The organism is Brevibacillus nigriterrae (assembly GCF_049846925.1).
Lineage (GTDB): Bacteria > Bacillota > Bacilli > Brevibacillales > Brevibacillaceae > Brevibacillus_H.
In genome coordinates this window covers 1-46,525 of record NZ_JBNCMT010000033.1, presented here as the reverse complement: position 1 = coordinate 46,525, position 46,525 = coordinate 1, and the positions used below count along the sequence as shown (strand labels likewise).

Below are 46,525 nucleotides of genomic sequence, written 5' to 3'. Positions count from 1 at the left end.
CTCCAAGTAATGAGCTGTGCAAATGGTTCGATCATGACCCGGAAAAATTCGACCAGTTCTCCCAGATGTATCAGACTGAACTGCTTCAGGAGCCTCGTTCAGCGTATCTGCAGCAATTGGTGAAAAGGGCACAGGAGGAAAAAGTAACGCTTTTGTATGGTGCCAAGGACCAGGAGCATAATCAGGCTTTGGTGCTGAAACGGGTACTGGATGAACAATTGAAAAAGAATCAGTAAATAATTTGACGCTTCCGTTCTATCAGAGGGAGGCGTTTTCTTATGTATAGACATATGGTATTGAAAAGAATGGCGAGAAGGGGTGCATGGAGTTGGCTGAAATCAGTGGAGTGGCGAAGACCCCCATCATGCGACAACGAATGGCTTCCACCAATCAGATGATTTCGTTTGCCAAGAATGTGAATCCTGCTTTTAACGCTGCGATTGCTGTTTCGTATGTCCTGATCGGGGACCGCTATGGTGTGACGGGAGATGTAGCCTTTTGCCAGGCAATCTATGAAACAAATTGGTTCCGGTTCGGAGGAAGCGTGCAAGCGGATCAGAACAATTTTGCAGGCTTAGGCGCAACCGGCGGAGGGGCTGCTGGTGCTTCCTTTGCAACTGTCGAAGAAGGAGTGATAGCGCATATTCAGCATTTGTATGCGTATGCGACAACGAGAAATCTCCCGGCAGGGGAACAGATAGTTGACCCTCGATATCCTTATGTGAAGAAAGGAAGTGCTCCCTATTGGGAGGATTTAGCGGGCAAGTGGGCAGTTCCCGGTTATGACCGGAGCAAATACCCCAGTCTGGAGGCGGCAGTGCGGGCGAAAGATGCATATGGCCATCGCATCATTCAACTCCATCAGCAAGTAGTCAATCTCACTGTGCCTGAACCTCCAGGTGAAGAGAATCCGCCTGAGCCAACCGATGATTATCCAAGGGAAACACCTGCATGGAAAAAGGAGGCAGTTGATTGGATGTATCAAGAAGGTCTCTTAACCAGTCCGGAATGGAAGGCAAAGATAGAAGAACCATTGCCATTATGGAGTCTTGCACTCATCCTCAAAAGGCTAGGAGCTCAACAGTCAGGAGATGAAACATGAATACTCTGGGAGTCATGACGAGCAGAATCAAGGTACCTTCATCATACATGCCCTATGTAGAAGTGGCTCAAGATGAGGGGTTTGACAGGACAGTCATCTTTACACCAGATCGTGTAGATTTGCAGAAGCGTACGATTTCCGGGTATGTTCTGGAGAATGGCGAATGGGTACAACAAACTGTGGATTACCCAACAATTTCTTTCGATATCGGTTATTATCATCAACCCCGGGCCAACGTGCAGGTGAGGAATATCAAGAATTGTACCGAGCTCCCATTTATTAACTATGGGCTGGGGAGTAAATGGAATATGCATGAAAGGCTTTTGAAGGTAGAAGAACTTCAGTCGTATCTGATTCCTACCGAATATGCTACAGATGTATCAACGGTCATGAAAATGGTAGATGAATATCAGTCTGTCATGCTAAAACCGATTTATGGGAAAGAGGGAAAAGGGATTGTTCGAATCAGCCATGCCAATGGCAATTATATGCTGGAGAAAGGTTTAACCAAGCAATCGTTCCGCTCCGTTAGGAAGCTCTCTCAACAGATTGAGACGATTTTGGGACGCCGACGCTTCCTGGTTCAGCGCTGGATTCCTATTCTCAATCAAAATGGCGTTGTTTTTGATGTTCGTGCTCTCGTACAGAAGAACAAACGTGGAAAGTGGAATGTACGGGGAACAGCGGTGCGTGAAGGAGTGAAGGGCAAAATCACTTCCAACTTGATGGATGGCGGGTATCCATTCGAGGTAGTTCCGTACCTGGCAAACATGCTCGGGAAGAAAAAAAGCAGGAAGATTTATCGGAAAGTAAAACAGCTTTCCCTGATTGTTTCAGAGCGAATGGAATCGTTGTACGAAAGGCGGCAGTCACAGTTAGGGATCGACTGGGGGATTGATCTGTTAGGAAACATTCATTTGATCGAAGTCAATATCAAGCCGGGCGTCTTGCCTTTTAAACAGGTGTTTGGAATCGACACAAAACAAGAAAGTATTCGCTGGCCGATCCAATATGCCAGATTTTTTGTCCGAAACAGGCGGAAATAAGCGTCTCCCCCAACTACCTGTGTCGATCAATGTGCTGTTACGTGGAAAAAGGAGGAATAAAACGAGGATTATTCAGAAGTTTTATCGAAATAAACAGAAAAATTCTTCTAAAGGGGGATTGGAAGAGTGAGCCTACACCAACACATGTATCGGGCTTTATTTGAGCAAAACCCCAGTTCAGTCTGTTCATTTGATATCAAAGGAAATATTATGAGCGCCAATGCTTCCTTTGAGGGATTAACAGGTTATGGCCTGAATGAACTGATAGGTCAGCATTTCACGCAATGGATTGACCCTGAGTCAAGGAACAAAACAAATGAGATGTTTGCCAGAGCACTTTCGGGTGATCAGGTAGAATGGGAGCTTTCCCTTATTCAAAAAAGTGGATCAAATCTCCATGCTCAAATCAGTTGTTTTCCCGTATACGGAAATAATCAAATTGTTGGCGTTGCTGCTGTTGTACAGGACAAGAGCAAACGGAAGCAAACCGAGCTTATCCTTCGCCAAAATGAAGAGAAACTTCGGATGATCACTGAAAATACGTCCGATATTATTTATCTGATGGATACAGATGCAAAAGTGACTTATCTGTCCCCATCATTCACTCGTATTCTTGGATATCAAGTAAGTGAGCTTCTCTTTACAAATGCGCTGGAAGGGTTTGCACGAAGTATCATTCATCCCGATGATGTTGAATATTTGCACAAGAAGCAGATGGAAGGCCTGGATGTAAAACAACCGTTTCAGATTGAATATCGAGTGAAGCATAAAGAAGGAAATTGGATCTTTTTTGAATCCATCGTTATGCCAATCATCAGAGATAATGGTGATCTGGAAGGTGCTGTTGTCGTGGCACGTGACGTCACGGAGAGGAAGCGCAACGAGGAGTTGCTGCGCATATCTGACAAGTTATCAGTGCTGGGAGAGTTGGCGGCAGGGATTGCTCATGAAATCAGGAACCCCTTGACTTCGATCAGAGGGTTTATCCAACTGTTCCAATCCTCTCAGCTTGATCCATTTCTCTATTACGATATCATTTTGTCTGAATTGGACAGGATCAATTTTATCGTAGGAGAGCTGCTGATTCTCGCCAAACCGCAAGCGACTCATTACAGACTGGCAGATTTGAACAGTATTATTTATGATGTGTTGCTGTTGCTTCAGCCACAGGCGACTCTGAAGGGAATTGAACTGAAGCTGAAGGTTACGGATTCAGTATCCATCCTTTGTGAGAAAAACCATCTGAAGCAAGTGTTTATCAACCTGATCAAAAATAGCATTGAAGCCAGCTCTCAGGATGGGACAATCCTTGTGAAGACAACCAGGATTAGCAATGACGAGATTCAAATTCAGTGTATTGATTACGGCTGTGGTATCCCGATGGATTTAATTCCACGTCTGGGCGAGCCTTTTTATACCACGAAAGCAAAAGGAACTGGATTAGGATTAATGGTCAGCAATAAAATAATAAAAGATCATCACGGGGAGTTGCAGATCCAAAGTGAGATGAATAAAGGGACTACAATTACGATCACACTTCCTATTGTTGATCCAATTACATAATACAGGAGGCATAAAGAAATGGAATACACCCGAATTCAAAGCATCAATGATCCGTTATTCAAACAAATGCATGATATGATGAGCCGCATTTTTCCACCGGAAGAGGTGCTGGCGTTCGATCTTTGGGCAGAGCCGTTAGAGGATGAAGGGATTCGCATTTTCGTAGCTGTCAAAGATGGACAAGTTGTTGGGGCTACAGAGTATCGTTATTATGAACATTTGCGTGTAGCCATGACGGATTTCACGATTATTGGAGAAGATGGACAAGGGATTGGAAGTTTTCTCGCCCGCAAAAGGCAAGAAGATTTGCAAGAGCTTGTGAAATTACTGGGGAAAGAGTTAATTGGAATGTTTGCGGAAATTTATAACCCCTACCTGGTTGACGATTATTCGTTTGGTGGAGTTAAATCGATGAATCCGTATGTCCGCCGAGAGGTTCTCTCTCATATGGGGTATCGACGACTGAATGTGGAATATGTACATCCATCCTGGAATAACGATGGAGAGGCAGTACAAGGCCTGGACTTGTGTTTCCTTCCATATAATAGACAGTTTGAGAGGTTTATCCCTTCCCAAATGGTGGTAAAATTTCTAACAGGATATTATGCTGTGCTGCCTAATAAACCTCAATCCTGGCACGAGATGATCAATAAAATTGAGCAGCAAGATCAAATTGAATTGTTACCAATTTAATAGAACTTTTTGGCAATTCATGATATTCTTGTTTGTAAAAATGATATTGTTAAAAATGTTATTTTTCTTCAAACACCAGTGACAGCGACGAGGGGGATATAGGTGACGAACAACTTATTGCTTAACTTACTTGGATTATTATTACCTGTGTTCCTCTGTCAGCTTGTTATTAAGGAAAATGATTCACAACGAAATCATTTTAGGAACCAGCTTTTGTTTGGTTTTATTATGGGGATTGCTTCCATTGCGTGCATGAGCTTTCCAATCGTGATTGGGGACAATACGGAGAGATTCTTGATGGATCTCAGGCTAATTCCCTTCTTAATGGCAATTCTTTATGGCGGATTTCGTGGCGGGCTTATTGCCTATTTATTGATCATCACCTATCGCTTGTTCCTTGGCGGTGGCATACCCTTCTATTCTGCATTGTTTGTTGCCTCTGTTCTTTTTATTGTCATTCCTGTTGTTACCTCGAAATATCATAACTACCCACTTCTTCGTAAATTAAAAGTGAGCATTAGTATTTCGCTCTTTGCCTACACGCTTGGCTATTTGAGCTTATATGCCTATTTCAGAGTAAATCATCAATTCGAGGCTCTGAAGGCGTACAATCCGTTGATATTTACAACGGTAGGAATCTCGTTTGTTCTTTCGATGGTGATTATGGTTCTTCTCATGGAGAACTTACTCGAAAATCAGAAGATTCGGGAACAAAATCGCAGGCTAGTGGAGAATTCGCAGGACTTGATTGGAATCATATGTGAAAGCAACTGGGTATATGTAAATCCCAAAGGGCTGCAACTCCTGGGGTGTACTAGCATCAGAGAATTGTCGGGGCGCCCTATTTATGAATTTCTACAGGTCAGTGATCATAAACAGTGTCAAGCGATATTCGAAGATGTGATCAGAAACAAAAAATCAGTCGGGCCAATCGAGTTTGGATGGGTATCGATTGACAGGCAGCTGATTCAGACCGAGGTGATCTGTAACCCCTATACCTTCGAAGGGAAGCCGGCTATTCAAATTGTTATCCGGGATATTACGAGCCGCAAGAAATCAGACGAGCTGCTCAAGGAAAGTGAGCAGCGGTATCGTTCTATCGTCGATTATCATCCTGATCTGATAGTCTGGTTTGATATAAATGCTCAATTATGCAGTATAAATCCATTTGGTGAAAAACTGATCGGGCTTTCGGCTGAGCAGCTCACTGGTAAAACGTGCAGTCATTTTTTTGACTCAGAAAATGAAGAACGGACAAAACGTCTTTTTCAATTAGCCCTGCAAGGATCACCACAAAATTTTGATGTCACTTTTAAAAGGCTCGACGGGAAACACGTCAATCTGAATGTAACGTTTATCCCGATCGTGGTAAAGGAACGGATTGTAGGGGTCTATGGGATAGCCAAGGATACGACACTGCAAAAACAGCTTTGGGACAAGCTGTACGAAAGTGAAGAACGTTATCGCTCCTTGGTGGAAGAATCGCCGGAAGCCATTTTTGTCACGCAAAAGGGAATGATTCAATATGTCAATCAGACGGGGATCAAGCTTTTGGGTGGCGCTGATAAAGAGTCAATTATTGGCAAGGAAGCGATAAGTTTTATCCATCCAGATTACCATGAATCACTCAAACAACAGATTTTTCAGGTGTCCCAGGGGAAAGCTGTAGATATTATTGATCAGAAGTGTGTGAGAATGGATGGGGATCAGCTTGATGTCGAATTAAAGGCCATTCCTACCTTCTTTAATGGAGAGCCGGCAACACACATTGTTCTCAACGATGTTACAGAACTTCGAAAAAGCCAAGAATACATACAACAGTCCGAAAAATTACATGTGGTTGGTCAATTGGCTGCTGGTATCGCACATGAGATCCGAAATCCATTAACAAGTTTGCGAGGATTTGTTCAATTAATTCAGCATGAATCCCACACGAACCCGGAGTTTTTGTCCATTATGCTGTCTGAGATTGATCGAATCAACACAATTGTAGGAGAGTTGCTCCTTCTAGCCAAACCGAAAAAGATGGATTTCGAGACAAAAGAACTGATTTCCATCGTTAGAGAAGTCAGTGCTCTCCTGGAACCGCAGGCGCTGCTACACAATATTGAATTTGTAACGAAAGTTGATACACCGGAAATCTATGTATATTGTGAAGAGAACAAATTAAAGCAAGTGTTTATCAATATCATAAAAAACGCGATGGAATCGATGTCTAAGGGGGGACGGGTGCACTTTCACATCACTCAAATAAACGACAAGGTATCGATTCGCATCATTGATCAGGGATGTGGGATCCCCAAGCATCAGTTGCCTAAAATTGGACAAGCATTTTATACATCCAAGGAAAAGGGGACAGGGCTTGGCATCATGATCAGTTACAGTATTATTAATAACCATCAGGGCACGATTACGATTGACAGCGAAGAGAACATTGGGACGGTTGTGGAAGTGGTGTTGCCAGTTGTCGATAACCCCACTATGAGCATTGAAGAAATTGAAATGGTATCCAATTAAAAGAACCACGTCCGTATTAGGGCGTGGTTTGCTTTTTCGAATCAGTCTGGTTGATCCAATTCTCAACATGTTGAACAAATGCACGGGTTGCCGGAGAAGAGAACTTACGTGAACGAACGGCAATTCCAATTTGGCGAGCCATCGGCGGGTCAGTATGAAACCAGTTACTGTGATGGTCTCCAGTTCCCTGCAAGGCTAGCAGGGGTAAGATTGTTGCACCTTCGCCTGCCTTAACCATCTGGAGGATCGTACTGGTTTCACGCAATTCAAAACGGATGTCAGGATAGATCTCGTATTGCTTGAACGTGTCTAGTATGAGTGATTGGCAGCCTGCATTCGGTAAAATAAATGGCTGCTTGTCTAAATACTGCAATGGAATTACCTTGTCCATTGCCTTTGAATGGTCGGGAGGCAGGACTGCGACTAACTCGTCATGGCAGAGAGGGGTTATTTCTATGGAGTGACAGGGAGTTGTTACGAAACCAGCTTGTACGATCCCCCTTGTAATCCACTCTTCAATTTCTTCGTAAGTACCTTCCACCACATGCAGATCAATCTCAGGAAAGGCTTGTTTAAAGGATGGAATCAGTGACGGCAACCAGGAAGCAGATATGCTTGGAAAGCTCCCAATTCGGACTGTTCCTTTCCGTAAGCTTTGATGACTCTCGATTTCTTCAAGAATCGTGCTCTCCAAGCGAAGCATTTCACGTATGTGTGGGACGATCTGTGCACCGATTTCGGATAGAGAGATGCCGTTCCGATTGCGAATCAGAAGAGTGGAACCAAGGGCTGACTCCAACCCAGCTATTGCATGACTGATTGCTGGCTGGCTTAAGCCGAGGATTTCACCTGCTTTGGAAAAACTTCCTGTTTCGACAACGGTAATGAATACCTTCAGTTGGGTCAAGGTCATGAAATCACCTAATTACATAAGTATTTACTCATATTATATATTCTAAAGATTCATTAGACGAATACTACTGCACGCCTTATTCTGAAAATACTAAAAAACAGAGGTGAGTGACAATGCTGAAACCAGGGAAAAGAGTCAGTGTAGGGATGATCGGTCTGGGGGGAGTAGGGGAGAAACTGCTTCGCACCTTTATACTGCATCCTGAGATCGAGGTAGTCGCAATCTGTGATGTGGATGAACAGAGGATACGCAGAATTGCCAGTGAGCTTGGGCGTGTGGTGTGGTCAACCGATTATCAGGAACTGCTGAATCGAGCGGAACCTGATTTAATCTACCTTGCTGTACCACCCAAGTATCATCACCCGATTGCGCTGGAGGTATTGCGACGCAAAAAGCACCTGTTATGTGAGAAGCCACTGGCAAATTCGCTTGCGGAAGCGCAGGAAATGTTACAAGCTGCAATGGAATCTGGTGTTGTACATGCCATGAATTTTCCTACCTACTATCGAAAAGCGTGGAGAGAACTGGCTTCACAGGTTGCTTCAGGAAGGATTGGCAGTGTACAAAAGATAGAAATTACGGCTAACTTCCCCGTATGGCCTCGTAAATGGCAACAGAACCAGTGGATTGGCGGCAGAGAACAGGGGGGATTTGTACGAGAGGTACTACCTCACTTCATTCATCTCACCCAGAAGCACTTCGGGCCGATTGTTGGAGTTGACGCATCCATAGATTATCCTGCAGATGCAAAGCTTTGCGAGACAGGTATTGCCGGTTGTCTCACACTTCAAGATGGAACCTCTGTATGGATTAATGGGGGAAGCGGAAAAACTGCTCAGGAGCAGGTAGCGTATACCGTTCATGGAACAAAAGGAACGCTGTCACTTGTAAATTGGGGGCAGCTAGAATACGCGGCTACAGGAGAACCGCTCGTTCCAGCTGAGATCAACCCACATGACCATCTGTATGAGCTGGTCACATGGGTTGTTCGAGGGATTCAAGGAGAACCAACGGATCTTATCTCTTTTCAGGAAGGATACCAGGTTCAGGAAATTTTGGAGCAACTGCTTCAAGGTTCGGCTACATAGGAGGGGAAGCTACTTTTTCCGATGTGGAGCGAGCTGGCTTTACTCGGTAATAGGTGGAGAAACTGAGCAGCGACAACAAAAAGAACGTGATCATGACGGTAAACATGATCTGCGGACTGTGATGATCATATAAATAGCCGCCGATCAACGGTCCAATCATTCGTCCAGCGTAACTGAACCCGTTAATCATTCCCTGATAGAATCCTTGATTGTCATCTGACGCCAGTTTTGCTGCAGCGGCAGGCACACCTGGCCAAACCAGAATTTCACCTAGCGTCATGATCACCATCGCAACCACGAAATAAGTAAATTGGGATTCTTGCAGTGCCAGAACGATGAAAGAAAGAACGTATAGCAGCACGCCGTAGATTAACTGTCTGGGCAAGGAAGGAATCCAGCGCTGCACAAAAACCGAACTGAACGGTTGAATCAGAATAATCAGGAACCCATTGATGGTCCACAGCAAGCTGTAAGAAGAGAGCGAAAGTCCAAGAGATTTCATATAAACAGGTATGGTTGACTGCCATTGTACATAGCAGACAAAACAGAACATCATACCGATTGAGAGCAGAAGAAGCGGAAGAGAAACGGCTGACCTTTGGAAAGGTCGGTCTTTTTTGCTTTGCTTCGTGTCCTTGACCGCTTTTGGCTGGAATGATTCAGCAGGCATACCCCGCCAGATTAACAGCAAAAACAGCACAAAGGTTAACGAGTTGGCTGCAAATGTATAGGTAAAAGAAAGGTCGGCAACCATTCCACCTAGCGTACATCCAAGGGCAACTCCAATATTGTTGGCGATGTACAGCAAATTGAAAGCTTTGCGCCCGCCTTCCGGCCAGATGCTTCCAGCCATGGCATTCAGTGAAGTGATCAGCATTCCTATCAAAAAGTTGATACAGATCATCATGAACACGAACCAGAACCAGGGATTGTAAAGTGCCAGCGAAAGTGTACAGCAAGCTGCCAGAGTAGCAGAAAGCATCTGGGTTGCTCGGCCACCGAGTCGATCATGCATAGTGCCACCGAGGAGGCTGCCAATAATTCCAGCACCTGCCTGGAGCATCAGGATCAGCCCCGCTACGGATAAAGAACGTCCGTAAACCTGAGTGATATAAATGGTGGTCAAAGGCCAAATAAAGGAGAATCCGGTCATGTTGATCGTAGCGGCAATGGCTAGGACCCAGAGTCGTTTTGGATACATGTTGTTCACCTGACTATCTTAGGATGGGGATTCTTTTACATAGGATCGCAATACCTGTATTCGAGTAAAGGTAACATGAAGTTAAAGGCTAATCAAGAATTTTTTGTTGAAAAAATAGTTCCTCAAGATTATTGTAATATTTACATTAACTGGATATTGTTTTCATAGAAATACATTATGATAGTAAAAAAATACTAGAAAAAAATGGGAGGTACTGATGCGGATTTTTGCAAGAAAATTTCGGATGATGGTGTTTGTAGTTGCCTTGTTGGTAAGCAATTTGTATTTTTCAGGAAACACAACGCACGCCAACGGAACCGCTCTTACTGTTGCACAAGCAATTGCCAACAATCAAGGAACGGCAACAGTAGAGGGCTATATTGTTGGGATCACAAACAATGGTCCTTATTATGTGTTTCAAGCACCGTTTAGTGTGGATACGAACATCGCCATCGCAGATTCGGCATTAGAGAGAACCAAGCAAAATATCTTGCCTGTTCAATTGCCAAGCGGAACGATCCGCACCGGACTAAACCTGAAAACCAACCCGAGCCTGCTCGGTAAAAAAATCAGAATCACAGGCAAGCTGGAAGCCTACTTCGGGGTGCCTGGACTGAAGAGTCCAACATCCTATGAGATTCTCGATATTGTCGATCCTGATCCAGATCCAATTTCCATCGTCGAAGCCAAAACGAAAGCGGGACAAACCGTTACTGTTACAGGCGTGATTACAGCAGATAATGCGAAAGTCGGCGGTGGCAAAATCTCAACATTCCTCCAGGACGAAACAGCTGGAATTAATGTCTTTGCCTCGAATCCTGCCGGGTTCCCCGAGCTGGTTGAAGGAGACAAGGTCAAGATTACGGGAACGATACAAAATTATCGGGGATTGACAGAAATTATGCCATCAGCAGCAAAAGTCGAGGTTTTGGCAAAAGGAGAACCGGTCCCGCAGCCTCAACCAATTACGATTGCTGACCTCACTTCTGAAGATGTGGCAGAGCCGAAAGAAGGCACTTTGGTTCAAGTAGAAGCGTATGTAATGGAAAAGCCAGGCCAACAATCGGGTGGCGGCTATAATGTCAGCATTTTGGATGAGAACTACAACGGAACTACGTTGCGGGTAATGCCAGAAACAGGCGTCTATGAGCAGATAGAGGCGAAAACCTGGTATCAGTTCACTGCTGTATTAAGCCAATATGACAGTTATCAGCTTGTTCCGAGAAAAGCTTCGGATGCAGTAAGGTTGGCTGAACAAAAGCCGGCACCAAAACCATTGGAATTCTATCCATCGAAGATATTAAGTGTAGTTGATGGTGATACTGTTCATCTGGTTACCCCTGTTTTAGGCGGTACAAAGGTACGCTTCGTAAATATTGATACTCCAGAGACGTATCATAATGTCGTCACAGAAGCAGACCGGAGTCAAAAAGAACACGGAGAAATTGCCAAAGAACATCTGAAGACACTCCTTCATGAAGGCGACGAGGTGCTGATCAAAGTAGCTACTGAACCGTTTGATGATTATGGTCGCCTGTTAGCGCAAATCATTCGCAAGCAAGATAACGTAAACGTAAATCTGGAGATGGTCCGCAGCGGATATGCGAGTACTTATTTCATCTGGCCAATTGATGATGAGGATTATGTAGTGTACTCGGAGGCTGTAAAAGAAGCGTATGATGCAGGTCTTGGTATCTGGAATCCGTCCAATCCGCTGATGGAGCTTCCTTTCGTATTCCGTGCCCGTGAGCAAGGAAAAGGCTTAACCCGTTATGTGGGTCATTTTAGAGACAAGTACTTCGTTGATCCGGCCGAGTGGGCAACAATCCCTGTAGAAGCGCGTGTGTTCTTCGCAAGCCCTGAAGAGGCTGAGAGCGCAGGCTACTCTCGTGATCATGCGGCACCAACGACCAATGTAAGCTTCTCGCAAGAACCGAATGAGTCAGGCTGGTGGAATCAGGACGTTACCATTTCACTTGAAGCTTCTGATGACCAGTCAGGCGTAAGTACTACCGAAATTCAAATCGATGGCGGAGAGTGGACCACTTATCAGACGCCATACGTTGTTAGCAAAGAAGGTGACACCATCATTTCCTACCGCTCCAAGGATCGTGCTGGCAATGCAGAGGAAGCGAAATCAGTGACTGTCAAGCTGGACAAAACGTTGCCTGTCTGGGAGCTTACGCAATCAGGGGAACCGGTTCATAATATCTTAATCAATGATTCGGTCACGCTGGATGTTAAGGCAGAAGATGCGTTATCAGGAATACAGTCTGTATCGGCTGAAATTGATGATGAGAAAGTAGATCTGAACAAAAAGTATTCTGCACTAAGTCTCGGACTTGGCTCCCATACGATTCAGGTAACTGTGGGAGATCAAGCAGGCAATGTAGGTCAACAAAGCTACACCTTTACAATCGATACCAGTCTGGAAACCATCCATTCACTGGTAGATGGATTACTAAGAAGCAAGGATATCAAAAATAAAGGAATCGCAACCTCCATTAAGGCGAAGCTCGATACGATTCAACACTTCTTTGAGAGTGGAGATTATGAGCAAGCCAAGAAGCATCTGACTGACCTTCAGGAAACACTGCACACATACGCGGAAAACGGCAACATCACGGAAGCTGCCAATGAATTATTGCAGTCCAATCTCGAATACTTGTCAACAATGGAAAATTGGAAGCTGTAAGTGCTGTTTTTGTAGCCACCACTACAGAAATGTTCTGAAAAATATCACATGATAAATACAGAAGCAAGAAGCCCCCTGCATGCAAGGGGGTCTTCTGCTCCTTTAGGATTTTACGAAGGAAGTGAAAGTTTCTGTGTTTAAAATGCAAATCCAAAATGTAAAACCAGGTGTGACATTGGCGAAACCAATTTATATGGATAATGGAACAGTATTGCTTGGATCGGGAACAGAGCTGACTTCACGCTTCATTGACCGGTTAATGAGGTTGGGCATTCATCAGGTTTACATTGAAGATTCCCATACAATGGACGTGATGCCCGATGAGGAAATCTGTCCGGAAACACGCAAGCAGGCGGTGGAAGCCGTGTATGCGACAATGACGTCTCTGATGAATCAGCCCAAAATCACCAATCGAGCGGCCACCCCGGAATTTGGTGCGACGTTCCGCAAAGTTTTCGGTCAAATTCTGGATGATCTGGCTCACCGCAAGGACGTTATGGCAAACCTGTCAACTCTGTACTCCATGGACGGATATTTGTTTCATCACTCAGTAAATGTGGCTGTTTTGGCTGGAATTGTCGGGATGGCGAAAGGATATTCACGCAACCAGCTCATTGATTTGGGAGTGGGGGCGCTCCTGTTTGATATTGGGATGACGCAATTGCCTTTTGACTTGTTGAATAAAAATGCCAAGCTGACTGACGAAGAGCGGATACTGATCTGTAACCATACGGAAGCAGGCTTTAATCTCTTGAGAAGACAATCGAATATCTCGCTTATTTCTGCACACTGTGCTCTCCAACACCATGAACGGTATAGTGGGTGTGGTTATCCGAGAAGTTTGAAAGAACAACAGATTCATGAATTTGCTCAAATTATCGGACTGGCTGATATTTTCGATTCCATGATTACGCCAAGACCGTATCGAAATGCATATACGCCGCATGAAGTAGTGGAGTACTTGTTTGCTTCTGGTGGCTTTTATTTTGATCTGGAGCTAGTCAAGCTGTTTTTAAGCAAAATTGCCGTCTATCCTTTATCGACCATGGTAGAACTCAATACAAAGCAAATTGGCGTCGTTACACATGTCCACGCTCATTCCACGCATCGTCCTGTCATCCGGGTAATGATCGAAAGAGACGGGCTTCCGGCGCTTAGTCCTTATGAAATCGACTTGAGTCACGGCAGTAACGTAGCCATCACAATTACCAAGACCATATAACAAGATGATAAAAAAAAGCATCTCACGGTTCGCCAAGGTTACCCGTTGAGATGCTTTTTTAGTTTGTTCATATCATAGACTAACAGCCTTTTTTGGTCGATGCGCAGAAGTTTACTTTTTTGCAGTTCCAATAAGATTTTTGTCACAGTCTCACGAACGGCACCAACCAAATCTGCAATTTGCTGATGGGTCAGCTTGACGTCAATCAGTACGCCATCCTTATGGGGTATACCGTGCTGTTCGGCTAAACTGACAATCATTTTGATAATGCGTGAACGTGAATCCAGAAACATTAAGTTATGAATCTGTTCATTTGCCTTCCGTAGACGACTGAGGGTTATGTTGAGGAACTTTAAGGCAAGGCTCGGTTCTTTTTCCAGCAGTTCATACATGTATTTTCGTTGAAGTACATACAGGGTTGTAGGTTCCAGTGTCTCAGCAGTAGCAGAACGGGGGTGGTCAGGCTGGAGAACGGCCATTTCGCCGAAGTAATCACCTTCACGGAACAAAGCAAGCGTAATCTCCTTCGCATCCTCGAATTGATAGATTTTGATGAGACCGCTTTTGACAACAAACATTTCTTCGCCAGGGTCGCCTTCAAGGAAGATAATCGTTTTCTTGGGAAACCGTTTCTCCGTGAAAATGCTGGCTAACGAATGAATTTCTGTTTCTGACAGCTCATTAAAGATGGGGACAGTTTTTAAAAAGAATTTCAGATCGGCCATAAATACGAGGTCGCTCCATTTCGCAAAAGATAGGGGTGGAAATATTATGAATGATTCGACAAATGAAAGAAGTATTTCCGATAAAAGTTTTTCTTCTATTCTTATTTTATTATAATTGTAACAGATGTCACAACATGGAATATTAATACTATCGTTTGTTAGAATAGTTTTATGCAAAAAAAGGAGATGTGATTCCACTTTATGAAAATGAGAGTGTCTGCGGTTCAATATCATTTACATACCATTCAATCTTTTGAAGACTTTGCAAAACAGGTGGAGCACTATGTCAAAACGGCTGAAGAATTTGGAGCGGACTTCCTCTTGTTTCCAGAATTTATGACAACCCAGCTTCTTTCGATTGGTGGCACAGACGGTCAGGCGCTAACTATAAATGAACTTCCGGATTTTACGGAACAGTACCGCACACTTTTCACCAGTTTGGCAAAGAAAACAGGGATGCATATCATCGGAGGAACGCATGTACTTCGTAACGGTGATCAATTATACAACGTTGCCCATATGTTCTACCCTGACGGACGAGTGGTAGAGCAAGCCAAGCTGCATATCACTCCTACAGAGGTTACGGAGTGGAAAATGGCCAAGGGTGACAGCTTCCAGGTATTTGAGACAAGTAAAGGTACTGTGGCGTTACTCACTTGCTACGATATTGAATTTCCTGAAATCGTCCGCATGGCCAAGGCCAAGGGAGCAGATGTCATTTTCTGCCCTTCTTGCACAGATGATCGCCACGGATTCCACCGAGTGAGATACACCTGTCACGCCAGAGCGATCGAGAATCAGGTATATGTCGTCGTAACTGGCACTGTTGGTTCACTGCCTACTGTAGACTTCATGCGGGCAAATTTCGGTCAGGCAGCTATTATTTCGCCAAACGATATTCCTTTCCCTCCAAAAGGCATCCTTGCAGAAGGAGAAATCAATGACGACATGATCATCACGGCTGATTTGGATCTTGAGTTATTGTATGAAGTCCGCCAAAAAGGGTCAGTCACTACATGGAGAGACCGTCGAACTGACTTGTATCCTGATTGGGAATGATGACGGGTAGATCAAGTGGGAGGATGTGAGCAGGGACAGCATGTACAGGAAACAAATGATTCTGTTTGATAAAGAAAATAACCCGTATCAGGTTGTGATTCGCAACTACACCGAGGCTGATTTTGAAGATCTCATTGATATTCAGCAGGAATGCTTTCCACCTCCCTTTCCTTCGGAGTTGTGGTGGAATACAGAGCAACTGACAAACCATGTGACATTGTTTCCAGAGGGTGCTTTGTGTGTGGAGATCGATAACAGACTGGTTGGCTCCATCACAGGGCTGCTCGTCGACTTTGATCCCAAACACCCCAACCATAGCTGGGCAGAGGTCACTGACCATGGCTACATCAGCAATCATCATCCAGACGGAAACACGCTTTATATCGTGGATATCAGTGTACGCCCATCCTCACGCAAACTGGGACTAGGCAAATGGATGATGTTTTCCATGTATGAACTGGTAGTGCATCGCAAACTTACCCGATTGCTCGGCGGGGGCAGAATGTCAGGCTATCATCGGTATGCTGATCAGTTGACGGCCGACGAGTATTTCACCAGGGTAATCAACGGTGAGCTACAGGACCCTGTTATATCCTTTCTCCTTCGTTGTGGGCGGACACCTGTTCAAGTGGTTCCCGACTATTTGGAGGACGAGGAATCCAGGAATTATGCAGCACTGCTGGAGTGGCGCAACCCATTTTTGGCAGCAACCGAATAGAGGAAGGATTGGCGGAAGCAACTACTTTCAGAGGAAGGTGGTTGCTTCATTTATTTTTAAAGAAAAAGAATCAAGCGCATGTTGACATTAACGTTAACGTAAACTAATATAATAGAAAAATTCAGAAAAATGGTGATAGAAGTGGAACAACAGTTTTCAATCTCGGATTTGGCGCAAGAGTTCGATATCAGCACCCGCACCATCCGGTATTATGAGGAACTAGGCCTGTTAGAGCCTGCTAGAACAACTGGTGGCTCTCGCATATATAACAAAAAGGATCGGGCCCGTCTCCGGTTAATTCTGCGAGGCAAGCGATTTGGCTTTTCTCTGGAAGAGACCAAGGAAATGATCGAATTATTCGATGTGGATCGGACAGGTATCAAACAACTCGAAAGAACCATCGAATATGGTAAAGAACGAGTAGCGGAGGTGAATCAACGAATTGAAGAAATGATTCAACTGCGAACAGAAATGGAAGAGTTGCTTGATGAGTTCTACAATCGTCTGACCAAGTTACAAACTGAAGGAGACTGAAGGAGTTATGAACGTTTCGGAATTGCTAGCCCGTAATGCCCGCAAATACCCCTTGCAGGAAGCAGTCATTGATGGAGCAGACCGCTTGACGTATCAAGAGCTGGATCAAACAGTTACCTCTCTTTCCCATCAGCTTCGCTCTCTCGGCGTGGAAAAAGGGGACAAAGTCGTTCTTTTCAGTCCCAATTGCAAGGAATTTTTGTACGTTTACTTTGCTGTGCTCCGAGTCGGGGGTGTGATTGTCCCGATCAATGCGAGATTGACCGCAAGTGAGATTGACTACATTCTTGACCATAGTGATGCAAAGATGATGGTAACCCATCAGGCTTTATTCGAGTCTGTCAGGGAACTTCCATCGAGACACGATATTACATGGATCAAAACGGGAGAAGTCATTGACTCATGGTTGTCACTCGAACAACTGATTGAGAGTGGGGAGACAACCCCGATAGAGTGTGCTCTGACCGAGGAAGACGAAGCGACGATACTCTACACCTCGGGGACTACAGGAAAGCCCAAAGGTGTTTTGTTCACCTATCGCAATTTGCTGACGGTTGCCGTGATGATCTGCGTTGAGATGGGTGTCGGGCCATTCAGCCGTTTCCTGCATATGATGCCTCTCAGTCACTCTGCACCGCTCCACCTGTTCCTGCTGGCAGGTACCTACGCTGGATCCACACATGTGTTAAGCCCCACTTTTACTCCTGATTTATTGCTTCAGCTTGTTTCACGGGAACGAATCACTCATTTCTTTGGCGCACCAATCGCCTTTCTGCTGACTGCTAACCACCCAGAGATCGATCAATATGACCTTTCTTCTATCCAATACTGGTTGTACGGTGGAGCACCACTCGGGCAACAAGAAGTGCAGTTTGTCAAACAGAAGTTCAATACCTCTAATCTCATGTGCTTGTATGGTTTGACAGAAGCCGGGCCGAGTGGAACCCTCCTGCAACCAGAAGAACATGAGCATAAAGCAGGAAGTGTCGGCAGACGAGCTGCTCTCAATTGCGAACTCCGCATTGTTGATGACAAGGGGAATGATGTGGTTGATGGCGAGATCGGAGAAATCATTCTCTCAGGGGAAGGTACGATGAAAGGATACTACAAGAACCCTCAAGAGACAGAAAACACGATCAAGGGGCGCTGGCTCTACACAGGGGATATGGCGAAGCGGGATGAAGATGGTTACATTTGGATCGTCGACCGCAAAAAAGACATGATCATCTCTGGCGGTCAAAACATTTATCCCAAGGAAATCGAGGACACCCTTCGTATGCACCCCGCGATCATGGAAGTCGCTGTAGTTGGTGTGCCGCATCCGGAGTGGGGAGAAACCGTCAAGGCTGTCCTCGTGCTGAAAGAACATTTTGAAGAAAATGAAATTGCAGAAGAATGTAAGCGCTTCCTGGCTGATAAGCTTGCTTCTTTTAAAGTCCCCCGATCCTATCAAATCATGACGGAGCTCCCAAGAAATGCGACGGGCAAGATCCTGAAAACACAACTGCGAGCATAACTGATTTTCAATTTCAAAGTGGTGCTCTATGTGCCAATTAAATGAGAGAGGTGGCTAGTGATGAATTTTTTCAGAGAAGATCCAAATCTGTCGTTTATTTTAAAGCAGTATCTCGAACCTGACATGCTGGACTGGGCAACCCGGGAACTCGACTCATACGGTGAACTGTGCGGAACAGAGATCGACCAACGTGCTGTACATACCGACCGAGAAGGGCAGCCAAGGCTGATCAAGTATGACCAGATGGGCAATGACATTTCCCATGTATGGCTAAATGAAGGATACAAAAAGACTGTAGAACAAACTTACAATTCCGGCATTGTCGGGCTGCTGTACAAAGAAATTCCAGCCCTCAAGCAAAGAGGCAACTACATCTATTCCTACGCTCAAGGGTACTTGCTCTCTCAAGCAGAGCCTGGCTTCTACTGCCCGGTTACATTGACAATGGCAACCGCTTATTTGCTGGATCAATACGCAGACCAGGCGTTAAAGGAGAAATACCTGCCTCACGTTACCTCGATGGGGGAAGTAGAGCTGTACGAGGGAGCGACGTTTTTAACAGAGCGGCAAGGAGGTTCGGATGTTGGGGCCAATGATACCAAGGCGGTACGGTCTGGTGATAACTACAGGCTGTATGGTGAAAAGTATTTCGCCAGTAACGGCGGTGCGTGCGGTGTCGCGATGGTGTTGGCACGTATGGAAGGGGCGGGTCCGGGGACCAGAGGACTCAGTCTGTTTCTCGTACCTTGGAGAAAGGCAGACGGCACACTGAATCACTTGCAAATTCGACGGGTCAAGGATAAGTTGGGGGTAAGGGCGGTTCCATCGGTTGAAGTCGTTCTGGAGGGATCAGAAGCGTATCTGGTGGGCGATGCGAGCAAGGGCTTTTACTACATGATGGAGGCGCTGAATCTGTCGAGGGTATGTAATGCGGTTGCCTCGGTTGGAATCATGAGAAGGGCTTATATCGAAGCAAGGAACTATGCGTTCAAGCGAGATGCTTTCGGTCGCAAGCTGGCTGATTTCCCGATGGTAAAAGAAACGTTGTCCGTTATGAGCGCCCGTCAAGAAGTGGAAACCGGGGCCATTTTCTCAATCATCCCGCTGTTTGAACGAGTCATGCGTGGAGAAGTGGAAGTATCACAAGAGGAAATGGCATTGAACCGATTGCTGATCGCTCTCTTAAAAATGAGAACGGCTGAAGCTGCCATCGAATTTTCGCATCAGGCTATCGAAATGCATGGAGGGAATGGGTATATTGAGGATTTTGTCACCCCTCGCTTGCTTCGTGATGCGCAGGTTTTGACTGTCTGGGAAGGAACGGCCAACATTCTCGGCCTCGAGGTGCTTCGTCTCATCCATAAATTTAACGTACACCAATCGTTTCTTGCACAGGTTCAAGCGGAGTTAGCCAAATGCAAACCTGAACTGGAACACAGTCGAAAGTATATCGATCAGGGGATTGGTGAGTTGATTGAGCTGCTTACTTATCTAGCGGAGCAAAATGAAGATGCTCAGACCTACCATAGCAAGCGTGTCGCACACCTGATGAGTGACATTTATACGAGTACGATCGCCTTGCGAGATGCGAATCAGGGAGATGCACGCAAGGAAAAAATCGCTCGCCTGCACCTGGAGCACACCTGGAACAAACAGCATCGGGATGAAGAAATGCTGCCACTTGCGTACTTTGCAGAGGTTGTGGGGTCGTAGGCAGAAAAGACAAAAAAGCCCAAAGCGTTTTACAGCTTTGGACTTTTCTCTTGTTAAAGTGACTGTTTTGGGACAGAACGAGAAGTGAAAAGCAGAGAAACAGCTAGTCCAACGACCAATCCGACCATGGCAGGAACCAGCCAGCCAACGCCTTCTGCATAAAGAGGCATTGACTTCAGGAAGTCAGCACCGATATTCCAGGCAAACGTGCTGTTCAAAGTATCAGTAATACTGAAAGCTGCAACAAATACGACCGTCGACAGATACACAGCAGGAACTCTTGCTGATATTTGATCAAACAAGCCGAGGATGATTAAAACAATCGCAATGGGGTAGATTGCCCCAAGAATCGGTACAGACACTTTGAGGATTTGTGTCAGACCCAAATTAGCGATAATCATACTGGTGATGCACAGAATTTTAACCCAAAGAGAATAGGGCAGCTTCGGAAAGGCAGTCGTGAAGAATTGACTGCACGATGTTACCAATCCAATTGATACACACAAGCAAGCGAGTGTAAAGACAGCACCGAGTATCAGGGTTCCGCTTTGTCCGAATAACTGATTCATGACAAACGTTAAAATCTGTGCTCCATTTTCAGCCGGAGCAGAAGAAGCAGATGCTCCCAGGAATCCGAGGATCAGGTAAATGACCGTAAGCAGGAAGCCAGCACCAAGTCCTGCATAAATAATGTAGGAAGTCAATTTCTGTGTATTATCAACGCCTTTTGCCCGTAAGGTATTTGCTACAACAATACCAAATACGAGTGCGGCCAACGCATCCATCGTTAAATAGCCATCGAGAAACCCTTGGAAAACAGGTTGGGTTTCGTATTTCCCTGTCGCTGCACCATACTCACCGATTGGGGAAATAAGGCTGGTAATGAAGATCCCTGCGATCAGAAGCAAGAGAAAAGGTGTCAGGAATTTACCGAAGCGATCAACCAGCTTGGTAGGAGACATGCTTAACCAATGAACAAGTCCAAAAAAGATAAGGGTATAAAGGAACAGTGAAATCGGATTTGCAGCCCATTGTTCGGAAAGAAAAGGCCCGACGCCCATTTCGAAAGCAAGACTGCCTGCACGAGGAATCGCAAGTCCCGGTCCAATGGACAAATAGATAATAATTGGGAAAATAAATGCAAAAGATGGGTGAACACGGCTCGAGAGTGTCTGGAAGCTGCCTGTTTTTGCGATTGCAGCTACACCGAGGATGGGGATACCCACGGCAGAAACGATAAATCCGGCAAGTGACAACCAAACGTGATCACCAGCAGATTGACCAAGAAATGGAGGGAAAATCAGATTTCCTGCCCCGAAGAACATGGAAAACAACATGAAGCTAACAAATACCAGGTCTTTCTTTGAAAGTTGTGTCATGCAGAATCTCCTTTGTCGATAAACATTTTTTGAATTGTTGGAAAATTGATGATCGCATAATATTAAGCTCAATCTCCATTAGATACTCACCTCTTACTAAAAAATTAGTTGAATTATAACAATAATAGAGAATTAGATAAAGTAAAGAAAAATGAAACGCATACAAAAGAAGAACGCAGGAAATCCTGCGTCCATTTTTTCATATTTACATTCACATCAACTTGATCCCACTGATCAAGATAATCATGGAAATGGCACATCGCAGATAAAAAGTAGGCACACGAGTAGAAAGGATACTGCCAGCAAAGACACCAGGGATCGACCCCGCCAGTAACTGAAATACGATGGCATAGTTTACGTTGCCATAGCTAGCGTGTGCCAAACCGGCAGCGGTGACAAGTATGAAAGCATGCGCAATGTCTGTACCAACAATTTCTTTCCCACTTAATCGGAAAAAATACATCAGTGCTAATGCATAGAGTGAACCACTGCCAATGGAAGTCAAACCAACAATAAAACCAAGGAAAGCACCAATGATAATGGTAAGTTTACGCTTTTCCTGGATGCTCTTTTGTTGCCACTTGTTTGGTTTGGTTTCACGACGGGACTGAATCGTTTTGACGATCATGGCAATTGGAATCAGGATAAGAGCGAATCCCAGCACCTTTTTCACAATCAAATCGGCCCCGCCATAGATGCTATTAATAAATTGAATCAGATTCACAGCAATGATTGCACTGGGAACACTACCAATGGCAAAGTATATGACGATGTTGAAGTGAACCGTTTTTTGCCGCCAATGCTGGAAAGCCCCGAAGACTTTGGTGATAGAGTTGTAAACAAGATCTGTGCCTACTGCAATGGTAGGTGATATCCCCAGCATAATCAAAATAGGAGTTAACAGGGCAGCGCCACCAACCCCTGTGAGCCCGACGAGGAAGCCAACAAACAAACCAATCACCACTAAGCTGAAATCCATGTCGCAACCATCCTAACTTCCAGTAAATTCACGAGTTGAAATTTCATTTTTCCTAAAAACTAATAACAGGCTATGGTCATTTATCTAGTTTTGTGCCCTATCCTGTTAAATTAGGCAAGTGTTTATGAAAAACGTTGTGACGTTTTTTCACAGAAAAAAATTGGGTGTGATAAAAATCACATTTTTCTAGTGCTTTTTCTGTCGATTTTTGATAGATTATTGTTGTTCATGTTTTATCACGTTATTTATAGTAAAAATGTTAGAGATATTATTGACTAGTTTTAAAACTCTTAGCTACAATGAGATGAAACTGGTTAATTTTTCAAGTAGTGGTGTTTATATGAACATTTTTGAAACTTTTTCCGTTAAATAGTCTGTAAATTTACGACCTATTGTAAGGAGGTGGTGCAGAGGGATTCCCTGCATTACAACCAGTAAACATCTGTTCTCGATTACTTTATTTTATGTTCTTGTTCTTTCGGAGGTGAACAATATGCAGCATTTTTGGCTACCAGAAGCACTTACTCAAGTTGCCAAAGACTCAGATTCTCTTTTTTACATTATTCTAGCGATTACGTTGTTCTTTTTCGTATTAGTAGAATTACTTCTTGCTGTTTTCCTTGTTCGTTATCGTCGTAAATGGGCGGCGAAAGAGGGCTTGAATCTACACGGCAATCATCGTTTGGAAATTATTTGGACAGCAATTCCTGCATTGATCCTCGTTGTTCTTGGTGTATACAGTACCCAAATGACATACGCCATTCAAAAAACACCGAGTGATGTTGTAGTGATTAATGTAACGGGCCAAAAATGGTCATGGGAGTATGAGTATCCAGGCGGATTCAAGAAAACGAATGACCTGCGTCTCCCGGAAGGCAAAGACGTTTTGTTCAAAATTACTTCCAAGGATGTTATTCACAGCTTCTGGATCCCAGAATTCCGTATGAAACAGGATGCTGTTCCAGGGCGTGAAACCCAATATTCCGTGAAAGTCGAGGGACAATCGAAGAACGAGAACCTGCGAGTTGTCTGTGCGGAGTACTGTGGTACGGCTCATACGATGATGGTTAACAAAATTACCATCATGAAAGCAGATGAGTTTGATGCTTGGGTAAAATCCGGTGGAAAAGCAGGGGCTTCTACAGGTGGAGCTCTAGACGGAAAAACAGTAGCACAAGAAAACGGCTGTTTGAACTGCCACTCTGTTGACGGTGGACAAGGAGTAGGACCTACCTGGAAAGGTTTGGCGGGCTCTGATCGCAAGTTGGCAGATGGTTCTACCGTAAAAGCGGATGATGCTTACCTGACTGAATCCATTTTCAAACCCGGCGACAAGTTGGCGGAAGGTTATGGAAATGTGATGCAACCGTACAGCTCAATGTCCGAAGAGGAAGCAAAAGCTCTAGTGGAATTTATTAAGACGCTGAAATAGTAAGAGGCTTTAGGAAGGGGTGTCACAAGTGGCTGGTACAACGAATGCAAATCGTTCGTTCTTGCGCGACTGGATCCTGACAGTTGACCATAAAAAGATTGGGATTATGTACGCGCTTACTTCATTGATCTTCTTCATCATGGGTGGATTGGCAGCTTTGGCCATTCGTACAGAGTTGTTCTTCCCACAACCAACAATCATTTCACCTGATACGTTCAACCAAATGTTTACCATGCACGGAACGATCATGATCTTCTTGTTCGTTATTCCGTTCTTGACGGGTGCGTTTGGTAACTATTTGATTCCGATTATGATTGGTGCGCACGACATGGCATTCCCGCGTATGAACGCACTCAGCTACTGGCTCTACTTGTTGGGTGGGGTTGTACTGATCGGTTCCTTCTTTGTAGGGGCGATGCCTGATGTAGGGTGGACAGCATATCCTCCATACAGTATCCAATCAAAAGGTATGGGTCTGGACCTGTGGGTTTCGTCTGTTCACATTTTGGGTCTTTCATCCATTTTGGCAGCAATAAACTTTATCGTGACCATCTTTAATATGCGTGCACCTGGTATGACATTTAACCGTATGCCATTGTTCGTATGGGCTTCATTGGTTACATCTTTCATTCAGTTGTTTGGTACACCAGCTCTTGCGGGTGCGGTAACTACCTTGCTTACCGATCGCCATCTGGGCACGATCTTCTATAATGCGACTGCTGGCGGGGACGTCATGCTGTATCAGCATTTGTTCTGGTTCTATTCTCACCCGGCGGTATATGTAATGGTTATTCCAGCCATGGGTCTTGTTTCCGAGATTATTCCGGTATTTGCTCGTAAACCAATCTTTGGTTATCACGCAATTGCTTACTCATCCATTGCGATCGGTTTCCTGGGATTCCTTGTTTGGGCCCACCACATGTTCGTATCTGGTATGCAAATTGACGCTGGTATTCCGTTCATGATCACATCCATGGTTATTGCGGTACCGACAGCGATCAAGGTGTTTGCGTGGCTGGCTACCCTGTGGCGTGGTTCAATCAAGGTTACGACACCACTTCTCTTTTCAGCAGCTGGATTTGTAGGATTGTTCACCATTGGTGGTTTGACAGGGGTATTCCTTGCGGCAGTACCACTTGATATTAACTTGCATGACACGTATTTCGTAGTAGGTCACTTCCACTTCGTCGTATTCGGTGGAACGGCAATGGCTTGTTTCGGAGCAATGTTCTACTGGTTCCCGAAAGCAACAGGCCGCATGTATAACGAAACGCTTGGTAAATGGTCGTTCTGGCTCTACTTCCTTGGTACTTTGTTAACATTCACACCAATGCTGTTTGCTGGTTTGGCAGGTATGCCGCGTCGTGTCGTTGACTACATCCCTGAACAAACGACGGTAAACCAGCTTGCGACAATCGGTGCGTTTACATTAGCAGTCGGAACAGTGTTTATCTTTATCAATATTGCATATTCATTAGTAAAAGGAGCAAAAGCAACGGACAACCCGTGGGAAGCACAAACGTTGGAGTGGACCGTATCTTCTCCACCGCCTGAGCACAACTTCCATGAGATGCCGGTTGTTACAGAAGCTCCGTACAACTACGGAAAACCTCGTTCAAAACGAATGAAATACGGTGAATCCGTCAATAGCGGCACTGGTGTAGGCCTGTAGGTCGAACCCTGTGGCCGACTGTCAAGCCAGGAGGAGGTTCTTATTATGGAACAACAAGCAGTTTTGAAAGAGAATTCCGGATCGTTTCTCGAAGCGGATTCTACTGTTCAGGTGGAGCAAATAAAACCTGCCACTTGGAGTGATTATTTGTATCTGACCAAGCCAGGTATTACGATTTCTAACCTGTTGACAACATTTACTGGCTTGTGGCTGGCCGCATCAGGGTCTCTCGACTTGAAAACAACCATTTTTACTCTGATTGGTACGGCTTTTGTGATCGCTTCTGGAGCGGCTCTCAATAACTATTGGGATCGAGAACTGGATTTGAAAATGAAGCGTACCAAGAATCGTGCGGTGGCAACAGGCCGAATTCACCCACGCAATGCGCTTGCGATCGGGATTGCACTTTTACTCGCAGGTCTTATCGTTCTCGGCTTGTTCGTGAACACACTTGCAGCAGTCGTTAGCTTGATCGGTCATATTTTCTATGTATTGCTCTATACACCGTTGAAACGTGTCACTACGCTGAATACGGTTGTTGGCGGGGTCTCTGGCGCAGTTCCTCCTGTCATTGGGTGGGTTGCGGTAACAGGTACGATTGATCCGTCTGCATGGATTTTGTTTACTGTTATTTTCTTGTGGCAATTCCCACATTTCCTGGCACTCGCCATGATGAAGGTGGAGGATTATCGCAACGGAGACGTCATGATGCTTCCTGTAGTGAAAGGGTTTGAAGAGACGAAACGTCAAATCCTGCGATATACGGCAGCTTTATTGCCAGCGTCACTCCTGTTGTTCGCATTTGGTACAGTAGGGTACATCTATCTGACTACGGCAGTTGTCCTCGGTGTAATCTACTTGTACCTTGCGTTCAAAGGGTTCTTTGCAACAGATGACAACGCATGGGCGAAAAAGATGTTTGGCTACTCCCTAGTCTATCTGTTAGCGATCTGTGGCTCTGTGATTGTTAGCACATTATAATCTAGTATTTGCTGGAATAAAGGAGGGACCCTGCATGGCGAACCACAATCAACACGCCTATCCTCCCGCATATGAACCGGGAGAGGGTATGAAAGATAACGGTCAATTGGCTACTTGGCTTGGATTGATCAGTACGTTGTTCTTCATTGCAACATTTGTAGCGGCCAATGTTTACCTGCGAGGTTGGTCACCAGAAGTATTTTCATTATCACAAACATCTGATCTCCCTTATATGAGCACACTTACGTTGTTGCTCGGGGCTGTAGCAGCAGTATTCACGGGTAATTCCTTCCGCAAACGTGCGAATGGTGCGTTCACGATTGGATTATTGGTATCTGCGGCTCTCTTTGCAGCATCCATGGTTCAAGAGTGGCTGTTAATCAAAGAGATGGCAGTGCTGGGCCCTGCTGCATGGACGGCTTATGTCACGGTGTACGCAAGCCAGTTCATTATGCTGTTGATTTCCGTGATTTTGTTTGTCATCGCTATTGCGTTCCACTTCCGTGGGAATGAAAAAGCATTGAAGCGCTTTATCCCTGCATCCATGAGTGTTTGGTTGTTTACTCTCATGTTGGGCCTTGGCATTTTGCTTCTGACCAATGTTATGACAGTAGAACAGTTCGCTGAATGGTGCGGTGTGAAGTTCACCGGCATATTGAAGTAGTCTTTTTGGTAATATCAGAAAGTAAAAAAACTTTAAGGTAGTAAAGCTTTTTTACTTTTTCCATTAGCATTCAAGAAAAATGCTTGTCCTTTTCAAGCGACTTTGGCAGCGTAGCTTAGACTTTTGGCAATCATCAGGGAAAAAGTAGTCAACCAGCGACACATAAGAGGCTGCAACGTGTTTGACTACTTCCTGAGGATAAGAAAAGTCGGACAGTTTTACCTTCATTGCAAGCTGTCAGGGAGACCTGAAAGGGACAACGTTTTTCTTAACGGAGTTTGAAAAGGAGGCACTTGTAATGGCTCTTATTATGTTTGCAGTAGGCCTGTTCTTGTTTTCAGGATTACTCTCTTTGATTTTCTGGTACTCGTCTTCACTTTCTACGCGTAAATAATGTTGAAAAGATAAAGAAACATCTCTTGCTTGTCAGGAGATGTTTCTTTCATGGATTTGAAAATAAGTGGACTTCTAGCAAAGTCGTTTCAGACATATAGTAAACTATCATCCTCATCATGGATTTGAGGGAGGTGTAAGAATTGGATAAGCTTTTAAAATCGCTGGCAATTGCAGCAACTGTCATTATGTTCCTCGTTATGATTGCAGGTTCCCTCGTGACCAAAACGAATTCAGGTCTTGGCTGTGGCAATGATTGGCCACTGTGTAATGGTAGATGGGTACCAGAATATACGATTGAATCGATGATTGAGTATACCCACCGACTCGTAACAGGATTGGCCGGGATCATTGTGATTCTGTTCTCAGGACTAGCTTGGAGAAGATACCGTGGCAACAAAGAAGTACGTTCGCTAGCGCTGTTCGGGATATTCTTCATCGTGCTTGAATCGATTCTCGGAGCATCAGCAGTCATTTGGCCGCAATCATCAGCCGTGTTGGCTCTTCACTTCGGGTTCTCGCTATTAGCGTTTACGGGCGTATTATTGCTTACCATGTTCGTCCTGCAAAAGGAGCAGTCCAGGGCGATGATTCAAACAAAGGTCCCTCGTGGTTTCCGCAATTTTTCCTGGGCGTTGGCATTGTATGCATACGGTGTGGTCTATTTGGGCGCCTATGTTCGTCATACGAAGTCGTATCTGGCATGCCCGGATTGGCCGCTCTGTCAGGGAAAATTGATTCCTGAACTTTCCGGACCCGTAGGAATACAATTTGTACACCGATTGGGTGCAGCGGTCTTTTTCTTTCTGGTTCTTGGACTCATGGTGTATGCATTGCGTCATTTCAAGGAAACAAGACGGGATATCTACATTGCCAGCATCATTGCTTTTATCCTGATTACGATCCAGGTATTAAGCGGCGGTCTTGTGGTACTCTCCCGAATTCACTTATATGCAACTATCTTTCATTCAGCAGTGATTACGTGTCTTTTTGGTACACTGTGCTACATTTGTTTGCAAACTGTGAAAAAGCCCCTGGAATCGGCTCAAAATGAGACCTTGTCCGCCTGACGGTGGTGGATAAGGTCTTTTATTGTTGATAAATATGTAACAATTTTCAGTTTCGTCTATCAAATATAATCATAGATAGTAGTTCAAACTCTATTATTCTTTTCTGGAGGTCAAAGCCTGCATGCCCCTCAACAAGCATCTATTAACGATCAGTAAAATGAAAATTGGCACTCGAATTAATCTCCTTGTATTCCTTGTTTTGCTGCTTTTTAGCTCTGTGCTTCTTTACTCGGTAAATACAATTGTAGAAAACGGGTTAAAATCGGAAGCGCTGGAGAAGGCCAAATCAGATCTCGCACTTGGATACGCTTACATAGACTCGAAGTATGAAGGGGACTGGAAGGTAGAGGGAGATATTCTTTACAAGGGTTCCCAAAAGATCAACGATAACGAGAAAATTGTTGATGAGATCGGAAAAATGACTGGAGATACGGTAACGATTTTTCTTGGCGATACCCGTGTCACAACGAATGTGATTAACGAGGGGAAACGAGCAGTCGGTACAAAGGCATCTGAAACAGTTGCTGCCAAAGTATTGAAAGAAGGCCAAACCTTCCTCGGTGAAGCTAATGTTGTCGGTAAAATCTATCAAGCTGCCTATCAGCCAATCAGGGATGCTTCTGGTACGATCATTGGTATCTGGTATGTCGGTGCATCGCAGGATACGATTGACTCGGTGCTTTCTGATGTATTTTTTAATTTTTCTATTGTCCTTATTGCAGGCACTGTCATTTCCCAGCTTGTCACGTATCTTGTAGTAAGAAGAATCAGTCAGCGTTTGAATAAGATAACAGATGTTCTTGAGGAAGCCAGCCAAGCCGATTTTACAAAAGATGTACATGTTGATTCCGCAGATGAAATCGGACAACTGTCGGCCAGTTATAATGAGATGAGAGAAGGGTTAAAGGATTTGGTGCAACAGGTCGTTGTTTCTTCAGAACAAGTTGCATCGTCATCCTTGCAGCTCGCGGCAAGCTCCGAACAGACAAGCCGTGCTTCTGAACAAATTGCAGAATCTGTCCAGGTAGTAGCGGGAGGGGCAGAGAAACAGATGAAGGAAGCGATCACCGGAGCCCAGTCCATTGAATCGATGACAGAAGGAATTTCGAGAATTGCACAAACGACTTTGCAAGTGGCGGACGAATCTCGCAAGACAAGTGAACAGGCGGCTGAAGGAAATGTAGCAGTGAAAAAGGTCGTCCGTGATTTCCATCTGGTGCGAGATTCGGTTGAACAATCTGCCCAATTAATCAAAGAGTTAAGCTCGCATTCTCATGAAATCGGGGCAATCATCAGTTCGATTACAGGGATCGCAAAGCAAACGAATTTATTAGCATTGAACGCAGCGATTGAAGCGGCAAGAGCAGGTGAGGCAGGCAAGGGTTTCGCTGTTGTAGCGGATGAAGTAAGGAAGTTGGCAGAGGAATCAGCGAAAGCAGCCTCACAAATCTCGGAAATTGTATACCATGTGCAGGTAGGTACAGAAAAATCTGTTGAATCGATGAACACAGTAGAGCAAACCATTCATGATGGAATTGCTTCGGTTCAGGAAACAGAGGCCAAATTTGGGTTGATTGTCGAGACGATGGAGCAGATCTTTAACAGAATCCACGAAGTATCCGATACAGCCGAGCACCTCCAGTCGAACTCATCGAGCCTCAATCAGTATGTAAATCAAATGACGAACGTGGCCAAAGAAGCCTTTGACAACGCACAAAGCATTGCGGCGGCTGCGGAGGAGCAGTTGGCTTCCATGGAAGAGATATCATCCTCATCTCAGTCCCTGTCCTATGTTGCTGACGAGATGATGCTGAAACTGAATAGATTTCGTTTTTAGATAAATGAAAATGAGCAGGCGTCCAGTGACCGCCTGCTCTATTCCTATATCTTGATATCAGTGATTTGGTAAATCCCTTGGACTTTTTTCAGCGTAATAATTTCTTCTTGGGAACCGTTTATGCCTTGATCAGTTACTGCCATATTGAGAGCAACCGTGTAGCGGATTGTGTCACCAACCGTTTCAGCCTTGATGATATCGAAGGTTTCCCAGTGAGGATTGGATACACCAATCAACGACTGTTTGGTCTCAGTGGAGGTAAGCATTGGATCGTTGGGATTGGAAAAGAACGTCGCCATCTGATTCCAATCACGCTTTACCTGAGCATCGAGAAACTTCGCCACTTGCTGCAAGCTCTCCGGGTCACTGCCAGATACGCTCATTTTGCCGATCTCTTTCTTTTCCACTGGCTCTACCATCGTTACATACCACTTGTCTTTTATTTGAGAAACAGTGATCTTTTCGCGTGTCACCTGCGTAGCTTCATCTGCATTCCCGGAGAACAGCAGGACTTGATAGGTCCATTCATTTCCCGTTTGAAATTCTTGTTCCACTGTATAGTGCAGGAAATGGGGATTCGCTGCCCCCTTCAAACCGCTTTCTGGGTGTGCCAGCTTCTCTGATGAAGTGCGAATCAGGGAAACGTCATTATGTTGAATCCGAGCCTGGAGGAATCCAATCAAGGTGGAGTATGGTTGGTCCTGCGACTCTACAAACTTCCTTCCGTCAAACGAATAGATCACCATTCGATTGCTCGGAGAGTGGGCTGTGGGTGCATGTGCTTCACTGGTTAACAGGTGATTGGATGTCCACGCATAGAGGTGCAACGACGGCTCGTCAATGAATTGATAGCCACCCACTGTGAAATCGACATTGCCACTAAACGGAATGTAAGACCGAGTTTTGGTTGTCCATTCGAATGCTTCCTCGAAAACGCCTTTTTCCACCTGCCATACATGTGAAATGGTCATATCAATTCCCGTTCCGCCAGTTCGCTCCACCGTCTCAAAGAATCTCTGCGTTCCGTCCTCTGACTGGTAACGCAAGGCGGTTTGTTCCACTTTCCATGCTCTCTCTGCAATCAGCTTGTATTTGCCGCCCTGATGATCAAACACAAAGAAGTTGCCCAAATGAACTGCCCCGTCAATCTTGGCAACAATTTCAGTTTCAAGGTCTTGATCCAAATTGATTTCCTCAAAAGACAACCCGTCGAAATAGTAGTCTTTCTCTTTTCCTTGTGCTTTGATCAGCTCCTGGACAGTGGATTTGGACAGGGTAGGAGTCGGATCAAAATCGCTTCGTTGACCTGGCGGGGCTGCTAAAGCTGCCTGCAACGTGAGGGAAAGAATAATTGAACTGGCGAATGTGGGGAGAAACCATTTTTTCATGCAAGGACGCTCCTTTTTAAACGGTATCCAAATCAAATGTTGTATCAGTTTGACGTACAATTACAGCCAAAAGTTACATGATGATTTTTCCCTTCCTGCTTCTGTCTTCTGGTACAATTAGAAAAGAAAAAGTAGAACAAATGATCGATAGAGGTGGAGCATGTCATGCGCATTCTACATACAGCCGACTGGCATTTTGGGAGATTGCTGGAGGGACGTGATCGAAGGAGCGAACAGGAAGCGTTCGTGAGTGAGCTGTGCCAGATCGTAGAAGATCGTGCGGTAGACCTCGTTCTCATCGCAGGTGACATATACGATTCGGTCAATCCGCCAGCATGGGCAGAAGAGCTGTTTTATGAAGCTCTTGAACGCTTGTCTGCAGGTGGTAGACGTGGGGTTGTTGTGATCGCTGGCAATCATGATCATCCTGAGCGGATCAGGGCAGCGGCTCCACTCGCTTATAAACAGGGAATCGTACTATTGGGTCTGCCCAAAGAGACGGCCTATATCAATAAAGAATCATCCCATGAACAGGTGAAGGTAGTGGAGGCAGGACCTTCCTGGTTGGAAATATCGATTCCCGGCATTTTGCATAAAGCGGTGATCATCGCACTTCCTTACCCTTCAGAGGCACGTTTGAAAGAATTGATCAGTGAAAACTTTACGCCTGAGCAGATGCAGCAGGCTTTTTCAGAGCGGATTCAAATGCTGTTGGAAGAACTGTCAACCAAATTCAGAGAGGACACGGTCAACCTCGTCATGAGCCACTTGTTCGTGATGGGCGGGGGAGAATCAGACTCCGAGCGACCCATTCAAATTGGCGGGACACATACCGTCTCTCCCTCGGCATTCCCGAAAAATGCGGATTATGTAGCCTTGGGTCATCTCCATCGCCTGCAAAAATTAAGTGATTCTCCCCTGATCCGCTACAGCGGTTCTCCTTTGGCTTACAGTTTTTCGGAAGCAGGACAGAGCAAGGCAGTAGTGGTACTCGACATTGTTCCTGGACAAGCTGTTTCGGAGGAAATCGTCTATCTTTCATCGGGACGGCCGCTAGCCCGATGGAAAGCTACCGAGGGAATTGCTCAGGTAGAACAGTGGGTAGCAGAAGGTCGAGATATCGAGAGTTGGATTGATCTGGAGATTCATGTTTCTGACGTCATTGATCCGGCAGAGTTCCAGCGCATTCGCAAGCTGCGTGACAATTTTATCAAGATTCAGCGTGTTTTGGTTGAGCGTGCAGAGGTTTCTATTGAAGCCACACAAGAAAAACAAATGAATGAGATGAGCCCTGAGCAATTGTTTCGCCGCTTTTATGAGCGCAAACGGGGAATACAGCCGGATGAGCGTGTCGTCGAGCTGTTTTCCAGACTAATGGCAGAGTCCGATCTGGCAGGGCAAGAAGGAGGGGATCAGGAATGAAGCCAATCCAACTGATTCTGGCAGGCTTACATAGCTATCGTGAAAAACAGACGATTGATTTTGCAACACTGTGTGAAGCAGGACTATTTGGTATTTTCGGACCCACAGGAAGTGGGAAATCTACCATTCTTGATGCGATCACGCTTGCTCTGTATGGACAGGTTGTCAGAATGGGGGGAAGCTCCCATCCGCAACAGGTGTTGAATCAACTGGAGAATAGCTTGTTTGTCTCCTTTACCTTTGAACTGGGAAAAGGCATTGACGCAAAGAGATATACCATTGAACGGGAATTTGGCGTCGATAAAAAAGGGAACAAACGCCAGCCGGAAGTTCGTTTGATTCAACGGGCTATGTCCTCCGAGGAAGCAGATTTCGTCCTGGAGTCCAAAGCAACGGCGGCGACACAGGCAATCGAGCAGTTGATCGGATTGACAATTCACGATTTTACCCGTGCGGTTGTGCTGCCACAGGGGCAATTCTCGAAGTTCCTTACACTGAAAGGCAGTGAGCGCAACGAGATGCTTCAGCGAATTTTTCATTTGCAGGAGTACGGGGAGAAGCTGAATGATCGCATTCGCAAAGCATATGAAGAAAACAAAGCCGAATTGCATCAGTTGGAGCTGGAGCTTGCCAGACTGGGCGAGGCAGGTCCTGAAGCATTGCTCGCAGCGACAACGGAACTGGAGGCAGTTCAGCAGCAAGAGCAGGCACTACGTACGCAGCATCAGCAACTGGCGAATCAAAAGCGTGAAACAGAGGAATTGCTGGCACTCCAGGAAGAGCATCAGACGGTTCTAGGAAAGCTGCACGTGCTTGAACAGGAAAAAGACAAGATCCAATCCACGCAGGAGATGATTCGAAATATCGAAGCCAGCGTGAAGCTATGGCCGTTGATTGAACGGCTCTCCAAGCTTGAGTATGAGCAAAATCAGGCGAAAAGCATGGCGGAAGAGTTGCGCAACCAACGAGAACAGGCGGATAAGGCCTTAGATGAACTGGAAAGTACTTATCTGGAAGCCGTTCACAGGCTGCGCCAGGATGAGCCTTTCCTCATCGAGCAAAAGTCGAAGCTGGCCCAGGCCTTGGAATGGGAGCAGGAGCTTTCATCCATGCAGCAGCTCATTGCACAGCAAACGCTTGAAATACAGAAAAAGCAAAGCGAAGCAAGCAGCTTGAGCCAAGAGCTGGAGCGAATCGAACAACAGTGTCAAAACTGGCAGCAGGAATTGACCGCTATGGAAGAACGGCTGCAAACGCTGGTAGTACCTGCGGATGAACGAAATCGTGCCCAAGAAATGATGGAAACGAAGCGAAGCTGGCAACGGGAAAAGACAGCAGAAGCTGAGTTACTGCAGGAATTGACCCGATACAAAGGCCAAAGCGATCACATCACGAGCCAGATGAAGCTGCTTCATGATACATGGGTATCTACTGGCGAACAATGGAAGCAGTCCAATGCCGATTTACTGGTTCTGCAAGCAAAGCCGATGGTAACAGAACAACAATTGGAAGAGACACGGGACGTTTTGTCACAAGTAAAGGGAATGGGAAAAGAGTGGCGTGACCTGTTGCAAGCCAAAGCGGAATGGGAAACCAAACACGCAGACTTTCAAGAGGCATGGTCTGCAAGCAAAACTATCCTACAGCAGTGCCATGCTGAGTGGACCAGTCGTCAGAGCAAGCGTGATGAGTTACTCAACCGCAAGCAGGAGGCAGAAGCAAGGAAACTGCAATGGCAGCAACAGAACATGGCACATAGTTTGCGAACGAATTTACGAGAGGGAGAGGCTTGTCCGGTATGTGGCTCATGTACACACCCTGGCAGCAGCCAGACACACAACAGGGTCGATTCCGACTTGCTTGTAAAAGAAGAACATGACATTCAAGAGCTGATTACCCAGCTTGAACGAGAAGGTAAGGAAGCAGAACGTCTTGTAGAGCACGCAAAAGATCAGCTCCATGCATCACAGGTACAGGAAGCGGCCTTGAAGCAAAGAGAGCTGAGCTTGTTGGAGGAAAAAGAAGCAATCCAGCAACGCCTTGAACAAATCCTCCAACAGTTACAACAATTGGGTAGCGGCTGGGCAGTTTCCGAGATCGGGCAGTTATTGGATCAATACAAACAAGTAGATCAAGACTTAAAGCAAAAAATTACAGAGAGAGATTCGGTACGAATGCAACTCGAGGAATGCCAGGAGCGGGTAAACCGATTGCGAGAGTTGGAGCTTCAACAGAAAGCTGATTACGAGAAACAGGCAGCACTCCAGCACCAGCTTGAAAGCCAAATTGCAACTTCCCAAGAAAAAATGGCTCAGGTGCAAGATCAAGTGAAGCAACTGGAAGAAAGACTGCTTTTGCTCGCAGGAGAGCTTTCCATTGATGCGATAGATCAATACTGTCAAACCATCAGCGAACGCGAAACTGAATCGATCAAGCTGCAACAGCAGCACAAAGAACGAACAGACCAACTGAAGCTGGTTCAGCTTTCGTATCAAACACAAAAAGACAAGCATATCGAATTGTCCAGCATGCTGGTGATGATGAACCAGCAGCTAGTGGAGAGAAATGCCCGTTTTGACGAGAAAAAACAACAATGGAAGAATACGACGGGTGGTGTTCCTGCGAGGGAATGCATCGAGAAGCTAGATCAACAAGTATTGCAGTACCGTGAAGCGGTTGAAAAAGCGGAGCAGGCCAGACAACAAGCAATCGCCTTCAAACAGGACGTCCACGAAAAACTTGTAAAGGCAGAAGAAGCATCGATTCAATTGGCCCGTCAGCAGGGAGAGGCAGCACTTGCGCTGGAGCAAGCATTAGGCGAGAGTGGCATGAACGAAATCTCTCAAGTCGAGTCGTTCTATCAGATGAAGCTGAGTCTTCCTGATTATCAAAAGCTGGTAGAAGAGTATCAGACACAAGTAACAGGCTATCGTTACGACAAGATGAAGGTAGAAGAAAAATTGAATGGACGATTCGTCAACCAAGAGGCTTGGGAGGCACTTCTTCACACGTGGAAAGAAATTGACGAGGTATGGGAAGTAGTCAAAAAGCAACTCATCCTCTCTTCAGAGCAACTGGACAAGATCAAGGAAAATCACGAGCGCTGGACACAGCTTCACGAACGGAGAGAAAGAATTGCAGACGAGCAGAGCAGGTTGGAAGAATTGCGAAAGCTGTTTGAAGCAAAAGCGTTCGTCCAGTTTATCGCCGAAGAGAAAATGACTTCAATTGCTCGTGATGCATCCTACCATCTCGCACGCATGACCAAGAACCGTTACGCATTGGAGATCGGTGCAGAGGGAGAATTTGTACTGAGAGATGAAGCGACGGGGGGAAATCGTCGTCCTGTCAGCACACTGTCTGGTGGGGAGACGTTCCTGACTTCGCTTGCGCTTGCCCTTGCGCTTTCCGTAGAAATCCAGATGCGAGGCAGCAGACTGGAGTTTTTCTTCCTGGACGAAGGGTTTGGGACGCTCGATCCAGAGCTTCTTGAGGTAGTGCTCGATTCGCTAGAGCGGCTTCGCATGGATGACTTTGCGATCGGACTGATCAGTCACGTTCCCGAGATGCGGGAGAGGATGCCACGCAGGCTGGTCATTACCCCGGCTGAACCAATGGGGGCAGGAAGTACGATTAGACTGGAAATTGAGTAATGTGGGAGGTACGAAAATGGCTGTCCAATTTATTTTGGGACGAGCAGGGACAGGCAAGACGACGACCATTGTCAACCGAATAACGGAACAGATGGAGTCCATGCCAAGTGGACCGCCTTTACTATATATTGTACCGGAACAGGCTACCTTTCAGGCGGAGTATACGCTCGCCACATCGAGCAGCTTGTCGGGAACCATTCGGGCACAGGTTTTAAGCTTTGGCAGATTGGGCTTTCGGATTTTGCAAGAGTTAGGTGGAGCCAGTCTAGTGCCCGTCGATGAGTTGGGAAAACAGATGGTGCTACGCATGCTTTTGGAGCGGCATCGAGAAGAGCTCCAGTTGTTCCAGCGTGCAACTTCACAACCTGGATTTGTAGAAAAGCTGGCCCGCATGATCAGCGAGTGCAAAACCTATGGAATCACTGTCGAGCAGTTGCAACAAGAAGACTTTGGTCAAGGAACCTTATCTGCCAAGCTGCATGATCTGGGAATCATTATGCGTGCGTATGATGCGTATATAACGGGTCAGTACTACGATACGGAAGATATGCTGTCGAGAGTAATCGCACAGATTGAGCGATCCAAGTACTTGCGTGATGCAGAAATCTGGATTGATGGATTTGTCGGCTTTACTCCACAGGAGTATCAAATCATCGAGCAGTTGATTCGTCATACGAAAAACGTAACAATTGCTCTGACGCTCGACCCAGCCCTTGTGCATCAGCCGGTAAATGAACTGGACCTGTTTCATCAGTCGCATGAGACGTATATCCGGTTGCGCAAGATCGCTGGGGAAGCAGGGGCTGATTGGGAGAACATAATTGAACGGGGAGAGACCTATCGCTTTCAGAACAGCCCTGCGCTCAGGATGATGGAGAAGTCCTTTTTCTCGTGGGGAAAAGTGGAGCCACTACCTGCTTCTGACCAGCCTTCCGGTGTGGAAGTGTTTACCGCAACCAATCGGCGTGCGGAAGTCGAAGCGATCGGGCTTAGCATCCTGTCACTTGCCCAAGAAAAGGGGTATCGTTGGCGTGAAATGGCTGTTCTGGTGCGGGATATCCAGCCTTATGCCGATACAATCGCCAATCTGTTTGCGGAAATGGAGATTCCTTATTTTCTCGACCAGAAGCGGAATGTGATGCACCATCCGCTGATTGAATTGGTGCGGTCAGCATTGGAAATGGTTACTTTTAACTGGCGATATGAAGCGGTATTTCGCTGTCTCAAAACTGACCTTTGTTCGCCTTTAGACTCCTTATCCTTACGTGAGTCCCGTGCAGCGATCGATCTGCTGGAAAACTATTGTCTCGCCTATGGAATACAAGGATCTCAATGGTTCGACTCTGCTGCGTGGGGATTCGGACAACATGACAAGACCTATGAGACCATCGATGAGATCAGACAGCGCTATACAACGCATTTGAAGAATTTTGACTGGTTGATGAAGCCAGCGACCAAGGCAAACGTTCGGGCGATGACAACGATGCTGTATCAACTGCTCATTGACCTGGAGGCTCCTGCCAAACTGGAAGCATGGCAAAAGGAAGCGCAAGATAGCGGGAATGTGGAGCTTGCCAGAGAGCACGGCCAAGTCTGGAACGGCTTGATGGACCTGTTCGATCAGGTAGTAGAGGTAATGGGCGATGTAACACTCGATCTTCATACCTTTACCCAAATTATTGAAAGTGGATTGGAGAGCTTCCGGTTGGGTTTGGTTCCGCCTGCGGTAGATCAGGTGGTCATCGGGCAGATGGAGCGTTCACGCCAGCCGGAAGTGAAGGTATTGTTTATCGTGGGAGCCAATGAAGGCATTATCCCGATGCGCCCGCAGGAAGATGGACTGCTCGATGAAGCAGAAAGGGACAAGCTTCAGGAGGCAGGGATTGAACTGGCCCCATCTGCTAAGCGGAAATTGCTTGCTGAGCAGTTCTTGCTCTATCAGGCAATTACACGCCCTGCGGAAAAACTCGTCATCAGTTGTCCGCTCGCCGATGAGGAAGGGAAAGCACTTCTCCCTTCTACGGTGCTGGAGAAAGTCAAACGGTTGCTGCCTGTCGTGCATATGCAATTTTTTTATCATGAGCCGACAGGAGAAGGAGAGACTGATCTTCTGTTGCTGGGGAATTCCAAACGTGCCTTTCCGCATCTGGTTACTTTGCTCAGGCAGATCAGAAAAGGAACGGAGCTCTCTCCTTTCTGGTGGGAAGTGTACGACTGGTTTGCACAAAAGCCGAACCTCGATAAAGAAAAACGGCTGTTATCTGGGCTTCATTTCACCAACCAGCCGCAAAAGCTGTCCAAAGGAACGAGCCGTTCTTTGTACGGAAAGCATTTACGAGTGAGTGTTTCCCGGTTGGAACGATTCCAGAAATGTCCGTTTCAGCATTTTTCCTCTCATGGTCTGCGGTTGAAGGATCGAGAGTTGTATCGTCTGGAACGCTTTGATGTGGGCGATCTGTTCCATGCATCGTTAAAACGGGCGGTTGAACGCATCAATGAGGAAAAGCTGGACTGGGGAGGCATAACGGAAGAGGGCAGCATGATTTTGGCTAACGAGGTGGTGGATGAGGTCGTTCCACAAACCCGCAGCAGCATCCTGAACCGCACGGCTCGTTACCGTTTTGTCACTAGCAAACTGAAGCGCTCGGTCGGCAGAGCCATTGCTACCTTGGGAGAGCATGCCAAACGGAGCAAATTCATTCCGATTGGTTTGGAAATTTCCTTTGGGCCTGATGCAGAAATACCGGGGCTTACTTTTATCTGCAAAGATGGCAGTACGCTTCAACTGATGGGGAGAATTGACCGGGTAGACCTTTCTGTGGAAGGGGAAAAAAGATATCTCCGTGTTATTGATTACAAGACAGGTGCGAAAAATTTGGCGCTGGTCGATGTCTGGAACGGGTTAAATCTGCAATTGCTGGTATACCTCGATGTGGTTGTAAGCAATGCGGTGGAATGGCTTGGCCACCAAGCAGAAATTGGCGGCGTCTTTTATTACCAGGTGGCTGATCCGCAAGTTGCCTCCAAAACGATTCTGACACCAGAAGAAGTAGAGCGTGAGCGGATTCTGAAGTTGAAGATGAAAGGTTTGATGCTCGCGGATCCCGAGCTTGCCCGCTTGATGGATGCACAAACAGAGAGCGGTTCTTCGGAATTGGTACCGTTTGGGCTCAAAAAAGACGGCACGTTTACTGCGTATTCATCTGTAGCTACCAAGGATCAATTCGAAAAATTACAGGGCTATGTCAGACAGACCATACAGGAGATTGGCGAGCGAATGCTTGATGGAGAGATTGCAATTGCTCCATATACGCAAGGTCCGATTCTCGCTTGTCAGACTTGTTCGTACAAACCTGTTTGCCAGTTTGATCAGTTTTTTGAAGGAAATGAACAACGGCTGCTCTCCAAAATGAAAAACAGTCAGGTTTGGGAGATGCTCACAACGGGAGGGGATTCCATTTGACAACGCAACCAACCAATCCCGGTCAATGGACAGACGAGCAGTGGGAAGCCATTATTACCAAAGATCAGGACATCCTTGTTGCTGCTGCAGCCGGCTCCGGGAAGACCTCTGTACTCGTTGAGCGTATCATCCGACGTGTACTTGATGTAGACGACCCAGTTGGCGTTGATGAACTGCTTGTTGTTACATTTACCAATGCAGCAGCAGCAGAGATGAGGCACCGCATCGGAGACGCTTTGCGCAAGGCGATTGAGGATCAGCCGGAATCGGTTCATCTGCGCAAACAACTGACATTATTACAGCGGGCAACGATTACCACACTCCACTCTTTTTGCTTACAATTGCTGCGCCAATACTATTACGTGGTTGACCTCGACCCCAGCTTCCGCATCGGGGACCAGTTAGAGATGGAACTTATCCGTCAAGATGTACTGGAGTCGCAACTGGAAGAGTGGTATTCAGGCGATGGAGATTTTCTTGTGTTGGCAGATGCATTGATCGAGGGACAGGATGATTCAGTTTTATCCCAATTATTGATCAAGCTGTACGAGTTTTCACGCAGTCATCCGGAGCCAAACAGGTGGCTAGCGGATGCGGCAGGTATGTTTGATGTAGAGGAAGATTCATCGGTTGACGAGCTTCCATGGATGGCAAGTGTACTGGGAGCGATTCGGATTCAGTTGCAAGGACTGGTTTCGCAGTTGCATAAAGCAATCGCATTGGCTGCTTCTGTAGAAGGGCCGAACGCCTATGTCCCTTTGCTTGAAAAAGAGCAATTGGAAATTCAGTCGGCTTGTACCTCATGCGACAGCGGTTGGGAGGCCGTCCAACGTGCGATTCAATCGATCTCGTTTGGCCGACTTCCGGGTGTGAAAGAAGCGGACCCGTTGCTCAAAGAACAGGTACAAGCACTCCGCAATGGAGTGAAGGATAGAATCAAAAAAATAGGCGAAGAGTATTTTGTCATGGATGCTTCCCGGTATGTTGCTGATATTCGCGATCTGGCACCTCGCATGAGGACGATGACGAGGTTGATCAGAGAGTTCGATGAGGCGTATCAACGAGAAAAACGGAGCAGAGATTTGGTTGATTTCGGTGATCTGGAGCATTTTGCTCTTCAGATTTTGACGGACAAAGGAGAATCGGATGGTTCCGTTCCTTCCGCAATTGCTAGACAGTTACGAGAGCAATTTGCTGAAGTACTGGTAGATGAGTATCAGGATATCAATTTGGTTCAGGAAACCATCTTGCGGATGGTCTCACGAGATGCTGCGACAGACAGGCGGGGCAATCGTTTCATGGTAGGTGACGTGAAACAGAGTATTTATCGTTTCCGACTTGCCGAACCAAAGCTGTTCATGGAAAAGTACCTGACATTTTCTCGTAATGGCTCTATCGCCAAATCAGGCTATCGAATTGACCTGGCAGCCAACTTCCGAAGCCGTAAAGAAGTGGTAGATTCCGTAAACTTTATATTCCGTCAGGTGATGACGCCTCGAGTGGGTGAAATCGAGTATGATCGTGCTGCTGAATTGATTGGAAGAGCACGTTACCCGGAAATTGAGCCGGAACAACTTACGCCTGAGGTACACTTAATTGATCGTTCAAAACCCGCAGAAGAAGGATCTGACGGTCTTTACGAGGATGGAGAAGCGGGAGAAACTGCGGAAGCTCAGTTGGCTGAGGATTTTCAAGCACTACAAGAAGAGGCAACTGTAGCTCAACTGGAAGCCAGACTGATCGCCAAACGGATTCGCAAGTGGATGGAGCCGGGGGAAGGCGGAAAGCCACTGCTTGTGTATGACAAGAAAGAAGGTGGCATGCGCCCGTTAGCCTATCGGGACATTGTCATTTTACTGCGGGCAACGGCGGGCTGGGCACAGCCAATCATGGAAGAATTCAGAGCCATGAGCATTCCTGTTTACACAGAGCAGAGTGACGGATACTTTGGTGCAACGGAAATTGAAGTCATGATGTCGCTACTGCGGGTTATCGATAACCCGAGACAAGACATTCCGCTTGCTTCCGTATTGCGATCCCCAATTGTAGGCTTGCTGGAGGAACAATTGGCCCATATTCGTGTAGCGTATCCGGGTTGTCCGTTTTATCAGGCGGTCGAATCCTGTCTGACAGAACAGGAAGGACCAGACAGCGACTGGATGTCACGCCTTCGCGATTTTTATGAAGTTCTTGAACAGTGGAGAACCAAAGCAAGACAGGGATCACTTGCTGACCTGATCGCCATGATCTACCGTGATACAGGGTATCGGGATTATGTTGCATCATTGGAAAATGGTGTACAACGACAAGCCAATCTGCAAGCTTTGTACGATCGTGCCAGACAGTATGAATCTACATCGTATAGAGGCTTATTCCGTTTCCTGCGGTTTATCGATCGACTCAAGGAGCGGGGAAGTGACTTAGGAGAAGCCCGTGTCGTGGGTGAAAACGAAGATGTCGTTCGCATTATGACCATCCACAAGAGCAAAGGATTGGAATTCCCTGTTGTCTTTGTAGCGGGGCTCGGGAAGCAATTCAATACGATGGATATGAAAAGCGGCTTTTTGCTGCACAAAGATTTTGGTTTTGGCCCGCAAGTGGTCGATACCCGGTTAGGCTTGCGCTATCCCAGTGCGAGTTATCTTGGTATCAAGCTGCAATTACATCGGGAAATGCTGGCCGAAGAAATGCGTGTTCTGTACGTAGCGCTAACCCGTGCCAGAGAAAAGCTGATTCTGGTCGGTTCACTGAAAGATGCAACCAAGAGTGTGATCACATGGTGCCAGCAAACAGATCAATCGACAACCTTGGCAGACGAAGATCTAATCAATGCAAAAGGTTATCTTGACTGGGTGGGTCGATCATTGGTGAGACATCCGGATGGAGCGCCACTTCGCCAGATAGTACAGGAATTGGGTCAAGACGTGCAGCTACCACTTACAACCGATCCATCTCGCTGGCAAATCATTTTGCATCATGCTACAGATTTCCCTTCGAGCGTTGTCTCAAAAGGTACAGATGAGTTGACGTGGAGAAAGTTAGCCAATCTTGAACCAGTTGAAACGAGACCGAGAGACGATCATTGGCGTGCCCGCATTGAGGAGCGTCTATCCTGGAAATATCCGTACCCTCAAGCGACACAATTAGCAGCAAAATGGACTGTCACCGAGCTGAAAAGGCTGGAGGATGAGCAGCGTAAAAGTGAAAACAGCGGCAGTATGGACTGGGCATCACCCAATCACAAAGTACGGGTGACACAGCTTACCCATAAACCAAAGTTTTTGATGAAGCAAGATGAAATAGTTTATAATTCAACGAATGTTCAGAAAATTAATCGTTTCTCCAAAGCAGAAATCGGCTCGATCATGCACCTGGTCATGCAACATATCGATCTGCGGGGCAACCTGGACAGAGGCGATATTGAAAGACAGCTTGAACGGCTGATTGAGCATGAGTTTTTGACAAAGGAGCAGGCGGATCAGGTCAGTATAGACAAGATCGTGCGCTTGTTTGAATCGGAGCTTGGTGTAATGCTAAAGAGCGCATCGCGTGTTCACCGCGAATTGCCGTTTACCATGGCGGTGAATGCTCGCGAAGTGTTGAGCGAACAAGCCCATCTGGAGGGAGACATGGTCATTCTTCAAGGTGTGCTAGACTGTCTGATTGAACATCCGGACGGTTCGTTGACATTGGTTGATTACAAAACGGATGCAATTGATACAGAGGTAACACCGGGTCTTGTAAGGAATCTGGAAGAACGCTACCGAAAACAGGTACAAAGCTATGTCCGAGCCGTTGAGAGTATGTGGAAACGGGAAGTAAAAGACAGTTATCTCTACTTCTTTTCTGGCGATCTGAGCGTACAAGTGAAAAAATAAGATTAGCGTGCAGAACTGTCCTTCTTAGTGAGGGGCAGTTTTTTTTCTGGATTTATCAGAAAGTTTAAGTACTTTAAGGCTTAAAGTACTTAAACTTCTCCTTTTGCGTGAGCCCATTAAGAAAAGATTTCGTCCGCTTGCAGTCTCCTTGGAAGTGATACCAAGCCGACACCCAACCCCTTTAGGGGGCGAAGCGTTTGGCGATTCCCTTTCGCAGGGAAAGAGCGGACTTGATGATCTTCTTTGCAAACTTCCACAGAGCGATGTTTCAGCCCCCCCGATGAGAGGGGGAAAGGGACGAATTCTTTTCTGGTTTTGTGACCGAAGTCATTTCCGTTTTTTGAAGAAATGTATAGCAGGATAATATATAATCGATAAACAAAATTTTATTTGCAATTAATGAAATTGTTTGTCTTTTCCTATTGTTCAATTTAATTCGACACGATATAATGACAAACGTGAAAGCGCTTTTAAGCGTTAAAGTGGAAGTTAAAAATGTTTTACGTGGTGCACACTATATGCAACACCATCAGAATCAGGAGGTAGAATCTGTGGATTTATTTCGTAAAAAGTCTATAGGCGAATTGCTGCAGGCAACCAATGCAAAGGGTGGCTCGCTAAAAAAGGCGTTAGGTGGATTTGACCTGACCATGTTAGGTATCGGAGCCATTATTGGGACTGGTATTTTCGTGCTGACAGGTGTTGCTGCTGCTAAGCACGCTGGTCCAGCACTTGTACTATCATTTATACTATCTGGACTAGCCTGTGTGTTTGCCGCGCTTTGTTATGCAGAGTTCGCATCTAGCGTTCCAGTTTCTGGTAGTGCATACACATACAGCTACGCTACCTTTGGTGAGTTCATTGCCTTTATCCTGGGATGGGACCTGATTCTTGAATATGGACTTGCATCGTCGGCGGTTGCCAGTGGATGGTCAGGCTACTTCCAGGGACTGATAGCAGGCTTCGGAATCCATTTGCCCACGGCCTTAACCAGTGCATATGATCCAGAAAAAGGCACAATTGTTGATTTGCCCGCTATTCTTATTCTTTTCTTAATTTCATTATTGCTTATCAAAGGTGTTCGTGAATCTGCGAAATTCAACAACGTAATGGTTATCATCAAAGTATCAGTTGTTCTTCTCTTCTTGGCTGTTGGTATTGGCTATGTAAAACCTGAGAACTGGACACCATTCATGCCATTCGGATTTTCTGGTGTTGCAACAGGTGCTGCAACTGTTTTCTTTGCATATATCGGATTTGATGCGGTATCAACTGCGGCAGAAGAAGTTCGTAACCCGCAACGAAACATGCCTATCGGTATCATTGCTTCTCTAACTGTATGTACTGTTCTGTACATTGCTGTTTCTCTTGTATTAACAGGTATCGTCCCTTATGAGCAGCTCAACGTAAAAGATCCAGTTGCTTTTGCTCTTCGTCTTGTTGAACAGGATTGGGTTGCAGGATTTATTTCGCTTGGTGCGATTACTGGTATTACAACGGTACTTTTGGTTATGATGTATGGACAAACTCGTCTTTTCTATGCGATGAGCCGTGATGGTTTGCTTCCAAAAGCACTTTCTGCTGTTAGTCCAAAAACACAAACACCTGTGAAAAGCACAGTACTCGTAGCTCTCTTGTGTGCCATTTTTGGTGGATTCGTACCACTTCACAAATTGGCGGAGTTAACAAACATCGGTACGTTGTTTGCGTTTATCGTCGTATCCATTGGAGTAGTTGCGCTTCGCAAAACTCATCCGGATTTACCACGTGCATTTAAAGTTCCTTTGGTACCACTAGTTCCTATTCTGGCAGTACTATTCTGCGGATACCTGGTAGCAAGCTTGCCTGTTAGTACATGGATTGGCTTTGTAACCTGGATTGCGATTGGTATTGTGGTTTACTTCGTTTATGGGTATCGAAACAGTGCATTAAACGGCGTGAATCAGGAATCGAAATAACGAAGGATAGTAACGAAAGATAGTAATGAAAGATAGTAATGAAAGAAAGAA

At 45.8% G+C, this 46,525-nt stretch carries 31 protein-coding genes; 25 read left to right on the top strand and 6 right to left on the bottom strand.

The features are described 5' to 3' along the window. The 6 genes from ACPW7N_RS20945 to ACPW7N_RS20920 form a co-directional block, all read left to right on the top strand. The coding region (locus ACPW7N_RS20945) for a DUF488 domain-containing protein (protein ID WP_425653203.1) at positions 1–236 on the top strand (236 nt) is incomplete at its 5' end. Positions 237–322: 86 nt separating this feature from the next. Beyond that, a complete protein-coding gene (locus tag ACPW7N_RS20940) occupies positions 323–1,102 on the top strand; it encodes a glucosaminidase domain-containing protein (protein WP_425653201.1) in 780 nt (259 codons plus the stop codon). Beyond that, on the top strand, positions 1,099–2,148 hold the full coding sequence (locus ACPW7N_RS20935) for a YheC/YheD family endospore coat-associated protein (RefSeq protein WP_425653200.1): 1,050 nt from the start codon (positions 1,099–1,101) through the stop codon (positions 2,146–2,148). The genes ACPW7N_RS20940 and ACPW7N_RS20935 overlap by 4 nt, the downstream gene beginning before the upstream one ends. Positions 2,149–2,274: 126 nt before the next feature. Further along, positions 2,275–3,711, top strand: a complete 1,437-nt coding sequence (locus ACPW7N_RS20930; RefSeq protein WP_425653198.1) for a PAS domain-containing sensor histidine kinase — start codon at positions 2,275–2,277, stop codon at positions 3,709–3,711. A gap of 18 nt (positions 3,712–3,729) precedes the next feature. Beyond that, positions 3,730–4,404: a GNAT family N-acetyltransferase gene (locus ACPW7N_RS20925; RefSeq protein ID WP_425653197.1), complete on the top strand. Its 675-nt coding sequence runs from the start codon at positions 3,730–3,732 to the stop codon at positions 4,402–4,404. A gap of 102 nt (positions 4,405–4,506) precedes the next feature. Next, complete coding sequence (locus ACPW7N_RS20920; RefSeq protein ID WP_425653196.1) at positions 4,507–6,921, top strand: PAS domain S-box protein; 2,415 nt, start codon at positions 4,507–4,509, stop codon at positions 6,919–6,921. A 16-nt stretch (positions 6,922–6,937) separates the two neighbouring features. On the opposite strand, the gene ACPW7N_RS20915 is transcribed toward ACPW7N_RS20920, so the two are convergent. Then, positions 6,938–7,828: a LysR family transcriptional regulator gene (locus ACPW7N_RS20915; RefSeq protein WP_425653194.1), complete on the bottom strand. Its 891-nt coding sequence runs from the start codon at positions 7,826–7,828 to the stop codon at positions 6,938–6,940. A gap of 119 nt (positions 7,829–7,947) precedes the next feature. Here ACPW7N_RS20915 and ACPW7N_RS20910 point away from each other — a divergent pair, with 119 nt between their 5' ends. Then, positions 7,948–8,922 carry a Gfo/Idh/MocA family protein gene (locus ACPW7N_RS20910; RefSeq protein WP_425653192.1) on the top strand — a complete coding sequence of 325 codons (975 nt, stop codon included), beginning with the start codon at positions 7,948–7,950 and terminating at the stop codon, positions 8,920–8,922. On the opposite strand, the gene ACPW7N_RS20905 is transcribed toward ACPW7N_RS20910, so the two are convergent. After that, entirely contained in the window at positions 8,915–10,123 is a 1,209-nt protein-coding gene (locus tag ACPW7N_RS20905) for an MDR family MFS transporter (protein ID WP_425653190.1), read from the bottom strand. The two genes, ACPW7N_RS20910 and ACPW7N_RS20905, sit on opposite strands and share 8 nt — an antisense overlap. Before the next feature lie 217 nt (positions 10,124–10,340). On the opposite strand from ACPW7N_RS20905, the gene ACPW7N_RS20900 reads away from it, so the two are divergent. After that, positions 10,341–12,818 (top strand): DUF6359 domain-containing protein, encoded by a 2,478-nt coding sequence (locus ACPW7N_RS20900; protein ID WP_425653188.1) that lies wholly within the window; start codon positions 10,341–10,343, stop codon positions 12,816–12,818. Positions 12,819–12,951: 133 nt separating this feature from the next. Beyond that, the gene (locus ACPW7N_RS20895; RefSeq protein WP_425653187.1) at positions 12,952–14,040 is read left to right on the top strand and encodes an HD-GYP domain-containing protein; all 1,089 of its coding nucleotides are present in this window, start codon (positions 12,952–12,954) and stop codon (positions 14,038–14,040) included. 38 nt (positions 14,041–14,078) lie between these two features. Here ACPW7N_RS20895 and ACPW7N_RS20890 read toward each other — a convergent pair whose 3' ends face one another. Beyond that, positions 14,079–14,765, bottom strand: coding sequence for a Crp/Fnr family transcriptional regulator (locus ACPW7N_RS20890; protein WP_425653186.1), 687 nt, complete (start codon positions 14,763–14,765; stop codon positions 14,079–14,081). A 201-nt stretch (positions 14,766–14,966) separates the two neighbouring features. Here ACPW7N_RS20890 and ACPW7N_RS20885 point away from each other — a divergent pair, with 201 nt between their 5' ends. From ACPW7N_RS20885 to ACPW7N_RS20865, 5 genes are all read left to right on the top strand, one after another. Continuing rightward, positions 14,967–15,824 carry a carbon-nitrogen hydrolase family protein gene (locus ACPW7N_RS20885; protein ID WP_425653184.1) on the top strand — a complete coding sequence of 286 codons (858 nt, stop codon included), beginning with the start codon at positions 14,967–14,969 and terminating at the stop codon, positions 15,822–15,824. Between the two features lie 40 nt (positions 15,825–15,864). Beyond that, a complete protein-coding gene (locus ACPW7N_RS20880; protein ID WP_425653183.1) occupies positions 15,865–16,542 on the top strand; it encodes a GNAT family N-acetyltransferase in 678 nt (225 codons plus the stop codon). A 141-nt stretch (positions 16,543–16,683) separates the two neighbouring features. Then, complete coding sequence (locus ACPW7N_RS20875; RefSeq protein ID WP_425653182.1) at positions 16,684–17,076, top strand: MerR family transcriptional regulator; 393 nt, start codon at positions 16,684–16,686, stop codon at positions 17,074–17,076. A 7-nt stretch (positions 17,077–17,083) separates the two neighbouring features. Then, the gene (locus ACPW7N_RS20870; protein WP_425653181.1) at positions 17,084–18,592 is read left to right on the top strand and encodes a class I adenylate-forming enzyme family protein; all 1,509 of its coding nucleotides are present in this window, start codon (positions 17,084–17,086) and stop codon (positions 18,590–18,592) included. A 60-nt stretch (positions 18,593–18,652) separates the two neighbouring features. Then, positions 18,653–20,305, top strand: a complete 1,653-nt coding sequence (locus tag ACPW7N_RS20865; RefSeq protein ID WP_425653180.1) for an acyl-CoA dehydrogenase family protein — start codon at positions 18,653–18,655, stop codon at positions 20,303–20,305. Positions 20,306–20,358: 53 nt separating this feature from the next. Here ACPW7N_RS20865 and brnQ read toward each other — a convergent pair whose 3' ends face one another. Beyond that, positions 20,359–21,684: a branched-chain amino acid transport system II carrier protein gene (gene brnQ, locus ACPW7N_RS20860; RefSeq protein WP_425653179.1), complete on the bottom strand. Its 1,326-nt coding sequence runs from the start codon at positions 21,682–21,684 to the stop codon at positions 20,359–20,361. A 211-nt stretch (positions 21,685–21,895) separates the two neighbouring features. After that, positions 21,896–22,663, bottom strand: coding sequence for a sulfite exporter TauE/SafE family protein (locus ACPW7N_RS20855; protein WP_425653178.1), 768 nt, complete (start codon positions 22,661–22,663; stop codon positions 21,896–21,898). Positions 22,664–23,156: 493 nt separating this feature from the next. Between ACPW7N_RS20855 and coxB the strand changes: the two genes are divergently transcribed. The 6 genes from coxB to ACPW7N_RS20825 all read left to right on the top strand — a co-directional run bounded on the left by coxB (position 23,157) and on the right by ACPW7N_RS20825 (position 30,712). Then, the gene (gene coxB / locus ACPW7N_RS20850; protein WP_425653177.1) at positions 23,157–24,095 is read left to right on the top strand and encodes a cytochrome c oxidase subunit II; all 939 of its coding nucleotides are present in this window, start codon (positions 23,157–23,159) and stop codon (positions 24,093–24,095) included. 28 nt (positions 24,096–24,123) lie between these two features. Further along, positions 24,124–25,767: a cytochrome c oxidase subunit I gene (gene ctaD, locus ACPW7N_RS20845; protein WP_425653176.1), complete on the top strand. Its 1,644-nt coding sequence runs from the start codon at positions 24,124–24,126 to the stop codon at positions 25,765–25,767. A gap of 45 nt (positions 25,768–25,812) precedes the next feature. Then, entirely contained in the window at positions 25,813–26,748 is a 936-nt protein-coding gene (gene cyoE / locus ACPW7N_RS20840) for a heme o synthase (RefSeq protein ID WP_425653175.1), read from the top strand. 34 nt (positions 26,749–26,782) lie between these two features. Next, on the top strand, positions 26,783–27,412 hold the full coding sequence (locus ACPW7N_RS20835) for a hypothetical protein (protein WP_425653174.1): 630 nt from the start codon (positions 26,783–26,785) through the stop codon (positions 27,410–27,412). Between the two features lie 536 nt (positions 27,413–27,948). Beyond that, positions 27,949–28,875, top strand: coding sequence for a COX15/CtaA family protein (locus tag ACPW7N_RS20830; RefSeq protein ID WP_425653173.1), 927 nt, complete (start codon positions 27,949–27,951; stop codon positions 28,873–28,875). A 121-nt stretch (positions 28,876–28,996) separates the two neighbouring features. Beyond that, positions 28,997–30,712: a methyl-accepting chemotaxis protein gene (locus tag ACPW7N_RS20825; protein WP_425653172.1), complete on the top strand. Its 1,716-nt coding sequence runs from the start codon at positions 28,997–28,999 to the stop codon at positions 30,710–30,712. Between the two features lie 44 nt (positions 30,713–30,756). Here the strand turns inward: ACPW7N_RS20825 and ACPW7N_RS20820 are convergent, their stop codons facing one another. Continuing rightward, positions 30,757–32,100 (bottom strand): hypothetical protein, encoded by a 1,344-nt coding sequence (locus ACPW7N_RS20820; protein ID WP_425653171.1) that lies wholly within the window; start codon positions 32,098–32,100, stop codon positions 30,757–30,759. 165 nt (positions 32,101–32,265) lie between these two features. On the opposite strand from ACPW7N_RS20820, the gene ACPW7N_RS20815 reads away from it, so the two are divergent. From ACPW7N_RS20815 to bcaP, 5 genes are all read left to right on the top strand, one after another. Then, the gene (locus ACPW7N_RS20815; protein ID WP_425653170.1) at positions 32,266–33,522 is read left to right on the top strand and encodes an exonuclease SbcCD subunit D; all 1,257 of its coding nucleotides are present in this window, start codon (positions 32,266–32,268) and stop codon (positions 33,520–33,522) included. Beyond that, positions 33,519–37,175 carry an AAA family ATPase gene (locus tag ACPW7N_RS20810; RefSeq protein ID WP_425653169.1) on the top strand — a complete coding sequence of 1,219 codons (3,657 nt, stop codon included), beginning with the start codon at positions 33,519–33,521 and terminating at the stop codon, positions 37,173–37,175. The genes ACPW7N_RS20815 and ACPW7N_RS20810 overlap by 4 nt, the downstream gene beginning before the upstream one ends. Before the next feature lie 16 nt (positions 37,176–37,191). Next, positions 37,192–40,638: a helicase-exonuclease AddAB subunit AddB gene (addB, locus tag ACPW7N_RS20805; protein WP_425653168.1), complete on the top strand. Its 3,447-nt coding sequence runs from the start codon at positions 37,192–37,194 to the stop codon at positions 40,636–40,638. Then, a complete protein-coding gene (gene addA / locus ACPW7N_RS20800) occupies positions 40,635–44,516 on the top strand; it encodes a helicase-exonuclease AddAB subunit AddA (protein ID WP_425653167.1) in 3,882 nt (1,293 codons plus the stop codon). Before addB ends, addA begins: the two co-directional genes overlap by 4 nt. 551 nt (positions 44,517–45,067) lie before the next feature. Further along, positions 45,068–46,474: a branched-chain amino acid transporter BcaP gene (gene bcaP, locus ACPW7N_RS20795; RefSeq protein WP_425653166.1), complete on the top strand. Its 1,407-nt coding sequence runs from the start codon at positions 45,068–45,070 to the stop codon at positions 46,472–46,474. The last annotated feature ends 51 nt before the right edge of the window (positions 46,475–46,525 follow it).

Excerpts from the sequence above, each read along its gene's own strand:
- ACPW7N_RS20940 (WP_425653201.1), top strand. The coding sequence starts at position 323 with ATGGAGTTGGCTGAAATCAGTGGAGTGGCGAAGACCCCCATCATGCGA.
- ACPW7N_RS20935 (WP_425653200.1), top strand. The coding sequence starts at position 1,099 with ATGAATACTCTGGGAGTCATGACGAGCAGAATCAAGGTACCTTCATCA.
- ACPW7N_RS20925 (WP_425653197.1), top strand. The coding sequence starts at position 3,730 with ATGGAATACACCCGAATTCAAAGCATCAATGATCCGTTATTCAAACAA.
- ACPW7N_RS20910 (WP_425653192.1), top strand. The coding sequence starts at position 7,948 with ATGCTGAAACCAGGGAAAAGAGTCAGTGTAGGGATGATCGGTCTGGGG.
- ACPW7N_RS20905 (WP_425653190.1), bottom strand. The coding sequence starts at position 10,123 with ATGTATCCAAAACGACTCTGGGTCCTAGCCATTGCCGCTACGATCAAC.
- ACPW7N_RS20900 (WP_425653188.1), top strand. The coding sequence starts at position 10,341 with ATGCGGATTTTTGCAAGAAAATTTCGGATGATGGTGTTTGTAGTTGCC.
- ACPW7N_RS20890 (WP_425653186.1), bottom strand. The coding sequence starts at position 14,765 with ATGGCCGATCTGAAATTCTTTTTAAAAACTGTCCCCATCTTTAATGAG.
- ACPW7N_RS20885 (WP_425653184.1), top strand. The coding sequence starts at position 14,967 with ATGAAAATGAGAGTGTCTGCGGTTCAATATCATTTACATACCATTCAA.
- ACPW7N_RS20880 (WP_425653183.1), top strand. The coding sequence starts at position 15,865 with ATGTACAGGAAACAAATGATTCTGTTTGATAAAGAAAATAACCCGTAT.
- ACPW7N_RS20870 (WP_425653181.1), top strand. The coding sequence starts at position 17,084 with ATGAACGTTTCGGAATTGCTAGCCCGTAATGCCCGCAAATACCCCTTG.
- ACPW7N_RS20865 (WP_425653180.1), top strand. The coding sequence starts at position 18,653 with ATGAATTTTTTCAGAGAAGATCCAAATCTGTCGTTTATTTTAAAGCAG.
- brnQ (WP_425653179.1), bottom strand. The coding sequence starts at position 21,684 with ATGACACAACTTTCAAAGAAAGACCTGGTATTTGTTAGCTTCATGTTG.
- ACPW7N_RS20855 (WP_425653178.1), bottom strand. The coding sequence starts at position 22,663 with ATGGATTTCAGCTTAGTGGTGATTGGTTTGTTTGTTGGCTTCCTCGTC.
- coxB (WP_425653177.1), top strand. The coding sequence starts at position 23,157 with ATGCAGCATTTTTGGCTACCAGAAGCACTTACTCAAGTTGCCAAAGAC.
- cyoE (WP_425653175.1), top strand. The coding sequence starts at position 25,813 with ATGGAACAACAAGCAGTTTTGAAAGAGAATTCCGGATCGTTTCTCGAA.
- ACPW7N_RS20835 (WP_425653174.1), top strand. The coding sequence starts at position 26,783 with ATGGCGAACCACAATCAACACGCCTATCCTCCCGCATATGAACCGGGA.
- ACPW7N_RS20825 (WP_425653172.1), top strand. The coding sequence starts at position 28,997 with ATGCCCCTCAACAAGCATCTATTAACGATCAGTAAAATGAAAATTGGC.
- ACPW7N_RS20820 (WP_425653171.1), bottom strand. The coding sequence starts at position 32,100 with ATGAAAAAATGGTTTCTCCCCACATTCGCCAGTTCAATTATTCTTTCC.
- ACPW7N_RS20815 (WP_425653170.1), top strand. The coding sequence starts at position 32,266 with ATGCGCATTCTACATACAGCCGACTGGCATTTTGGGAGATTGCTGGAG.
- ACPW7N_RS20810 (WP_425653169.1), top strand. The coding sequence starts at position 33,519 with ATGAAGCCAATCCAACTGATTCTGGCAGGCTTACATAGCTATCGTGAA.
- addB (WP_425653168.1), top strand. The coding sequence starts at position 37,192 with ATGGCTGTCCAATTTATTTTGGGACGAGCAGGGACAGGCAAGACGACG.